At 70.4% G+C, this 57,208-nt stretch carries 49 protein-coding genes and 2 pseudogenes; 21 read left to right on the forward strand and 30 right to left on the reverse strand.

What is annotated here, in order from left to right:
* The 4 genes from AB0P24_RS25575 to AB0P24_RS25590 all read left to right on the forward strand — a co-directional run.
* On the forward strand, positions 1-1,438 hold a 1,438-nt coding region (locus tag AB0P24_RS25575; RefSeq protein WP_365797757.1), incomplete at its 5' end, for a VWA domain-containing protein.
* Between the two features lie 108 nt (positions 1,439-1,546).
* Positions 1,547-3,163, forward strand: a complete 1,617-nt coding sequence (gene metG, locus AB0P24_RS25580) for a methionine--tRNA ligase (RefSeq protein ID WP_365797759.1) — start codon at positions 1,547-1,549, stop codon at positions 3,161-3,163.
* 219 nt (positions 3,164-3,382) lie between these two features.
* The gene (locus AB0P24_RS25585; protein WP_365797761.1) at positions 3,383-4,840 is read left to right on the forward strand and encodes an ATP-binding protein; all 1,458 of its coding nucleotides are present in this window, start codon (positions 3,383-3,385) and stop codon (positions 4,838-4,840) included.
* A gap of 152 nt (positions 4,841-4,992) precedes the next feature.
* Positions 4,993-5,469, forward strand: coding sequence for a hypothetical protein (locus AB0P24_RS25590; RefSeq protein WP_365797763.1), 477 nt, complete (start codon positions 4,993-4,995; stop codon positions 5,467-5,469).
* Positions 5,470-5,625: 156 nt separating this feature from the next.
* On the opposite strand, the gene AB0P24_RS25595 is transcribed toward AB0P24_RS25590, so the two are convergent.
* Positions 5,626-6,531 (reverse strand): intradiol ring-cleavage dioxygenase, encoded by a 906-nt coding sequence (locus tag AB0P24_RS25595; protein WP_365797765.1) that lies wholly within the window; start codon positions 6,529-6,531, stop codon positions 5,626-5,628.
* A 143-nt stretch (positions 6,532-6,674) separates the two neighbouring features.
* Positions 6,675-8,438 (reverse strand): aspartate--tRNA ligase, encoded by a 1,764-nt coding sequence (gene aspS / locus AB0P24_RS25600; RefSeq protein ID WP_365797767.1) that lies wholly within the window; start codon positions 8,436-8,438, stop codon positions 6,675-6,677.
* A 167-nt stretch (positions 8,439-8,605) separates the two neighbouring features.
* On the opposite strand from aspS, the gene AB0P24_RS25605 reads away from it, so the two are divergent.
* Complete coding sequence (locus tag AB0P24_RS25605; protein ID WP_365797769.1) at positions 8,606-10,720, forward strand: SpoIIE family protein phosphatase; 2,115 nt, start codon at positions 8,606-8,608, stop codon at positions 10,718-10,720.
* A 22-nt stretch (positions 10,721-10,742) separates the two neighbouring features.
* Here AB0P24_RS25605 and AB0P24_RS25610 read toward each other — a convergent pair.
* The 4 genes and pseudogenes from AB0P24_RS25610 to AB0P24_RS25625 all read right to left on the reverse strand — a co-directional run bounded on the left by AB0P24_RS25610 (position 10,743) and on the right by AB0P24_RS25625 (position 15,935).
* Positions 10,743-11,800: pseudogene (locus AB0P24_RS25610) on the reverse strand (AI-2E family transporter).
* A 210-nt stretch (positions 11,801-12,010) separates the two neighbouring features.
* Positions 12,011-12,988 (reverse strand): pirin family protein, encoded by a 978-nt coding sequence (locus AB0P24_RS25615; RefSeq protein WP_365797771.1) that lies wholly within the window; start codon positions 12,986-12,988, stop codon positions 12,011-12,013.
* 112 nt (positions 12,989-13,100) lie between these two features.
* Complete coding sequence (locus tag AB0P24_RS25620) at positions 13,101-15,056, reverse strand: Ig-like domain repeat protein (protein ID WP_365797773.1); 1,956 nt, start codon at positions 15,054-15,056, stop codon at positions 13,101-13,103.
* A gap of 396 nt (positions 15,057-15,452) precedes the next feature.
* Complete coding sequence (locus AB0P24_RS25625; RefSeq protein ID WP_181805049.1) at positions 15,453-15,935, reverse strand: SseB family protein; 483 nt, start codon at positions 15,933-15,935, stop codon at positions 15,453-15,455.
* Between the two features lie 175 nt (positions 15,936-16,110).
* On the opposite strand from AB0P24_RS25625, the gene AB0P24_RS25630 reads away from it, so the two are divergent.
* The 5 genes from AB0P24_RS25630 (at position 16,111) to AB0P24_RS25650 (ending at position 21,209) form a co-directional block, all read left to right on the forward strand.
* Positions 16,111-17,937, forward strand: a complete 1,827-nt coding sequence (locus AB0P24_RS25630) for an acyl-CoA dehydrogenase (protein WP_365797775.1) — start codon at positions 16,111-16,113, stop codon at positions 17,935-17,937.
* Positions 17,938-18,019: 82 nt separating this feature from the next.
* Positions 18,020-19,342 (forward strand): M18 family aminopeptidase, encoded by a 1,323-nt coding sequence (locus AB0P24_RS25635; RefSeq protein ID WP_365797777.1) that lies wholly within the window; start codon positions 18,020-18,022, stop codon positions 19,340-19,342.
* 96 nt (positions 19,343-19,438) lie between these two features.
* A complete protein-coding gene (locus tag AB0P24_RS25640) occupies positions 19,439-19,687 on the forward strand; it encodes a DUF6458 family protein (RefSeq protein WP_181805046.1) in 249 nt (82 codons plus the stop codon).
* Positions 19,688-19,879: 192 nt separating this feature from the next.
* Positions 19,880-20,986 carry a glycosyltransferase family 2 protein gene (locus AB0P24_RS25645; RefSeq protein WP_365797779.1) on the forward strand — a complete coding sequence of 369 codons (1,107 nt, stop codon included), beginning with the start codon at positions 19,880-19,882 and terminating at the stop codon, positions 20,984-20,986.
* A gap of 64 nt (positions 20,987-21,050) precedes the next feature.
* A complete protein-coding gene (locus AB0P24_RS25650; RefSeq protein ID WP_365797781.1) occupies positions 21,051-21,209 on the forward strand; it encodes a hypothetical protein in 159 nt (52 codons plus the stop codon).
* Positions 21,210-21,307: 98 nt separating this feature from the next.
* Here AB0P24_RS25650 and AB0P24_RS25655 read toward each other — a convergent pair whose 3' ends face one another.
* The 7 genes from AB0P24_RS25655 to AB0P24_RS25685 form a co-directional block, all read right to left on the reverse strand.
* Positions 21,308-23,149, reverse strand: coding sequence for a thioredoxin-like domain-containing protein (locus tag AB0P24_RS25655; RefSeq protein WP_365797783.1), 1,842 nt, complete (start codon positions 23,147-23,149; stop codon positions 21,308-21,310).
* Between the two features lie 68 nt (positions 23,150-23,217).
* Positions 23,218-24,078, reverse strand: coding sequence for a hypothetical protein (locus tag AB0P24_RS25660; RefSeq protein WP_365797785.1), 861 nt, complete (start codon positions 24,076-24,078; stop codon positions 23,218-23,220).
* 271 nt (positions 24,079-24,349) lie between these two features.
* Complete coding sequence (locus AB0P24_RS25665) at positions 24,350-24,928, reverse strand: recombinase family protein (RefSeq protein ID WP_365797787.1); 579 nt, start codon at positions 24,926-24,928, stop codon at positions 24,350-24,352.
* 148 nt (positions 24,929-25,076) lie between these two features.
* Positions 25,077-25,376, reverse strand: a complete 300-nt coding sequence (locus AB0P24_RS25670; protein ID WP_365797789.1) for an HNH endonuclease — start codon at positions 25,374-25,376, stop codon at positions 25,077-25,079.
* Between the two features lie 769 nt (positions 25,377-26,145).
* Positions 26,146-27,681, reverse strand: coding sequence for a recombinase family protein (locus AB0P24_RS25675; protein WP_365797791.1), 1,536 nt, complete (start codon positions 27,679-27,681; stop codon positions 26,146-26,148).
* Positions 27,682-27,697: 16 nt separating this feature from the next.
* The gene (locus tag AB0P24_RS25680) at positions 27,698-27,853 is read right to left on the reverse strand and encodes a hypothetical protein (protein WP_365797793.1); all 156 of its coding nucleotides are present in this window, start codon (positions 27,851-27,853) and stop codon (positions 27,698-27,700) included.
* Positions 27,854-27,933: 80 nt separating this feature from the next.
* Positions 27,934-28,779 (reverse strand): calcium-binding protein, encoded by an 846-nt coding sequence (locus AB0P24_RS25685; RefSeq protein WP_365797795.1) that lies wholly within the window; start codon positions 28,777-28,779, stop codon positions 27,934-27,936.
* Positions 28,780-28,974: 195 nt separating this feature from the next.
* On the opposite strand from AB0P24_RS25685, the gene AB0P24_RS25690 reads away from it, so the two are divergent.
* Positions 28,975-29,469, forward strand: coding sequence for an LURP-one-related family protein (locus tag AB0P24_RS25690; protein WP_365797797.1), 495 nt, complete (start codon positions 28,975-28,977; stop codon positions 29,467-29,469).
* Between the two features lie 11 nt (positions 29,470-29,480).
* Here AB0P24_RS25690 and AB0P24_RS25695 read toward each other — a convergent pair whose 3' ends face one another.
* Positions 29,481-30,299, reverse strand: coding sequence for a carbon-nitrogen family hydrolase (locus AB0P24_RS25695; RefSeq protein ID WP_365797799.1), 819 nt, complete (start codon positions 30,297-30,299; stop codon positions 29,481-29,483).
* Positions 30,300-30,481: 182 nt separating this feature from the next.
* Here AB0P24_RS25695 and AB0P24_RS25700 point away from each other — a divergent pair, with 182 nt between their 5' ends.
* On the forward strand, positions 30,482-31,306 hold the full coding sequence (locus AB0P24_RS25700) for a maleylpyruvate isomerase family mycothiol-dependent enzyme (protein WP_365797801.1): 825 nt from the start codon (positions 30,482-30,484) through the stop codon (positions 31,304-31,306).
* A 79-nt stretch (positions 31,307-31,385) separates the two neighbouring features.
* Positions 31,386-31,723, forward strand: a pseudogene (locus AB0P24_RS25705) (methyltransferase domain-containing protein); the annotation flags it as partial.
* Between the two features lie 255 nt (positions 31,724-31,978).
* Here AB0P24_RS25705 and AB0P24_RS25710 read toward each other — a convergent pair.
* Both AB0P24_RS25710 and AB0P24_RS25715 read right to left on the reverse strand, forming a co-directional pair.
* Positions 31,979-33,280, reverse strand: coding sequence for an MFS transporter (locus tag AB0P24_RS25710; protein WP_365797803.1), 1,302 nt, complete (start codon positions 33,278-33,280; stop codon positions 31,979-31,981).
* On the reverse strand, positions 33,277-33,927 hold the full coding sequence (locus AB0P24_RS25715; protein ID WP_365797805.1) for a GntR family transcriptional regulator: 651 nt from the start codon (positions 33,925-33,927) through the stop codon (positions 33,277-33,279). Before AB0P24_RS25715 ends, AB0P24_RS25710 begins: the two co-directional genes overlap by 4 nt.
* A 196-nt stretch (positions 33,928-34,123) precedes the next feature.
* Here AB0P24_RS25715 and AB0P24_RS25720 point away from each other — a divergent pair, with 196 nt between their 5' ends.
* A complete protein-coding gene (locus tag AB0P24_RS25720; RefSeq protein WP_365797807.1) occupies positions 34,124-35,023 on the forward strand; it encodes a D-alanyl-D-alanine carboxypeptidase in 900 nt (299 codons plus the stop codon).
* 67 nt (positions 35,024-35,090) lie between these two features.
* Here the strand turns inward: AB0P24_RS25720 and AB0P24_RS25725 are convergent, their stop codons facing one another.
* Genes AB0P24_RS25725 through AB0P24_RS25735 form a run of 3 tightly spaced genes read right to left on the reverse strand, consistent with a single transcriptional unit; the run spans position 35,091 to position 36,964 of the window.
* A complete protein-coding gene (locus AB0P24_RS25725) occupies positions 35,091-35,897 on the reverse strand; it encodes a dienelactone hydrolase family protein (RefSeq protein ID WP_365797808.1) in 807 nt (268 codons plus the stop codon).
* Positions 35,894-36,079 carry a DUF397 domain-containing protein gene (locus AB0P24_RS25730; RefSeq protein WP_365797810.1) on the reverse strand — a complete coding sequence of 62 codons (186 nt, stop codon included), beginning with the start codon at positions 36,077-36,079 and terminating at the stop codon, positions 35,894-35,896. The genes AB0P24_RS25725 and AB0P24_RS25730 overlap by 4 nt, the downstream gene beginning before the upstream one ends.
* Before the next feature lie 3 nt (positions 36,080-36,082).
* Complete coding sequence (locus tag AB0P24_RS25735; RefSeq protein WP_365797812.1) at positions 36,083-36,964, reverse strand: helix-turn-helix transcriptional regulator; 882 nt, start codon at positions 36,962-36,964, stop codon at positions 36,083-36,085.
* 89 nt (positions 36,965-37,053) lie between these two features.
* Here AB0P24_RS25735 and AB0P24_RS25740 point away from each other — a divergent pair, with 89 nt between their 5' ends.
* The 4 genes from AB0P24_RS25740 (at position 37,054) to AB0P24_RS25755 (ending at position 39,408) form a co-directional block, all read left to right on the forward strand.
* A complete protein-coding gene (locus AB0P24_RS25740; protein ID WP_365797814.1) occupies positions 37,054-37,494 on the forward strand; it encodes an ATP-binding protein in 441 nt (146 codons plus the stop codon).
* Between the two features lie 64 nt (positions 37,495-37,558).
* On the forward strand, positions 37,559-37,906 hold the full coding sequence (locus tag AB0P24_RS25745; RefSeq protein WP_365797816.1) for a hypothetical protein: 348 nt from the start codon (positions 37,559-37,561) through the stop codon (positions 37,904-37,906).
* The gene (locus tag AB0P24_RS25750; protein ID WP_365797818.1) at positions 37,903-38,157 is read left to right on the forward strand and encodes a type II toxin-antitoxin system RelE/ParE family toxin; all 255 of its coding nucleotides are present in this window, start codon (positions 37,903-37,905) and stop codon (positions 38,155-38,157) included. The genes AB0P24_RS25745 and AB0P24_RS25750 overlap by 4 nt, the downstream gene beginning before the upstream one ends.
* Positions 38,158-38,451: 294 nt before the next feature.
* Positions 38,452-39,408, forward strand: coding sequence for a Bro-N domain-containing protein (locus AB0P24_RS25755; RefSeq protein ID WP_365797820.1), 957 nt, complete (start codon positions 38,452-38,454; stop codon positions 39,406-39,408).
* Positions 39,409-39,600: 192 nt separating this feature from the next.
* Here the strand turns inward: AB0P24_RS25755 and AB0P24_RS25760 are convergent, their stop codons facing one another.
* Genes AB0P24_RS25760 through pdhA (AB0P24_RS25770) form a run of 3 tightly spaced genes read right to left on the reverse strand, consistent with a single transcriptional unit; the run spans position 39,601 to position 43,242 of the window.
* Complete coding sequence (locus AB0P24_RS25760) at positions 39,601-41,013, reverse strand: dihydrolipoamide acetyltransferase family protein (RefSeq protein ID WP_365797822.1); 1,413 nt, start codon at positions 41,011-41,013, stop codon at positions 39,601-39,603.
* 10 nt (positions 41,014-41,023) lie between these two features.
* On the reverse strand, positions 41,024-42,004 hold the full coding sequence (locus tag AB0P24_RS25765) for an alpha-ketoacid dehydrogenase subunit beta (RefSeq protein ID WP_365797824.1): 981 nt from the start codon (positions 42,002-42,004) through the stop codon (positions 41,024-41,026).
* A gap of 2 nt (positions 42,005-42,006) precedes the next feature.
* Positions 42,007-43,242, reverse strand: a complete 1,236-nt coding sequence (gene pdhA / locus AB0P24_RS25770; protein WP_365797826.1) for a pyruvate dehydrogenase (acetyl-transferring) E1 component subunit alpha — start codon at positions 43,240-43,242, stop codon at positions 42,007-42,009.
* Positions 43,243-43,760: 518 nt separating this feature from the next.
* On the opposite strand from pdhA (AB0P24_RS25770), the gene AB0P24_RS25775 reads away from it, so the two are divergent.
* Entirely contained in the window at positions 43,761-44,807 is a 1,047-nt protein-coding gene (locus tag AB0P24_RS25775; RefSeq protein WP_365797828.1) for a phosphotransferase, read from the forward strand.
* A gap of 52 nt (positions 44,808-44,859) precedes the next feature.
* Here AB0P24_RS25775 and AB0P24_RS25780 read toward each other — a convergent pair whose 3' ends face one another.
* Positions 44,860-46,437, reverse strand: a complete 1,578-nt coding sequence (locus AB0P24_RS25780; RefSeq protein WP_365797832.1) for a protein kinase — start codon at positions 46,435-46,437, stop codon at positions 44,860-44,862.
* Positions 46,438-46,755: 318 nt separating this feature from the next.
* Between AB0P24_RS25780 and AB0P24_RS25785 the strand changes: the two genes are divergently transcribed.
* Positions 46,756-48,408 carry a protein kinase gene (locus AB0P24_RS25785; RefSeq protein ID WP_365797834.1) on the forward strand — a complete coding sequence of 551 codons (1,653 nt, stop codon included), beginning with the start codon at positions 46,756-46,758 and terminating at the stop codon, positions 48,406-48,408.
* Between the two features lie 106 nt (positions 48,409-48,514).
* Here the strand turns inward: AB0P24_RS25785 and AB0P24_RS25790 are convergent, their stop codons facing one another.
* A complete protein-coding gene (locus AB0P24_RS25790) occupies positions 48,515-49,054 on the reverse strand; it encodes a bacterial proteasome activator family protein (RefSeq protein WP_365797836.1) in 540 nt (179 codons plus the stop codon).
* A gap of 190 nt (positions 49,055-49,244) precedes the next feature.
* Here AB0P24_RS25790 and AB0P24_RS25795 point away from each other — a divergent pair, with 190 nt between their 5' ends.
* On the forward strand, positions 49,245-49,919 hold the full coding sequence (locus AB0P24_RS25795; RefSeq protein WP_365797838.1) for a hypothetical protein: 675 nt from the start codon (positions 49,245-49,247) through the stop codon (positions 49,917-49,919).
* Positions 49,920-49,923: 4 nt separating this feature from the next.
* Here the strand turns inward: AB0P24_RS25795 and AB0P24_RS25800 are convergent, their stop codons facing one another.
* The 6 genes from AB0P24_RS25800 to pdhA (AB0P24_RS25825) all read right to left on the reverse strand — a co-directional run bounded on the left by AB0P24_RS25800 (position 49,924) and on the right by pdhA (AB0P24_RS25825) (position 57,058).
* Complete coding sequence (locus tag AB0P24_RS25800) at positions 49,924-50,904, reverse strand: NAD(P)H-quinone oxidoreductase (RefSeq protein ID WP_365797840.1); 981 nt, start codon at positions 50,902-50,904, stop codon at positions 49,924-49,926.
* Positions 50,905-51,031: 127 nt separating this feature from the next.
* On the reverse strand, positions 51,032-52,402 hold the full coding sequence (locus AB0P24_RS25805) for a molybdopterin molybdotransferase MoeA (RefSeq protein WP_365797842.1): 1,371 nt from the start codon (positions 52,400-52,402) through the stop codon (positions 51,032-51,034).
* Positions 52,399-53,367, reverse strand: a complete 969-nt coding sequence (locus tag AB0P24_RS25810) for an NTP transferase domain-containing protein (RefSeq protein ID WP_365797844.1) — start codon at positions 53,365-53,367, stop codon at positions 52,399-52,401. The genes AB0P24_RS25805 and AB0P24_RS25810 overlap by 4 nt, the downstream gene beginning before the upstream one ends.
* Before the next feature lie 198 nt (positions 53,368-53,565).
* On the reverse strand, positions 53,566-54,912 hold the full coding sequence (locus AB0P24_RS25815; RefSeq protein ID WP_365797846.1) for a dihydrolipoamide acetyltransferase family protein: 1,347 nt from the start codon (positions 54,910-54,912) through the stop codon (positions 53,566-53,568).
* A complete protein-coding gene (locus AB0P24_RS25820) occupies positions 54,912-55,916 on the reverse strand; it encodes an alpha-ketoacid dehydrogenase subunit beta (RefSeq protein ID WP_365797848.1) in 1,005 nt (334 codons plus the stop codon). The genes AB0P24_RS25815 and AB0P24_RS25820 overlap by 1 nt, the downstream gene beginning before the upstream one ends.
* Positions 55,913-57,058 carry a pyruvate dehydrogenase (acetyl-transferring) E1 component subunit alpha gene (pdhA, locus tag AB0P24_RS25825; RefSeq protein ID WP_365797850.1) on the reverse strand — a complete coding sequence of 382 codons (1,146 nt, stop codon included), beginning with the start codon at positions 57,056-57,058 and terminating at the stop codon, positions 55,913-55,915. Before pdhA (AB0P24_RS25825) ends, AB0P24_RS25820 begins: the two co-directional genes overlap by 4 nt.
* Positions 57,059-57,208 lie beyond the last annotated feature (150 nt).

Raw genomic sequence — 57,208 nt, forward strand, 5'->3', positions numbered from 1 at the left:
GACGCCGGAACCGGAGACCGAGGTCGAGCCCGCCGCGAAGGCCGAGGCCGAGGCGACGCCGGAACCGGAGACCGAGGTCGAGCCCGCCGCGAAGGCCGAGGCCGAGCAGACGCCGGAACCGGAGACCGAGGTCGAGCCCGCCGCGAAGGCCGAGGCCGAGGCGACGCCGGAACCGGAGACCGAGGTCGAGCCCGCCGCGAAGGTCGAGGCCGAGCAGACGCCGGAACCGGAGGCCGAGGCCGAGGCGGTAGTCGAGCCGGAGCCGGTGGCAGAGGTGGCCGAGGAGACGGCCCCGGAGCCGGAGGCCGAGGTCGAGCCGGTCGCTGAAGTGGCCGCGGAGCCGGCGGCCGAGCCGGTCGCCGAGGCCGAGGCCGAGGCCGAGCAGACGCCGGAACCGGAGGCCGGGGCCGAGGCCGCGGCGGAGCCGGAAGCGGTGATCGAGCCGGCGCCCGAGCCCGAACCCGAGCCGGTCGCGAAGGCGGACACCGAAGCCGAGCCGGAGCCCGAGGCGACGCCGGAACCGGTCGCCGAGGCGGCTGCCGAACCGACGCCCGAGCCCGAGCCCGAGTCCGCCCCCGAGCCCGAGTCCGCCCCCGAGGCGGAGGCCGAACCCGCCGCGGCGGCGGTCGAGCCCGAAACCGCCCCCGACCCGGTCGAGGCGCCGGCCGAGACCGCCGCCCCGGAACCCGCCCTCGCCGCCGCCGCAGCCGCCGACGGCGAGTCCGCCCCACAGGGGCCACCCGCACCCGACCACGAAACCGTCACGGGTGGTGCGGGCGGGGACACTCCCGCCGAAGGCGAAGCCGAGGCCTCCGCCCCCGACGACGCCGCCACCTCCGCTCTCGCCAAGGCCGGCCTCACCGGCACCCACGCCGCCACCTACCTGGTCCTCGACCGCTCCGCGAGCATGCGCCCGTACTACAAGGACGGCTCCGCCGCGGCCCTCGCCGACCAGACCCTCGCCCTCGCCACCCGTCTCACCCCGGCCGGCGAGACCCCCTCCGTCCACGTCGTCTTCTTCTCCACCGAGGTCGACGGCACCACCGACCTCACCCCCGCCTCCCCCGAGAACGCGATCGACGAGGCCCACGCCGGCCTCGGCCGCATGGGCCGTACCAGCTACCACGCCGCCGTCGAAGCCGTACTCGCGCACTACGACAAGACCCGGGCCCCCGGCGCCCCCGCCCTCGTCGTCTTCCAGACCGACGGCGCCCCGGACGCCAAGACCCCCGCCACCCAGGCCCTCACGGACGCCGCGAAGTCCCACCCCGCCGTCTTCTTCTCCTTCGTCGCCTTCGGCGAGCACGAGAACAAGGCCTTCGACTACCTCCGCAAGCTGAAGACCGACAACGCGGCCTTCTTCCACGCGGGCCCGACCCCCCTGGAGCTCACGGACGCGGAACTCTACGACGGCCTCCTGATCGACTGGCGCCCGTAAGGGCCGCGGCGATACGCACCGCATCCCGGGGGGTGAACCGGAAGCTGCCGGTCCACCCCCCGAAACGCCTGTGAGTCGATCTCCTCGGGCCAAGTAGGATTTCGACTTATGGCGGCCACTGGATCCGAGAAGCAGGGTGGAAAGGCGTACTACGTCACCACCCCCATTTATTACGTCAACGACGCTCCTCACCTGGGCCACGCCTACACGACCGTCGCAGGCGACGTGCTCTCCCGCTGGCACCGTCAGCGCGGCGAGAAGGTGTGGTTCCTCACCGGCACGGACGAGCACGGTCAGAAGATCATGCGCACGGCCCAGACCAACGGGGTCACCCCGCAGGAATGGGCCGACAAGCTCGTCACGGAGTCCTGGAAGCCCCTGTGGGAGCACCTTGAGATCGCGAATGACGATTTCATCCGCACCACGCAGAAACGGCACACGGACCGCGTACAGGAGTTCGTGCAGGACCTGTACGACAAGGGTGAGATCTACAAGGGCGGCTACGAAGGGCCGTACTGCGTCGGCTGCGAGGAATACAAACTCCCCGGCGAACTGCTCGACGGCGAAGGTGACTTCGCGGGCCAGAAGCTGTGCCCGATCCACAAGACGCCCGTGGAGATCCTCAGCGAGGAGAACTACTTCTTCAAGCTGAGCGATTACGGCGACAAGCTCCTCGCCCACTACGAGGCGAACCCGGGCTTCATCCAGCCCGAATCGGCGCGCAACGAGGTCGTGAACTTCGTCCGCCAGGGCCTGCAGGACCTCTCCATCTCCCGCTCGACCTTCGACTGGGGCATCCCGATCCCGTGGGACGCGAAGCACGTGATCTACGTGTGGGTCGACGCGCTGCTGAACTACGCCACGGCGGTCGGTTACAACGAGAACCAGGCGAAGTTCGAGGACACCTTCCCAGCCGATGTACACCTGGTCGGCAAGGACATCCTGCGCTTCCACGCGGTGATCTGGCCGGCCATGCTGATGGCCCAGGGCCTGCCGCTGCCGGGCAGGGTCGCCGCGAACGGCTGGCTGATGGTCGGCGGCGAGAAGATGTCGAAGTCGAACCTGACCGGCATCAAGCCGCAGGACCTGACCTCGCACTTCGGGGTGGACGCGTACCGCTGGTACTTCCTGCGTGCGATCGCCTTCGGCCAGGACGGCTCGTTCTCCTGGGAGGACTTCTCCGCCCGCTACACCAGCGAGCTGGCGAACGACTACGGCAACCTCGCCTCCCGGGTGGCGGCCATGGTCGGCAAGTACTTCGGCGGCGAACTGCCCGCCGCGGCGGCTGACGGCGAGGCGGAGAAAGCCGTCCACGAGGGCCTGGCGAAGGCCGTCGCCGAGGCGGACCGCCGTATCGGGGACGAGCTGGACTTCCAGGGCGGCATCCTGGCCGTCTTCGACTTCGTCAAGCAGGTCAACGGCTACCTCACGGAGCAGGAGCCGTGGAAGGTCGCCAAGGACGACTCCGCCGAGGGCCGGGCCCGTCTCGCGACGATCCTCTACACCGCCGCCGAATCGCTTCGCGGGGTTGCGGTACTCCTCAACCCGGTCATGCCGGACACCTCTCAGAAGCTCTGGGACTCCTTGGGCGCGGAGCCGGCCCTCGGCGCTCTCGCGGACCAGAAGGTCCAGGAGGCCGGCTCCTGGGGCAGGCTGCCGGCCGGTTCGCGCGTCACCAAGGGAGCGGTTCTCTTCCCACGCCTGGAAGAGAAGCCGACCACGTAGCTTTCGGGCAGGGTGTCCGGTTCCGTCCCGACCCCGCACCAGCACCAGCACCGAAGGACCGGCTGGAGGACCCCCTCCCGCCGGTCCTTCCCCGTGTGTGAGGCATATCCCAGGTGAGGGACCGATCAGTCTGCCGGCCCGCGGATCCAGCCCTGTGTAGAAGTAATCTACGTAGAAGTAATCTACCTACGCACTCGCGTGGCACCTCCGGGAGGCTCCATGCCCACCGCTCCCTTCGTAGGCCGACATGCCGAACTCGCCGTGCTGGAGAAGCGGCTCGAACGGATCAGAGCGCAGGGTGCCGGAGCGGCGGTCGCCATCCGTGGACGGCGGCAGGTCGGGAAATCCCGGCTCGTCCAGGAGTTCTGCGACCGGGCACAGCGTCCGTACGTCTTCTTCACCGCGACCAAGGGCGCCTCACCCCTGGAGGGCATCGCCGACTTCACTGCGGAGCTGCGTGAGTCCTCACTCCCCTCCGACCCGGAACTCGTACCCACGGCCGCCCCCACCAACTGGCCCGACGCCTTCCGCGCCCTCGCGGCCCTGCTGCCCGACACGCCCAGCATCGTCGTCCTCGACGAACTTCCCTGGCTCGCCGAGCAGGACCCCGTGTTCGACGGCGCACTGCAGACCGCCTGGGACCGGCTGCTGTCCGGCCGTCCCGTCCTGCTGCTCCTGCTCGGCAGCGATCTGCACATGATGGAGCGGTTCACCGCGTACGACCGCCCCTTCTACGGGCGCGCCGACGCGTTCGTCCTCGGTCCGCTCAATCCGGCGGAGACAGGCAGCGCACTGGGCCTGGAAGCAGCCGACGCCATCGACGCGCACCTCGTCTCCGGCGGCCTGCCGGGAATCCTGCGCGCCTGGCCGCACGGCACTCCCGCACTCGACTTCATCAAGTCCGAGTGCGCCGATCCGGCCTCTCCGCTGTTCGGCGTTCCCGAGGCCGCTCTGCTGGCCGAGTTCCCGGCGCCCGACCAGGCCCGCCGGGTGCTGGAGGCAGTGGGCAGCGGTGACCGTACGCACGCCAACATCGCGGCGACGGCAGGCAGCCAGAGCGGGGCCCTGCCGTCCGGGATACTGTCCCCTCTCCTGCGCCGGCTCACCGAGGAGAAGCGGGTCCTCGCGTCGGACGTCCCTCTCTCGGCCAAACCGGGCAAACCCGCCCTCTACCGTGTGGCCGACAGCAATCTCCGGCTCTACCTGGCTGCCACCCGCTCCGCCCAGGAGCTGTCTCGGCGAGGTCGCCCCGAGGGTGCCTACCGGGTGGTCGAGCGACGCTGGGCCGCCTGGCGCGGCCGGGCCGTCGAACCCCTGATCCGTGAGGCGCTGGAACTCGCCGCCGCGACGGGGGACTTCCCCTGGCCCGACACCGAGGTCGTCGGCGGCTGGTGGAACCGCCGGTTCGCACCGGAGATCGACCTCGTCGGTGCCGACCGCGCCCCCGTCGCCGGCACCGTCTTCTTCGCGGGGTCCGTGAAGTGGCTGACCACCCCCTTCGGCCGACAGGACCTGAACGCCCTCGCCCATGGCGCCACGGAGATCCCCGGCTTCGGCACCAAGACGGCGGCCGACCTGGCCGTCGTCTCCCTGTCCGGTACCACGCCCGCCGTGACCGCCGACGCGGTCGGACTGGTCTGGGGGCCACGCGAGGTGGTCTCGGCGTGGGAGTCGTGATCCAGGGCCGGTATCCCTGCGGTGCCCTGGTCCGGTCCACCACCTGACGCAGCCCGTCACCTTCTGCCGTGACCGGCGGAAAGAAGTGAATTTTTTTGCAGGAGCGGCGGCCCCGTACCTGCGTGCTCACAACACATCCGTATGGTTTCGCCATGGCAATCCCCGAGCTCATCCCGATCGCCTACGAGCCCCACGGCCGTACCGAGGCCATCGGTCACTACACCGGCGGACAGTTCCTGGCGTCGGTCACCTACGCGTTCCCCGAGGGGTTCCGGCTCGACGAGGGCTGGGAGCAGCAGAAACGGCTCTACTCGGTGCTGCATCTCTTCGACGCCGAGGGCAACTACCGCGACTCCCAGATCTGGTGCGCGGGCAACTGGGCCGATCAGCAACTCGATCCGGACGGCGCCGAGTCGGTGCTGTCGCGGGCCCGCGCACACCTGGCGGGCATGCTGCGCAGCCTGCCCAGGCGCACGTACAAGGACATCGCGATACGCCCGTTCCAGCTCGTGGTGGACGGCGTGTTCTTCGGACTGGTGGCGAAGGAGGACGACGACGGGGGCTGGGCCGAGCTCTACCCGGACCACCTGGGCTTCGGCGAGCCCTGGGACGGCCGGTACGACACCTGAGCGGCATGGAAAGCCCCAACTGCTACTGATTTCCCACCACTCGCGCGAGGGCAACGACGTGTGCGAGCCGGGGGCGATCTGAACACTCCGGACAGGCCGAAGGCGCCCGGGGTTCTCGTTCCCGGGTCCCGGGCGCCCGTGTCATGGATGCCGGCGTCAGCCGTTGTTGGTCTCGTCCGGTTCGACGCCCAGGGTCAGGTGGGCGCGGACGCCGCGGGCGATGCGGTGGTGGTCGTACATGAGGTAGAGCAGGCCGCCCTCGTGGCCGTTGTCCGGGTAGATGGTGTCCTCGTCGAGGGTGGTACGGGTGGTGGTGTTGCTCGCGTAGGGCTCCACCTCGGCCGACAGCAGCACCGACTTCTCGTCGAAGAAGAGCTGGCCGGTGTGGCAGGTGTGGCCGCCCTCGTAGCCGGCGTCCGTCCACTCGCCGTCCACGTGCACCTTGACGTGGATGTGGACGCAGCGGCCCCGGTACCAGCCGGGGAAGACGGTCCTGAAGGTGACGTGCCCGTGCCGGTCGGTGCGCCAGGTGCCGCGCAGGTACCGCGTGTCGTCGGTCGGCTCCTGGTGGCCGCCGCCACCGCCGGGCGGGGGTCCGGTGGGGGTGCCGGTCGGCGCGCCGGTCGGCGGGGTGCCGCCTCCGCCGCCGCTGCCGCTCGACTCGTACCCCGAGTAGATCCCCGAGGCGTTGCAGTGCCAGATGTCCACGGCCGCGTTCCTGAGCGGCTTGCAGGTCTCCGCGTCGATCACCTTGAGGGTGAGGTGCAGGGGGATGCCCGCCTGGTCCTCGGTGACGTCCTGGCGGAGCTTGTCGGCGTCGATGTAGTAGGGGCCTTCGACCAGTTCGGAGGTGAGCGTGTAGCAGGCGCCCTCCGAGGCCGACGGCGAGGCCTCGGCTCTGGCGCCGGACGCCGCGGCGGTGGCGCCGTCGCTCGCCGCGAAGGCGCTGCCGACGCCCACCGCGGTCACGGCCGCACTGCTGGCCGCCAGGACCGTACGACGGGCCAACTTCCTTTTCTCTTCGGAGGATCGAGCATCCGTGGGGGAGTGGGTGTCTGTCATGGTCCGGGACCGTAGACAAGGCGAAGCTGTGGGGACATCGGAGAGAGCTGTGAATGCGCGGTGCGCAGGCGAAAGGCTCGAAACCGACGCCGGTTTCGAGCCTTCCGTTCAGCTTCGGTCAGCTGTCCCGTTTCTTGCGTGCCCTACTTCGGCTGCGGCTTCCGGATGGACAGGTGCAGCTCACGCAGGCGGGTCTCGTCCAGCTCGGTCGGCGCGCCCATCATCAGGTCCTGGGCGTTGCCGTTGAGCGGGAAGGCGATGGTCTCGCGGATGTTGGGCTCGTCGGCGAGGAGCATGACGATGCGGTCCACGCCCGGGGCGATGCCGCCGTGCGGCGGGGCGCCGAAGCGGAACGCGCGGAGCATGCCGGCGAACTCGCGCTCGACGGTCTCCTCGTCGTAGCCCGCGATGCCGAAGGCCTTCAGCATGATGTCGGGCTCGTGGTTCCGGATGGCGCCGGAGGACAGCTCGACGCCGTTGCAGACGATGTCGTACTGCCAGGCGAGGATGTCCAGCGGGTCCTGGGTCTCCAGGGCCTCCATACCGCCCTGGGGCATGGAGAACGGGTTGTGGGAGAAGTCGATCTTCCCCGTGTCCTCGTCCTTCTCGAACATCGGGAAGTCGACGATCCAGCAGAACCGGAAGACGTTCTCCTCGAAGTGCCCGGCGCGACGCGCGGCCTCGACCCGCACCGCGCCCATGATCTTGGAGACCTCGTCGAACTCGCCCGCGCCGAAGAAGACGGCGTGCCCGGCGGCCAGCTGGAGCCGCTTGGTGAGCTCGGCCACGTTCTCCTCGGTGAGGAACTTGGCGATCGGGCCGGTCAGCGAGCCGTCCTCGCCGACGCGCACCCAGGCCAGGCCCTTGGCGCCCTGCGAGACGGCGAAGTCGCCGAGCTGGTCGAAGAACTTGCGGGGCTGGTCCTGGACCGCCGGGACCGGCAGGGCGCGGACGTGCTTGCCGGCGAAGGCCTTGAACTCCGAGCCCTCGAAGATGTCGGTGATGTCGACGAGCTCCAGCTGGGCCCGCAGGTCCGGCTTGTCGGAGCCGTACTTCAGCATCGCCTCGCGGAACGGGATCCTCGGGAAGGGGGACGTGACGTGCCGGCCGCCCCCGAACTCCTCGAAGAGCTCGGTCATCAGCTGCTCGATCGGGCGGAAGACGTCCTCCTGCTCGACGAAGCTCATCTCGACGTCGAGCTGGTAGAACTCGCCGGGCGAGCGGTCGGCGCGGGCGTCCTCGTCGCGGAAGCAGGGCGCGATCTGGAAGTAGCGGTCGAAGCCGGAGATCATCAGCAGCTGCTTGAACTGCTGCGGGGCCTGGGGCAGGGCGTAGAACTTGCCCGGGTTCAGGCGGGAGGGGACGACGAAGTCACGGGCACCCTCGGGGGAGGTCGCGGTGAGGATCGGCGTGGCCATCTCGTTGAAGCCGAGGGCGACCATCTTGTGGCGGATGGCCGAGATCACGGCCGTACGCAGCATGATGTTGCGGTGCATGCGCTCGCGGCGCAGGTCCAGGAAGCGGTACTCCAGGCGCCGCTCCTCGTTGACCCCGTCCTCGGTGTTGATCGTGAACGGCAGCGGGGCGGCCGCGCCGAGCAGCTCGACCTCGCCGACCTCGACCTCGACCTCGCCGGTGGGCAGGTCGGAGTTGATGTTCTCGGTTCCACGTGAAACAACGCGGCCGTCGACGCGGACCGTGGACTCCTTGGAGAGCTTGTCCAGGGCCTCGTACGCCGGGGTGCCGGGGCGGGCGACGAGCTGCGTGATGCCGTAGTGGTCGCGCAGATCGATGAAGAGGATGCCGCCCAGGTCGCGCCGATTGTGCAGCCAGCCGCTCAGCCGGACGTCGGTGCCGACGTCAGAGGCGCGGAGCTGGCCGCAGGTGTGGGACCTGTACCGATGCATCGTCGGATGTTCCTCTTCTTCGGGTTCTGCCGAGGTGCTCTCCTCGACCGGGACGGGCCACGGGCCCGGACCCATCAAGGGTACCGGGCACCCAAAGATCGCCTCCCCACCATTTATCCCAGCGGAAACAGTGGCAGTCTCCGATCCCATCTTCTTAAAGTGGGGCAATGCGATCTGGCGAGCCCCTGCCCGCCGTGGAGGACGTGCTCGCCGCCCTCGCGACCGGGCTGTGGCACTGGGACACCGCCACCGGGCTGGTCACCGCGGACGCGGAGGCGGCCCGGCTGATCGGGCTGCCCGCCGAGCCCTCCGTCCTGTCGGAGGCCCTGGTCCGGTCCCGGTTCCACCCCGTGGACTGGAACGAGAACACCAGCATCACCCGGCTGGCCGCGGTCGAGGGCACCCTTGGGGAAGTCCGGCTGCGGGTCATGGACGAGCGGGGGCGGCTGATCCGCACCGTGCGCAGCCGTTTCCGGCCGGTGTACGACGCCGAGGAGCGCGTGTACCGGGTGACGGGCACCATCCAGGAGGTCTCCGAACCGTCCCCCGGCACCGCCGCCCAGCACCCGGTCACCGGCGACTGGCGACGCTCCCGGGAGGCGTTCCTGCTGGACGCGGGCCGGGCCCTGGCCGAGGCACGGTCCACCGAGGAGGTGCTGCGGGTCGCCGCGAACCTGTCGATGCCGGGGTTCTCCCCGGACGGGCTGGTGGTCTACGGGGTCAAGGGCGACCGGCTGATGATGACCGGCCACCACGGCCAGGACATCGATGAGGACAGCCTCTTCAGCAGCATGCCGCTGGACACGGACTACCCGGCCGCCGAGGTGGTGCGGACCGGGCGGGCGGTCTATCTCTCCTCCGCCGAGCAGTACCAGTCCCGCTACCCGGTGACCTGGCCGCTCGCCGAGCGCTTCGGCCGCCGGTCCTGGGCCTTCCTGCCGCTGACGGTGGCCGGCCGGACCATGGGCGCCTGGATGGCGGGCTTCACCTACCCGGTGTCGTTCACCCCCGACGAGCGGTCCGTGCTCACCACGGTGGCCCGGATGCTGGCGCAGGCCCTGTCCCGGGCCGGGATCGCGGACTCGGAGCGGGAGCTGACGGACGGACTCCAGCGCTCCATGCTGCCGACGCTGGGCCCCGAGATACCCGGCATGGACACGGCCGCCCGCTACATACCGACCGGCGGCGGCCTCCAGGTGGGCGGCGACTGGTACGACATGATCCCGCTGCCCTCCGGCCGGCACGCCCTGGTCATCGGCGACGTCCAGGGCCATGACGTACGGGCCGCGGGCCTGATGGGCCAGCTGCGGATCGCGCTGCGCGCCTACGCCGCCGAGGGCCACCGCCCGGACGCGGTGCTCTCCCGGGCCTCCCGGTTCCTGCATGGCATCACCTACGCCGAGGACAACGCCGACCTGCGCTTCGCGACCTGCCTGTACGTCGAGGCGGATCCGGCGACCGGGGTGCTGGAGATCGCCCGTGCGGGGCATCTGGACCCGACGATCCGGATGGCCGACGGCACGGTGCTGCGGCGGCCGACGGCGGGCGGGCTGCCGCTCGGCATCGATCCGGACGCCGACTATCCGACGACGCGGTTCGCCCTGGAACCCGGCGAGACGATGATGCTGTGCACCGACGGTCTGATCGAGACCGGCGGCCACGACATGGAGAGCGGCTGGCAGCGGATCCGCACGATCATGGAGGAGCACGGCGACGGCGACCTGGAGAAACTGGCCGACGGGCTGGTCCAGGCCGTGCACGGCCCTTCCTCCCACCACACCACCGGGCCGCTGGCCGACCGCCGCGAGGACGACATAGCGGTCCTGCTGCTGTCCCGGCCGGGCATCGGCCGGCCCGGCGACGAACCCCTGGCGGTACGGCCGCAAATCCGCCGGACCCTGCTGTCGGTGGCCCAGGACGAGCCCGAGCGGATCGCCGAGGCCCGCCAGCACGTGCGCGAACTGCTGCACGACTGGGGCTCGCCCGACCAGGTCGACTCCGCGGCCCTGCTGGTCTCCGAGATGCTCACGAACGTCCTGGTCCACACCGACGCGGACGCGCTGCTGCTCGCCGAGGTCTCCGGCCAGACGCCCGAGCGCCGGCTGCGGATCGAGGTCACGGACGCCGGCGACGACCTTCCGCACAAGCGCCGCCCCGGCGAACTGGCCTCCTCCGGCCGCGGTCTGGTGCTGATCGAGATCCTGGCGGACGCCTGGGGCGTCGACCCGCGCGGGCAGGGCAAGAGCATCTGGTTCGAGCTGTACGAGGGCGGCAAGTCGTAGCCGGTGACGGCAGCGCGTGGCGTCAGCCGGTGGCGTCGGCCGGCGGACGCTGACCGCCGGCGTAGCGGATGCGCAGTTCGTGTACGACCCCGAAGGCGGCCGCGGTGAGCGGTACGGCCAGCAGCATGCCGAGGATCCCGGCCACGGAGGCGCCACCGGTGATGGCCAGCATCACCACCGCCGGGTGCATCTGCACGGTGCGGCTCTGGATCACGGGCTGAAGCACATGGCCCTCCAGCACCTGCACGGCGAGTACGACGCCCAGCGCCCACAGCGCGATGACGAAGCCGCGGTCGGCGAGGGCGACCAGGACGGCGACGGCACCGGAGATGAAGGCGCCGAGGTACGGGATGTAGGCGCCGACGAGGACGAGCGCGCCCAGTCCGAAGGCCCCCGGTACGCGCAGGACCAGCAGGCCGACGGTGATGCAGACGGCGTCGATGAACGCGATGACGGTGGTGCCGCGCATGAAGCCCTCGATGCCTTCGAAGGCACGGCGGGCCATGGCCTCGACCATGTCGGCGCCGGAGGCGGGCGCGACGGACCGGATGGCGTCGACCACCCGGTGCGAGTCGCGCAGGAAGAAGAAGACGAGGAGCAGCGCGAGGACGGCCATGGCGATGCTCTCGCCGACGACGCTCACCCCGCTGATGACGTTGGAGGCGGCGGTACCGCCGAACCTGCTCAGCAGGTTCCGGGCGTTGCCGGCCAGGTCGCCGACCGAGGTTCCGGCGGCCCCGAAGTGCTTGGCCAGGGACTTCGCGGCCTCCTTGAGAGAGGCGACGATCTGGTCCCCGGTGTCGACGAGGGCCGCGACGACGATGTAGACGGCACCGCCGACGACGGCCACGACGGCGACGCAGGTGAGGCCGGCGGCGACGGAGCGGTGCACGCCGACCTGCACGAGCCGTCGGTACAGGGGCCGAGGAGCGCGCTGCCGAGCAGGGCGAGCAGGACCGGGATCACCGCGGTGCGGAACTCCGAGCAGAGCCGGACGCCGACGTATCCGATCCCGGCGGCCAGCAGCAGTACGGCACACCACGCGGCGAAACGGCGCACGGGCTCGGGCAACAGCTGCACGCGTCCAGCGGACCATGCGAGGCCGACGGACGCCCCGCCGTACACCCCCTGCCGGGTGAACGTGCCTCCAGCCGCCGTACCAGGGGGCTCCGCCCCCTGGACCCCCGAAACCTTCGCCCACCCACCACCCGACTCGGTCACTCAAGAAGCGAGGTCGAAAGGCGGGAGGCCCGGCGCGGGGTGCGTCGGGCCTCCTGGAAGGGGGTTCGGTCAGGCCTGCGGGCCCGATTCGGTCATGCCGTGTACGGCCGGGATCGTGCCCAGGCGGCCCTTCTGGAAGTCCTCGAAGGCCTGCATGAGCTCGTCCTTGGTGTTCATGACGAACGGGCCGTAGTGGGCCATCGGCTCACGGATCGGCTGCCCGCCGAGGAGCACGACCTCCAGGTCCGGCGTGTGCGAGTCCTGCTTCTCGTCCGCGCGGACGGTCAGCGAGGAGCCGCTGCCGAAGACGGCGGTCTGGCCGAGGTGGATCGGGCGGCGCTCGGCGCCCACCGAGCCCTTGCCGGCCAGCACGTAGGCGAGTCCGTTGAAGTCCTCGCGCCAGGGCAGCGTGACCTCGGCGCCGGGGGCGAGCGTGGCGTGGATCATCGTGATCGGGGTGTGCGTGATGCCGGGGCCGGCCTGGCCGTCCAGCTCGCCCGCGATGACGCGCAGCAGCGCACCGCCGTCGGGGGAGGTCAGCAGCTGCACCTGGCCGCCGCGGATGTCCTGGTACCTCGGCGCCATCATCTTGTCCTTGGCCGGCAGGTTCACCCACAGCTGGAGGCCGTGGAAGAGACCGCCGGACATGACCAGGTGCTCCGGCGGGGCCTCGATGTGGAGGAGGCCCGAGCCCGCGGTCATCCACTGGGTGTCGCCGTTGGTGATCGTGCCACCGCCGCCCTGCGAGTCCTGGTGGTCGAAGATGCCGTCGATGATGTAGGTGACGGTCTCGAAGCCGCGGTGCGGGTGCCAGGGGGTGCCCTTGGGCTCGCCCGGCGCGTACTCCACCTCACCCATCTGGTCCATCATGATGAACGGGTCGAGGTGGCGGTAGTTGATCCCCGCGAACGCCCGGCGCACCGGGAAACCCTCACCCTCGAAACCGCTCGGCGCGGTCGTGACGGTGAGCACGGGGCGGGCCACCGCGTCGGCCGGGGCGGCCACTCGAGGCAGAGTGAGCGGGTTCTCGACAGTCACTGCAGGCATGTTGGCTCCTCCTTGTGCGCCCAGTTTAGTTGAGCGTTGAACTTTCTGCCACCCTCAACGGAGAAGGCCCGGAGGACATTCCCTCCGGGCCCGGTCATCCCCGATCGGTGGATCAGTTGCTGAAGTAGAGGTACTTCCACGCGCCGTACGTCGTGGAGTTCACGGAGTCGCCCGACGAGCCGTTGACGTACACCGAACGCACCCGCGCCCGGATCCCGGACTCACCCGGCGCCCCGAGGCGCACGCCCGACTTGCCGTTCGAGGCGACCGGGAAGTACTCGGAGTCCGTCGAGTACCACGTGCCCTGGTAGTAGACCTGGACGTCCAGGCGCTGCTCGCGGCCCGGGTAGTAGGTCATGGTCGTGGTGAGGACCGGGTCGGTGTTCTTGTGGAACCAGTAGTACGACGTCGAGCCGATCTTCGCCGTCTTGTAGTGCTTGGAGACGGCGGTGGAGACCTTGACCCGCGCGTACGCCGTGACCTTCGCGGTCTTCGGCGCGTAGCGGGCGTCCCCGTCGAAGACCGCGGAGACGGCCGTGTCGCGGGTCATGTCCACCCAGGCGGCGATGTTCCCGCGGGAGTCCACCTTGCCGGTCTTGATCAGCTTCTTCGGCTTGTCGCCGCCGAAGGGGTCCGCGTAGATCCTGACCGAACGGTTCTTGTACGTCGTCCCCAGGTGCGCGGTGAACTTGACGCCGGTGCCGTAGTTGTACAGCTTGCCGTTGTTGTTCAGGCTCAGGCCGGTCGCCGCGCGGGAGACCGCCACCTTGTCGGAGGCGGTGGCCGTGGTGTGCCCGGCGTCGCCCGCGTAGGTCACCTTGTACGTGACCGTGCCGCCGGCCGGCGGGGTGTCGGCGAAGGAGTAGGTGCCGTCCGCCTTGACCGTGACGGCGGCGAGCGTCTTGCCGCCGGGGCTCTCGATGTCGGTGCGGGTGACGGAGAGCCTGGCACCGGCGGGCAGCGGGACCGTCGCCGAGAGCTTGCCGGTGACGGTGAGCTTCTTGGCGCGGGGCGCCGAGCTCGGGGCGTTGACCGTGAGCGTCGGCACGTTGAGCGTCGGCTGGGTCAGGACCTTGAGCGTGTAGGAGCTGCCGTTCGGCGCCAGCGCGAAGATCCGCGAGGAGTCCGGCGCCCAGCGCAGGTTGCCGGTGGCGTAGTCGGTCGAGGTGCCGAGGCTGTAGGTGCGCAGCGGCTTGGTGGCGTCGGGCCGGTAGACGGCGACCTTGCCCGCGTTGAACTGGGCCACCAGCCCGTTCGGCGCGATGTCGGCACCCCACGCTCCGGGGTAGGAGCCGGCCTTGCTGAACTTGCCGTCCGTCCACGCGTCCCGGTCGGTGCCGTTGATCAGCACCTGGTCGGCGCCGGGGACGAGGTCGATGTCGGAGATGCCGCTGTTCAGGGTGTAGTCGCCGTCGTACCAGGCGGTGACCTTGGCGGTGCCGTCCGAGACGTCGAGGACGGCCATGGAGTCGGTGGAGATCCCGGTCTCCCCGACGGCCAGCAGGCCCGGCCGGGTCGGGTCGGTGTCCAGCAGCCCCTGGCCCCAGATGCCGACCGAGGTGCCCTCGGTGGGGAACTGCGTCATCGCGACCGGGTCGGTGCCGCCCGCCGGGTCCACCGTCGGGTCGATGGACCCGATGTCGCCGTCCCACTGGTCGCCGTAGGAGAACCACGCCTTGCCGCCGGCGAAGGCCAGGTGGCGGGGGCCGGTGTCGGTCGGGATGCTGTACGTCGTCTTCACGTCCAGCGTGGCCGGGTCGAGGGCGAGGACCTGGTGGGTGTTGGGCAGGGCCGCGTACAGGGTGGAGCCGTCGTCCGACAGGGCCAGGTCGCTGACGCTGCCGAGGCCGGAGTCCGAGTCGACGAGGGTGCCGTTGTAGTCGGAGGCGACGATCCTGCCGTTCGCCGCGTCGCCGACGAACACCCGCTGGAGGGCGCCGTCCACGACGAAACCGCCGATGTTGGTGACGGTGGTGGCAGCTGCCGAGGCGGTCCCCGCCGCCACGACGCTCAGCGCCGCCGAGCTGAAGACGACCGCGAGCGCCGTCGCGACCGAAGTGCTGCGCATGCGCACAGTGATGAAACCCCCAGTGAGAACCCGGGTTCGCCGGGTGGATGAGAGCGCCGCGCGGCACCCGTGCACGACCGCGGAAAGAGCGGTTGCGCGCGGGGCGCGGCTGCCAGAGGCAGCCTATGGCATGGCTGTGACAACCAGGGGGTGAGTTTCCGGCGGGCGGCCGCCGATGGACGCCGTCGAGCGTCCGCGGTCCGAGCGGGTCCGCCGCAGTCCGCTGCGGCCGGCAGAACCCCGAAGGGGGCGCGGGGCCGTATCCGGTATGCGGCTACCGCCGCGACGGGGGTCCCCGGGCTGAGGCGAAGCGGGGAACCCGGGGGAGCGACCGGCCACGACGGCAGCGCGGTCGGCAGGTCGCGGCACTTGCGGCGGAGCGTCCAAGCGGAGCGACTAGCCGTACATCCGCCGCATCGCGAAGTCGACCATCTGCTCGACCGCCTTCGCGTCGAAGACCATCCGGTGCTCGCCCTCCATGTCCAGGACGAAGCCGTAGCCGGTCGGGAGAAGGTCGATGACCTCGGCGCCGGTGATCACGAAGTACTTGGACTCCTTGCCCGCGTACCGGCGCAGTTCCTTCAGCGAGGTGAACATCGGGATCACCGGCTGCTGGGTGTTGTGCAGGGCCAGGAAGCCGGGGTTGTCGCCGCGCGGGCAGTACACCTTGGACGTGGCGAAGACCTGCTGGAAGTCCTCGGCCGTCACCTGCCCGGTGGTGAAGGCGCGCACCGCGTCCGCGAGCGAGGGCGGGGACGGCTCGGGGTAGAGCGGCGCCTGCTGGCCGTATCCGCCGAGACCGCCGGCCATCTGCTGCTGCGACGAGGCGTACTGCTGCTGAGCGGCCCCACCGTCCATGGGCTGGCCGTATCCATACATGCGCGCAAGCCTACCGAGACACGCGGCGTCCGCGAGAAGGTAGACCCTTCTCACACTTCACCTGAGGGGGTTGCGTCTTATTACCGACGGGTAGCATCATCGGAACTACTCGTTGGTATGTGAAAGCTTGCGCGAGGATCCAGTGCCTCGCCGATCCGGATACGGAGCCGTCACCATGGGGCACTACAAGTCCAACCTCCGCGACATCGAATTCAACCTGTTCGAAGTGCTCGGGCGCGACAAGCTGTACGGCACCGGCCCGTTCGCCGAGATGGACACCGACACCGCGAAGAGCATCCTCGAGGAGCTGACCCGGCTCGCGGAGAACGAGCTGGCGGAGTCCTTCGCGGACGCCGACCGCAACCCGCCGGTCTTCGACCCCGAGACGAACACGGCCCCGGTGCCGGCGTCCTTCAAGAAGAGCTACAAGGCCTTCATGGAGTCCGAGTACTGGCGGCTCGGCCTGCCCGAGGCCATCGGCGGCACGACGGCTCCCCCGTCCCTGATCTGGTCGTACGCGGAGCTGGTCCTCGGCTCGAACCCGGCCGTGTGGATGTACTCCTCCGGCCCGGCGTTCGCCGGCATCCTCTACGACGAGGGCAACGAGGTCCAGAAGAAGATCGCGCAGATCGCCGTGGAGCGGACCTGGGGTTCGACCATGGTGCTCACCGAGCCCGACGCGGGTTCGGACGTCGGCGCCGGCCGCACCAAGGCGGTCCAGCAGGAGGACGGCTCCTGGCACATCGAGGGCGTGAAGCGCTTCATCACCTCCGGTGAGCACGACATGGAGGAGAACATCCTCCACTACGTGCTGGCGCGCCCCGAGGGTGCCGGTCCGGGCACCAAGGGCCTGTCCCTCTTCCTCGTCCCGAAGTACCTGTTCGACTTCGAGACCGGCGAGCTGGGCGAGCGCAACGGCGTCTACGCGACGAACGTCGAGCACAAGATGGGCCTGAAGGCCTCCAACACCTGCGAGATGACCTTCGGCGACCGCCACCCGGCCAAGGGCTGGCTGATCGGCGACCGGCACGACGGCATCCGCCAGATGTTCCGGATCATCGAGTTCGCCCGCATGATGGTCGGCACGAAGGCCATCTCGACGCTGTCGACCGGCTACCTCAACGCGCTGGAGTACGCCAAGGAGCGCGTCCAGGGCCCCGACCTCGCGAACTTCATGGACAAGACCGCGCCGAAGGTCACCGTCACCCACCACCCCGACGTGCGCCGCTCGCTGATCACGCAGAAGGCGTACGCGGAGGGCATGCGCGCCCTCGTCCTCTACACGGCCTCCGTCCAGGACGCGATCGCCGTCAAGGAGGCGGCCGGCGAGGACGCGACGACGGAGCACGCGCTCAACGACCTGCTCCTGCCGATCGTGAAGGGCTACGGCTCCGAGAAGGGCTACGAGCAGCTCGCGCAGTCGCTGCAGACCTTCGGCGGCTCCGGCTTCCTCCAGGAGTACCCGATCGAGCAGTACATCCGCGACGCCAAGATCGACACCCTGTACGAGGGCACCACCGCGATCCAGGGCCAGGACTACTTCTTCCGGAAGATCGTCCGCAACCAGGGCGCGGCGCTGAACTCCCTCGCCGAGGACATCAAGAAGTTCCTGGCGCTGGGGACGGGCGGCGAGGAACTGGCGGGCGCCCGTGAGCACCTCGCGAAGGCGGCCGTCGAGCTGGAGGCCATCGTCGGCCTGATGCTGACCGACCTCGCGGCCACCGAGCAGGACGTCAGGAACATCTACAAGGTGGGCCTGAACACCACCCGCCTGCTGCTCGCCTCCGGTGACGTGGTCGTCGGCTACCTGCTGCTCAAGGGCGCCGCGATCGCCGCCGAGAAGCTGGAGACGGCCTCCAGCAAGGATGTGCCGTTCTACACCGGCAAGATCGCGGCGGCGAAGTTCTTCGCGGCCAACGTGCTGCCGGGCGTCACCCTGGCCCGCAAGGTCGCGGCCGACGTCGACCTCGACCTGATGGATCTGGACGAGGCGGCTTTCTGAGGATCCGACCCGCACAGGTTCCCCCCGCGGTGGCCCGCTCCTTCCCGGGAGCGGGCCACCGCGCGTCGTTAAGGTGAAGAACATGAGCGAACCCTCCCGCTTCGATCGCGGCCACACCGACGACCTGATGTCCTTCCTCGCGGCCGGTCCCACGCCGTACCACGCCGTGGCGAACGCCGCCGCCCGGCTGGAGAAGGCCGGTTTCCGGCAGGTCGCCGAGACGGACGCCTGGGACACGGAGACATCAGCGGCTTCCGCCGCGGGGTCGGGCGGCAGGTACGTGCTGCGCGGCGGCGCGATCATCGCCTGGTACGTCCCGGAGGGCGCCGCGCCCCACACGCCGTTCCGGATCGTCGGCGCCCACACCGACTCCCCGAACCTGCGGGTCAAGCCCCGCCCGGACTCCGGGGCGCACGGTTTCCGCCAGGTGGCCGTGGAGATCTACGGCGGACCGCTCATGAACTCCTGGCTCGACCGGGACCTGGGCCTGGCCGGACGGCTCAGCCTGCGCGACGGCTCCACCCGCCTCGTCGACGTGAACCGGCCGCTGCTGCGGGTGCCCCAGCTCGCCATCCACCTGGACCGTTCGGTCAGCACCGATGGCCTCAAGCTCGACCGGCAGCGCCACCTGCAACCGGTCTGGGGCCTCGGCGACGACGTCCGCGACGGCGACCTGATCGCCTTCCTGGAGCAGGAGGCGGGCTTGCCGGCCGGCTCGGTGACCGGCTGGGACCTGATGACCTACGCCGTGGAACCGCCCGCCTACCTGGGCCGCGACCAGGAGCTGCTGGCCGGCCCCCGGATGGACAACCTGCTCTCCGTGCACGCCGGCACGGCGGCCCTCGCGGCCGTCGCGGCGGGCGACGCGGAACTGCCGTACATCCCCGTCCTCGCCGCCTTCGACCACGAGGAGACCGGCTCCCAGTCCGACACCGGCGCGGACGGTCCGCTGCTCGGCAGCGTGCTGGAGCGCACGGTGCTGGCGCGCGGCGGGTCGTACGAGGACCGGGCGAGGGCCTTCGCGGGCACCGTCTGCCTCTCCTCCGACATGGGCCATGCCGTCCACCCCAACTACGCGGAGCGCCACGACCCGACGCACCAGCCGCGCGCGAACGGCGGCCCGATCCTCAAGGTCAACGTCAACAACCGCTACGCCACCGACGGTTCGGGCCGGGCGATCTTCGCCGCCGCCTGCGACAAGGCCGGGGTGCCCTTCCAGACCTTCGTCTCCAACAACTCGATGCCCTGCGGCACCACGATCGGCCCGATCACCGCGGCCCGCCACGGCATCCGGACCGTCGACATCGGCGCGGCCATCCTCTCCATGCACAGCGCCCGCGAACTGTGCGGCGCCGACGACCCGTTCCTGCTGGCGAACGCGCTGGTGGCGTTCCTGGAAGGGTAGTTGCGGGCAGCCGTACGGCGCGGCCGCACATGGCCCGTCCGCCCCTGGGTACCCGGTGTGAACCAAGCCACCGAACCTGAAGGGGAGGCAACGCTCATGGGTCTCGGCGGGTGCATCATCCTCATCGCCGTGGGGGCCATCCTCGCGTTCGCGACCGACTGGCACATGCAGGGCGTCAACCTCGACGTCGTGGGCCTGATCCTGATGGCCGTCGGCATCATCGGAGTCGCCACGTTCAGCAGCATCGCCCGGCGCCGCCGGGTCGTCGTGCCGCCGACGGCCGTGGTCGAGGAGGAACGGCACCATCACGGCCGTGACGGATACGGCGACGGGTACGGCGCGTAACGGACAGACAGATCAGACCGACCAGAGTGGTGGTAGTCACACTCACAGGGACATCACAGGCGATCGTGAGCAATCCGTTACAGGTTTCAACTACCAGAGTTGTACGGATTTCGTGAAGACTGAGAGCACCGATGGATCCGGAGGATCGGCTTCCGGATCCCTGCGGCCTTCACGACAGGGGGGTACCGAGCCGTGCGCCGTCATGCCGCGCGCCGTGCCCACGCCGCCCCGGAGGAAGCGGGCGCCCGCCCCAGACTCGCCGTCCTGATCCCGGCGCACAACGAGCAGGAACGTATCTCCGCCGCCATCGACGGCCTCTGGGAGCAGACCCGGCGCCCCGACCTCATCGTCGTCGTGACCGACAACTGCACCGACGACACGGCCGCCGTCGCCGTCGCCCACGGCGCCCGGGTCTTCCCCACCCAGGGCAACACCCACAAGAAGGCCGGCGCCCTCAACCAGGCCATCGCCTGGGTGCTGCCGCACCTGGACGACCGGGACCTGCTGCTCGTCCAGGACGCCGACACCGTCCTCAACCCCTGGTTCGTCGAGACCGCGATCGCCACCTTCAACCGCAAGGTCGGCGCGGTCGGCGGGGTCTTCTACGGCGAGGACGGCGGCGGCTTCCTCGGCCTGCTCCAGCGCATGGAGTTCCACCGCTACGCCTGGGAACTGGACCGCACCGGCGGCAAGGCCCAGGTCCTCACCGGCACCGGCACGATGTTCCGCGCCCGCGTGCTGCGCGAGGTCCGCGCGGCGCGCCGTTCCGGCGAACTCGGCGGCGGGAGCGGCTACTACAGCCTCGCCTCGCTCACCGAGGACGACGAGATGACCAAGGCGGTCAAGACCCTCGGCTACCGGGCGATGTCCCCGGCGGGCTGCGCGGTCACCACCGAGGTCATGCCGACGCTCCCCAAACTCTGGCACCAGCGGCTGCGGTGGCAGCGCGGCGCCCTGGAGAACCTCCGCGACTACGGCTGGACCCGGGTCACCGCCCGCTACTTCCTCCAGCAGTTCCTGATGGGCTTCGGCGCGCTCTCCTTCCTGATCTACCTGACCTACATGGCCACGTACACCACCCTGTACGGCTGGCCCGGCTTCTCGCCGTTCTGGACGGCGATCGGCCTGATCTTCGTGGTCGAGAAGACCGTCTCGGTACGGCGGGCGGGGCCGAAGGCCGTCCTGGTCGCCGCGCTGATGGTCCCGGAGATGCTCTACGACCTCTTCCAGCACGCCGTCTACTTCACCTCGCTGTGGGGGCTGATACGCCGCAGCGAGGAGAAGTGGGTGGCGACGTGAGCCCGTTGCCGGGCGACCGCACCGACCCTGCCCCCCACATGTCACCCCTCGGAGGAGAAGCACGATGTACGGACGAGTGATCGGCGCGGGCACGGTGGGCGCCGGGGGCGCGACCCTGGCCGCCACCGGGCTGTGGATCAACAGCATGGCGATAGTGGTGGCGGCCACGACCCTGGTGGCGGCCGGCGTGGCGCTGTTCAAGCTGGCTCCCCGCAGGCGGTAGCCGGCCGTAGTCCGGCTGCGGGCGGGTGGGGGCCGCGCGCCCACGCGGCGGCAGCCGCAAGTCGACACGGCCCCGCCGCCCCCTACGGGGCGCTGCGCCTAGGCGTCCTGATCCATACCGGCCAGGACAAGAGGAAGCCGGCTCGCCGCACCCTCCGTGATCCGCACCGGCACCCCCCAGTCCTGCTGGTGCACGTGGCAGGCCGGATATTCGTTCGCCTCGTCGTCGTCGCAGGACGCCGCCATCGCCGAGACATGCAGGACGCCCTCGCCGATCGCCGGGTTCAGGTCCAGGTCTCTCGACAGGTCGGTGTCGGCGCCCTCGCCCTTGAGAAGCAGCTCGGGCGGGGTCGAGGAGACCAGGAGGCGGGTCGACGGGCCGTAACGCGTGTCGAGCTTCTGGCCCGCCGGGGCCTGGAAGATCACGTCCAGGCGGAGCCCGCCGGGAGCGACCTCGGTCGCCGCGCGCCGGGTGCGGTGGGCGACCGACTCCACCCGGACCGCCTCCTCGGGCAGCCGCAGCCGGGTCAGGCGGTGGCGGGCCGACTCGACCACCACGATGTCGTCGCCCGCCAGCACCGCGTCGCTCGGCTCTCTCAGGTCCGTCGCCAGCGTGGTGACCTCGCCGGTCGCCGGGTCGTAGCGGCGCAGCGCGTGGTTGTAGGTGTCGGACACCGCGACCGAGCCGTCGGGCAGGGCCGTCACGCCCAGCGGGTGCTGGAGCAGGGCCTGGCCGGCCGCGCCGTCCCGGTGGCCGAAGTCGAAGAGGCCGGTGCCCACGGCCGTGTGGACATGGCCGTCCAGGCCGACCCAGCGCAGGGCGCTCGTCTCGGAGTCGGCGACCCAGAGCCGGTCGGCGGTGGCCGCGAGACCGGACGGCTGCGCGAACCAGGCCTCGGCCGGCGGCCCGTCGACCAGTCCCTCGTTGGTGGTGCCGGCGGCGACCGCCACCGTTCCTCCCCCCGAGCCGAAAGCCTGGGAGGTGCCCCCGTCCGGGTCGTACGCCCACAACTGGTGCACACCCGCCATGGCGATCCACACCCGGCCGCCGAAGACCGCCACGTCCCAGGGGGAGGACAGGTCGATCTCGCGGGCCGGACCGGAGGTCGGGGAGCCCTGCCACCACTGGCGGCCGGTGCCGGCGAGAGTGGTCACCCGACCGGTGGCGAGGTCGAGGCGGCGCAGGGCGTGGTTGACGGTGTCGGCGACGACCACCGAGCCGTCGTCGAGGAGCGCGAGGCCCTGCGGCTCGTTGAAGGAGGCGGTGTCCGCCGGGCCGTCGACGAGACCGCGCGTGCCGGAGCCGAACCGCCGTACGACCGTCTCCGCGTCGTCGGCCAGCTCCACCAGCTGGTGCCGGGTGGTGTCGCTGACCAGGAAGTTCCCCGAGGGCAGCAGCAGGGCCTTGCCGGGGAAGCGCAACGCGGTCGGCTCGGGCTCCGGCGGCACGTACGGGCCGTCGCCGCGCCGCAGGGTGCCCTTCGCCTCGTGCTCCGCCTCCAGCTCCTCGACCAGCCGCGCGATCGCGTGCGCGTGGCCCTCGCCGGCGTGCTGGGCGACGACGTACCCCTCGGGGTCGATGACGACCAGGGTCGGCCAGGCCCGGACCGCGTACTGCTTCCAGGTGGCGAGCTCCGGGTCGTCCAGCACCGGGTGCTCCACGCCGTACCGCTCCACGGCGTCGACGACCGCCTGGTGCTCGGCCTCGTGCACGAACTTGGGCGAGTGCACCCCGATGATCACCACGGTGTCCCGGTGCTGCTCCTCCAGCTCGCGCAGCTCGTCCAGGACGTGCAGGCAGTTGATGCAGCAGAAGGTCCAGAAGTCTACGACGACACACTTACCTCGCAGGTCGGCAAGGGAGAGATTTTCGCCGCCGGTGTTGAGCCAGCCACCCTTGCCGATCAGCTCGGGGGCGCGAACGCGTGCACGTGAAGCCATACCTGCATCCAACCGCATCGGGCTGTGGAGACATTCCAGGGGGAAGAATCTGTCTGCCGCGTGGGAGGTCAGGGTCGGGTGTGGCCCTGGATCACGTCCTTGAGGTCAGGGACATGGCCGAAGATCGCGCCGGTGGTGATCCCCAGTCGGCGGGCGATGCCGTCGAAGCCCAGGGGATTGCCAGGAAGGAGCGCCCGAATCTCGGCCAGGAGGTCGGGCGTCATCAGCGGGGGAGTTTCGGCTGTCCCGAAGAGCGTGAGGTCGCTCCACTCGATTCCGGCCGGAAGCACAGGCCATGGTCTGCTGATGTGGAAGTAGTCCCGGTGCGCGAGGTTCAACACGTGGTCAGGGTGTCCGAGCGCCTTCAGTACGTCGTGGTGCTGTGCTTGGGCCCAGACGTAACCGCTCGCGAGTCCGTCCACATCTCTGTCTGCCGGGTCCACGGGGTCGTTCGCAAGGGCGGAGGCCAACAAGGAGTGGTCGACCGGCCCGACGGCGAAGTCCAGGAAGGCCGTCGGATCCGCTCCAATGGGCTCAGGCTTGGCCCAGGGGTCGAACTCCTCACCGTCGCTGTCCTCCGTCCCGTTGACGTCCGGCCAGGAATGGTAGGAGTGGACGAGCCTTCCGTCGCGGGACACCTCCATCTCCAGCGTGTCCGAGTCGTAGACGAAGGTGGCGAGCACGGGCATCCCCAGCCGCTCGCTGATCGGGCCGGCCAGGGCGAAGGAGTTGTTGCCCTCGATAGATCGGTCCGGGTAGATCAAGCAGAATCGTGGGCCTGCTGAGACTCCGTAACCAGCGGCACAGAGCTCACTGACCGTTGGAGCCACGTGCGCCAGCGGGGCCGGCACCAGTAGATTTCCGTTCGACGCCACGCTGTCACCTCCCGGGTCACCGGAGACTACGCTGTGGACGGGCAGACGGACCACCGAAATCAGACCTTGGCCCAGGCTGGTCGACAGTTAGTGGAGCTGCAAAGCCCGAGGTGTCAGCTTTCTGCGCGTCTCAGAAACCGCCGAATGTAGCCGAGCCGATCTGCCCCGGGCAGACCCCCTGGTCGTAATTTTGCGGCGATGTACGGGGGCATGGGGGCCGGGTCCCTGGGACGTCTTCGCGCAGAGATTGACTCACCCCCCTGTGTCCAGACATGAGAAGGGCCGCTCACCACGATGGGCAGACGATCTCTCAAGTCGGGCCGAGTCACTCCGTGTCGGCAACCGCCCGGTACAGCGTCGCGCGGGACACATTGAGCGCCTTGGCAATGGCCGTGACGCTCTCTCCCTTGGCCTTACGCGCCTTGGCCGCAGCGAGCTTGTCAGCATCCATGACAGTGGGCCGCCCGCCGGTTCGACCTTGAGCCTTAGCAGCGTCCAGCCCGGCGCGGGTCCGCTCAACGATCATGTCTCGCTCAAGCTCAGCAAAGGCAACCATCATCGTGAAGAAGAACTTGCCCTCACCCTTCGGGGAGTAGCTTCCGGCCAGCGTGCCGGTCAGAATCCGCAGGGCAATCCCCCGGGCGTGCAGGTCCTCGGCGATCGTGAGCACGTCCTTGGTGGAACGGCCCAACCGGTCCAACTTCCACACGGTGAGGGTGTCACCCTCCCGCATGCAGTCGAGAGCAGCGAGCAGCCCGGCACGGTCGGCGTTCCTACCGGACGCCTTGTCCTCGAAGATACGGGCGCATCCTGCCTCAGCGAGAGCGTCCGCCTGAAGCTGCGCATCCTGCGCGTTGGTGCTGACTCGCTGGTAGCCGATCAGCGTGCCCGTGTTCGTCGCCATGACCTGATCGTCTCAAAACTCGTCTCACAACACCACGGGTTTCGAACATGTTTTGAGACGGGTTTTGAACACTCCGATGTCCCGTTTGCTCTACCGGCCCACAGCGTCTCAATAACCATCGTTTGATAGACGGCCGGACAGTGCTCACTCACAGTGCTGTGGCTACCATCCGAAGCCATGGAGACCACTCGTCCATCAGTTGATCCTTCTTCGATGCATTGCAGAGCAGGCAGACCACGCGCATGTTCGCGACTGTCGAGAGACCGCCCCGCGATATGGGGATCAAGTGATCAATCACACCCCCTTCAGGCAGCGGGGCAGAACAGTGGAAACACCCGGCATCCCCGTGCGCCTCACGTACGCGACGCTGAATGGTGACCCGGCGCGCCACGGTGCGCTGCATCTTCTGGCATGAACGGCACACCCCGTCAAGGAACTTGAGGAGCATGGGCTTGCCGCAGCGACGGCACGGTACCGGCTCAGGCTTGGTGCGGGCACGCTTACGGATGTACTCAGCAGCGCGACGGCACGTGTCAGAGCAATAGGTACGATCACGGCCACTCGATAGACCCACGGGCTTCGAGCACTTCGGCCCCTGGCACGACTTGCGGGCTGCCTCTTCCCTTTCGCGCTCCGCCCGCTTACGACGCTCAGCCTGGCACGACGCGTCCACCTCCTCAGCGCAGCGCAGACAGTACAGCGCCCAGAAGGCCCGACCGTGCGGTTCATTACAGCGGTGGCACCGTGGAACGCAGCGGCAGCACGGGCTACCTCACGCGCGCGACGGGCGGCCACCTGCAACCGGGCTGATTCAACACACAGACTCGCGCCGCATGTGCTGCGACCCTTACGGGGGCGTGGAGCGCCACACTCCGAACACGTGGCGCGCGACTCATCAAGGGCCGACAATCAAGATCACCCTTCTATTCTTGTTGATCATGAAGGGTTCCGGCGAAGGCGCCACAGGCCGGTAGCCGCAAGGGGCGGGGCAGGGCTCCGGGCATGGGGCAAAGAAGCAAAGCAGGGGTTTGCGGGCCCCACCCCCCGAGCGCCACTGCGTCATACCGCCGACGAAACCCGAACCGAAGTGCGACACCGTGCCCGACTCTAGACACAGCCGACGACCACTCCTCAGGGAGGGCACACACCCAGGAGTGCCGAACGGTCCGCCGCCGAGGTTTCCGACAACGGGCCGTGAATGGCGCTCAGAGGGGCGTCTACTCGCTGACGTCCGCCCACTCGATCGTTACGCGTTCCTCGCCAACGAAACGGGCACCCCGCCTGCCCTTGCTGACCACCACACGGTCTATCGCCAAGGTCAGCCGGTCGCGTCGGTCAGGGACCTCGGAGACTTCCCACGCCTCCCGCAACAGCTCACCGTCCAGCATCGGCGTGATGTCCACAGCCGGTGTCGGCAGCTTCTCCAAATTGGCGCGCAGTCCCTCGATGCGCCCCCGCAGGCGAGCGGCAAGTCGGTTGTACCGCTCCACGGCCTCCGGCCCGTCGAACTCACCACGGACATACCTGGCGTCCTCCAAGTCGACGAGCCGTGCCTCTTCGTCACTGATCTCAGCGGTGATGGCGTCCCGCTTGGCGAACGTCTCAGGATCCGCGCGGTGGACCCACCTGTCCTCGATGGCGGCAAGCAGCGGATCATCCGGCTCAAGCGCGGGCAGTCGCGTAAGAAACCGCTCGGTCACGTACCCGTCCACTAGCTCAGCGAGAGCCGATGCACCCGGGCACTGGTTGCCGGCTCGGCGCGCCATGCATTGGTACGAACCGCCGACGCGATGCATGCGGCGTCCGCATCCGGGCACACCGCAGAAGATCAGACCCGTGAGTAGCGCGGAACCCTGCGGCTTGGGACGCCTCTTGCCAGCATGCGGATAGGTGCGCGATTCCAGTTGCTTGGCGATCAGCTCTCGTTCCCCGACCGTGATGATGCCCTCGCCGATCGAGACCGTGTCCAGCGTCTCAGGATCGCGATACGGAACGACCCGACTGCCGTACTTGCGGGTGCCGTCCGCTGCTTCGGTGTACTCGGTCTGAGGCATCAGCCCGGCGAACGCCGGGGAGCGAAGAAGCTGCATGATGCTCGCCGCGTTCCACTGGCCACCGCGCGGGGACTCTATTTCGTGGCTGTTGAGCAGCCGGGCGATGTTGACCAGCGAGGTACCGGCCAGCGCCTCGTCCGCTATCAGGCGGGCGCACACGGCCGTCTCAGGGTTGGGGATCAGTTGCTTGGTGCTGGGATCGACCGCAAGCCCGTAAGGCGGCTGACCGCCGATCCACTGCCCCTTGGAGCGCAGGTACCGCTTTGCGTTGCTGACGCGGGTGCCGATGTTGCGCGACTCCGAGCGGGCAAGCTCAGCAAGCAGAGCGATCGTGACTCGGGCGCTGTCGTTCGACGTGTCGAGTCCGTCCACCACCGAGACGAGCCGTCCGCCAACGCCGGAAATGCTGTCGAGAGCGGCACCGACTTCCCCGATGCCCTTACGGGAGAGCCTGTCGAGCTTCCAGACCAGCAGCGTGCCCACGACACCAGCCGTGACGGCTGCCAGCGCGGCGTCGAAACCCTCGCGAGTGACCGACTTGTAGCCGGAGCGCCCACGGTCAATGTGGACCTTGCGCACGGTGAGCCCGTTGCGTTCCGCCCACGCCCGGCAGTCGGCTTCCTGGCGCTCGATGGCGGTCTTGCCGTCCCTGTCCAGCGACAGGCGTAGGTACAGGTCGGCAAGCGTGTGATGGTGCACGGCGTCCTCCGGAAGTTCAGTGCACCGCAGTGAACTTCCAGAAGTCCAGGATGACGATGCGCCCGCGCAGGTCCGCGAGGGTGTACTGCTTGTCGCCGGTGTTCAGCCAGCCGCCCTTGCCGGTCAGCTCGGGGGCACGGACACGTGCGCGTCGGGGTGCGGAGTGGGTCATGGCTCCAAGGGTGCCACCTGTCTCCGACAGCCGTTCAGACGCCTGTGGACAAGCCCGCAGGCGCCTGCGACGAGCGGCTCTCAGTCCTGGTGGACCACGTCCGTGCCGGGGCCGCCGGAGAGGGTGTCCCTGCCGGCTCCGCCGTACAGCTTGTCGTTTCCGCTGTTGCCGTACAGCTTGTCGTTCCCGCTGTTGCCGTACAGCACGTCGTTGCCCGTGCCGCCGTACAGGGTGTCGTTGCCGGTACCGCCGGTGATCGTGTCGTTGCCGGCGTCGCCGGACAGGTACTGGGCCCCGTTGCCGCCGTGCAGCTTGTCGTCGCCCTTGCCGCCCTGGACGATGTTGTCTCCGCCGCTCGCGTTGATCGTGTCGTTGCCGTCGCCGCCCCAGGCCAGGCCCTCCGCGCCGACGGTGACGGTGTCGTTGCCCGCGTCGCCCGAGACGTAGGCACCGTCGAGGCGGCCGGAGTCGGTGGCCTTGTCGTTGCCCGTGCCGAGCGAGATCTGCGCGTAGAAATAGACCTGGTCGGTGGCGTTCTTGTAGGCGAGCGTGTCGTCGCGGTCGCCGAGGCTCACGATCAGCGCGGCGTACGGGTCCTGGCTGTCCACGAAGGCGACCTTGCAGGAGACCTTGGTGTGGTCCGCGCTGTCGGGATAGGTGCAGCCGTGGCCCGCGGTGATCGGGACGACGTCGTCGATCACATAGGCGATGCCCGTACGGTCCGCGGTGAGGGACGCGGTGACCGCGGCCTTGTTGGCCTGACCGGCGGCGGCCTTGTAGGTGAGCTGCCAGTCGTACTGGTTGACCGAGGCGGTGGCGGTGGACGTGGCCGCGGCGGCGGTGCCGGCCAGGGCGACCGGCGCGGCCAGAGCCGTGCCGAGGGCGAGGGCCGCAACGGCCGTGCGTACGCGGGATATACGTGTCATACGAGGTACCTCCGAGAGGAACGGGAGCGCACGGATCGTTCGTGAGGGCTTGCGTACCGTTCGACTCGGAACCCCCGCCCGTGGTTGGGCGGCATGCGCACCCGTACGGAAAGTTCACCTGCGAGACACCTGTCCGCCTGACGGTTCGGTCGGCCGAACAGTGATGTCCGGCGCCCGGCGGGGAACGGTAGCGGTATGAGATTCCTGGTACGCGACCGGCTCCTCGGCTTCGGCGAGGACTACTGGATCGAGGACGAGCACGGCGACAAGGTGTTCCTCGTCGACGGCAAGGCCATGCGGGTGCGCGACACGTTCGAGCTGAAGGACCGGCACGGGCGCGTGCTCGTCGACATCCACCAGAAGATGTTCGCCCTGCGCGACACCATGGTGCTCGAACGCGAGGGCGAGCCCCTGGCGACCATCAGGCGCAAGCGGCTGTCCCTGCTGCGCAACCACTACCGGGTCCATCTGGCCGACGGCACCGAACTCGACGTCAGCGGCAAGATCCTCGACCGGGAGTTCGCCGTCGAGTACGACGGTGAGCTGCTGGCCGTGGTCTCCCGGCGCTGGCTGCACGTGCGGGAGACCTACGGCGTCGACGTCGTCCGGGACGACGCGGACCCGGCGCTGCTGATCGCGGTGGCGGTGTGCGTGATCCACCTCGCCGGCAAGGAGCGGGAGGGGGACTGACGGACGTACGGCTAGCGGCGCGGGGGCGCAAGGCCCAGGAGGCGGTCCTTGAGGGCCGGGAACTGTTCGCGGGTCGCGGCGACCCTGGCCGGGTCCAGGTCGACGGTCAGGATCTCCTCGCCGGCGCCCGCCTCGGCCAGCACCTCGCCCCACGGATCCACCACGATCGAGTGACCCGCCTGCGGAACTCCGGCGTGCGTCCCGGCCGTTCCACACGCGAGCACGAACGCCTGGTTCTCGACCGCCCGCGCCTGGGCCAGCAGCGTCCAGTGCGCCCGTCGCCGTTCGGGCCAGCCCGCCGAGACCAACAGCGTCTCCGCGCCGGCGTCGACGAGTCCGCGGAAGAGTTCGGGGAAACGGAGGTCGTAGCAGGTGGCCACGCCAAGCGTGGTCTCGGGCAGCCGGACCGTCACCAGTTCCTGTCCCGCGCCCATCAGCACCGCCTCGCCCTTGTCGAAGCCGAAGCGGTGGATCTTGCGGTAGGCAGCGGCCAGCTCACCGGAGGGGGAGAAGACGAGAGCCGTGTTGTAGAGGGGGCCGTCCCCCGCGGCGGAGCCGCTGTCGGCCGGAGCCCGTTCGGGGATGGAGCCGGCGTGCAGCCAGACACCCGCGTCGCTCGCCGCCTTCGCCATCGCCTCGTACGTCGGGCCTTCGAGCGGCTCGGCCTCCGTGGCGAACCGCTCGTAGGCGAACGCGCCCGTCGTCCACAGTTCGGGCAGCACGACGAGATCGGCATCCGCCTGCTCGCGCACCAGTGCGGTCACGCGCTGCCGACGAGATTCGGCCGATTCGCCCTCGTTTACATCGATCTGGATGAGCGAGGCGCGCACACTACCACCGTCCTGGCATTCGAGCCGTTCACACGGGCCTACGATCGTCACACGAAAGCACTGCCGGGGTGCCTCACAGCAGCGTAACTTAGCGTCTCAAGACACCCGCCGACAGCAGCCACCGCCCACTGGCAGCGCCGCCACCACCTGCCCGAGTACCGACCGCCGAGGGGTCCCGTTCCGTGAGTCTGCATCCCACCCTCCAGCCCTACGCCGACGCCTGGACCCACTCCATCGAAGCGATAACCGAGCTGGTGACGCCGCTTGTCGAGGGCGAGTGGAACCGGCGGACACCGTGCCCGGGCTGGTCGGTGCGGGACGTGGTCTCCCACGTCATCGGCCTGGACTGCGAGATGCTCGGCGACCCGCGCCCCATCCACGCCCTGCCGCGTGACCTCTTCCACGTCACCAACGACCAGCAGCGCTACATGGAGATGCAGGTCGACGTCCGCCGCCACCACACGGCGCCGGAGATGACCTCCGAGCTGGAGTACGTGATCATCCGCCGCAACCGCCAGCTGCGGAACGAGTCGCGGGACCCGGGCGCCAAGGTGCGCGGTCCGCTCGGCACCGAACTCACCCTCGAAGAGTCCATGCGCGGCCACGCGTTCAACGTGTGGGTGCACGAGCAGGATCTGCGGGCCGCCCTCGGGCGCCCCGGCAACCTCGACTCCCCCGGCGCCCACATCGCCCGTGACGTGCTGCTCGGCGAGCTGCCCGCCGTCGTCGCCGAGAAGTCGAACGCACCGCGCAGTTCGGCGGTCGTCTTCGACGTGCACGGCCCCGTCGAGTTCCTGCGCACCATCCGCATCGACATCCAGGGCCGCGGCACCCTCGAAACGGTCCCCGCCCTCGGCCCCGCCGCCACCTTCGTCCTGGACTGGGAGACCTACGTCCGCCTGGCCTGCGGCCGCACCACCCCGGAGGCGGTCGCGGACCGGGTGAAGGCGGAGGGCGACCCGGAGCTGACGGCGGCGGTCCTGCGCAACTTCACGGTCACGCCGTAAGAATCGGGAAAGAAACGGGAGCCGGGTGCGCCGGTAGTCCAGTGCCCCGCGGCGGCCGTCGCGACCTGTCTTTCCCCGCATGACCACAGCCACCGCATCGCGGGACGGCCTCCCGCCCCGCCTCACCCGGCTCGCCTTCCACGGCCCGCGCTCCGAGGCCCGCGCGGCCGCGACGGTACGGCGCCTCGCGGGCCCGCGGCCCGGCAGCGTGCTGGACGGTGGCTGCGGCTGGGGCGAGTTGCTGCTCCGGCTGCTGACGGCCCTACCGCAGGCGCGGGGCGTCGGGGTGGACGTGAACGCGGCGGACCTGGAGCGGGGCGGCGGGCCGCGCGGGCTCGGGGGCTTGCCGACCGGGTGGAGTTCGCCGAGGAGCCGGCGGTGGGCACCGGCCGGGGCCCGGCCGGCGTGGTGCTGTGCGGCTGGCGGCCAATCCCGGCCACCCCTGGCGACGGAGACCCACGAACGCCTCGACGCCCACCGCGCGGCCTGGCTGACGTACCGGGGCGTGCTGGGGCGTGCTGGAGCCGCCGCACCTGACCCTCGTGCCGACTGCCCGATCCCACTGATCGTCACTGATCACACGCGCGGAAAGCCGCCGACGGCGGGCACCCCCACAGGTCGTCCGGCCTCTCTGCCGACTGGAGACAGGCGGTGCGCGGGTGGGCGAAAGAGTCACGCGGGCACGTGCACCGTCTCCACCCGGCTCGCCACCAGCCGTTCCCGCTCCCGCCGAACCGCCCGCCCGCGCAACCGCAGAATCTGGCTCACCCCGAGCGCCTGCAACACGAACACGCACGAGAAGGCCACCGTGTAGTTGTCGCCGGTGGCATCCAGCAACACACCCACCAGGAACAACGTCGTCATCGAGGCCACGAACCCACCCATGTTGGTGATCCCGGACGCGGTCCCCTGCCGCTCGGGCGGGTTGGCGGGACGCGCGAAGTCGAAGCCGATCATCGACGCGGGTCCGCACGCCCCCAGCACCGCGCACAACACCACCAGCAGCCACATCGGCGCGTGGTCGGCCGGGTACACCAGCGTCGCCGCCCACACCACGGTCGTCACCGCGACCGTGCCCAGCGCCAGCGGCAGCCGCGCCGCGTGGTGCCGGGCGACGATCTGGCCGTAGACGAGGCCGATCACCATGTTGGAGACGACGACCAGGGTGAGCAGCTCACCGGCCGTGGCACGGGACAGCCCCTGCGCCTGGACCAGGAACGGCAGCCCCCACAGCAGCAGGAACACCATCGCCGGGAACTGGGTGGTGAAGTGCACCCACAGACCGAGCCGGGTCCCCGGCTCCCGCCAGGACGCGGCGATCTGCTTGCGCACGTACGCGGCCCCGTGGTGCGGGAAGGGCTCCGGCTCGTGTCCCTCGGGGTGGTCCTTCAGGAACAGGAACACCAGGACCAGGACGACCGCACCGGCCAGGGCGCTGCCCGCGAACGCCGGCGTCCAGCCGACGCCGTGCAGCAGCCGGGCCAGGACCAGCGTGGAGACGAGGTTGCCCGCCATGCCGGCCAGACCGGCGAGCTGGGCGACGAGCGGGCCGCGCCGGGCCGGGAACCAGCGGGTGCCGAGCCGCAGCACGCTGATGAACGTCATCGCGTCACCACAGCCCAGCAGCGCGCGCGAGGCGAGCGCGGTGCCGTACGACGGGGAGAAGGCGAAGCCCAGCTGGCCCGCGGTGAACAGCACCGCGCCGATGGTCAGCATCCTCTTCGTGCCGAGGCGGTCGACGAGCAGGCCGACGGGTATCTGCATGCCGGCGTAGACCAGCAACTGGAGGATCGAGAACGTGGACAGGGCCGAGGCGCCCACGTGGAAGCGGGCGGCGGCGTCGAGGCCGGCGACCCCGAGGGAGGTACGGAAGATGACGGCGACGAAGTAGACCGAGACGCCTGTGCCCCAGACCACGACGGCCCGGCGGCCCCCCGGAGGATCCCCGGGCAACGACGGGCCGGCGTGGCTCATCGGACCTCACCCCGCGCCAGGTGCGAGAACCAGTCGACGTGCCGGTGCACCAGCGCGACCGCGCGCTCGGCATCCCCGGCACGCAGCGCGTCCAGGATCTCCTCGTGCTCGGTCAGCGACTTGGCGATGCGGTCGGGGTGCGCGTGCATGATCGCGACGCCCATCCGCAACTGGCGGTCGCGGAGCTGGTCGTAGAGGCGGGAGAGGATCTCGTTGCCGCCGTCGCGGACGATCGAGGCGTGGAAGCAGCGGTCCGTGACGGCCGCCGCGGCCAGGTCGCCGGCGGCGGCCTCGGCCTTCTGCCGGTCGAGCAGTTCCTCAAGCCGGGCCACCAGCCGCGCGGACGCCGGCACGGCCTTGCGCATCGCGTGTTCCTCGACCAGCATCCGGGTCTCCACCACGTCCGCGATCTCCTGCGCGGAGACGGGCAGCACCATGGCGCCCTTCTTCGGGTAGAGCTTGATCAGGCCCTCGGCCTCGAGACGAAGCAGCGCTTCCCGTACCGGGGTGCGGGAGACTCCCACGGCCTCGGCCAGCTCGCCCTCGGTGAGGAGCGTGCCGCCTTCGTAACGGCGGTCCAGGACGCCTTGCTTGACATGGGAGTAGACACGGTCGGCGGCGGGGGGCTGCTTGACGGCCAGGCTCATGCCCACAGCTTAGATACAACACGTACGCAAGGTGCACCGGGTCCACGATTCGGACGCGAGGTAAATCACCCTCAGCGGCCGCACAACCATCTGTGCTACTTACGTGTCACACACGTGCGGCCCCACTCGCTTTGGCACCCCCAACTCGGCCGCACGCCAGGGGCATTACGACTCGACTCGACTCGGGGTATTTCAGTTGATTACCGGCATTAAGGGCACCACTCTCCGCAAGGCCGTCGCCGTCGCCGTCACGTCCGGCGCGATGCTCGCCACCGGCGCCCTCACCGCGGCTCCCGCGCAGGCCGTCACCGCGCCCTCGATCGTGGCCAAGGGCGGCTACGTCATGAACAACGCGAACGCGAAGACGCTGTACACGAAGGCAGCCGACACCAAGCGTTCGACAGGCTCCACGACGAAGATCATGACCGCCAAGGTCGTGCTCGCACAGTCGAACCTGAACCTCGACAAGAAGGTCACGATCCAGAAGGCGTACAGCGACTACGTCGTCGCCAACAACGCCTCCCAGGCGCACCTGATCGTCGGCGACAAGGTCACCGTCCGTCAGCTGCTCTACGGGCTGATGCTGCCCTCCGGCTGCGACGCCGCCTACGCGCTCGCGGACACGTACGGCTCGGGCACCACCCGCGCCAAGCGCGTCGCCAACTTCATCTCCAAGATGAACACCGCCGCGAAGAACCTGGGCCTGACCAACACCCACTTCGACTCCTTCGACGGCATCGGCAACGGCAACAACTACTCGACGCCGCGCGACCTGACGAAAATCGCCAGCAGCGCGATGAAGAACTCGACGTTCCGCACGGTCGTCAAGACCAAGGCGTACACGGCGAAGACGATCACCAAGACCGGCTCCACCCGCACCATGGGTACCTGGACCAACACCAACACGCTGCTCAGCAGCTACAGCGGCGCCATCGGCGTGAAGACCGGCTCCGGCCCCGAGGCGGGCGCCTGCCTCGTCTTCGCCGCGACCCGCAACGGCAAGACGGTCATCGGCACCGTCCTCGCCTCCACCACGTACGCACAGCGCGCGACGGACGCCACGAAGCTCCTCAACTACGGCTTCTCGACGATCTGACCCACCGCGCACCGACCCGACGAAGGCCCGCCGCAGCGATCGTCCTCGCGCGGCGGGCCTTCGCCGTTCAGCCGCGCCCGGCCTGAAGGTGGCGGCACACGAAGTCACGCCACAGGTCGACGGCGTCGTCCTGGGTCTCGCCATGGCGGCCGGTAAACCCGACCAGCACCTTCTCCTGCGCCCCGAACGCGTCGAAGAGGGCCAGTTGCCCGTCCCGGGGAAAGATCTCGTCATCCCATTGAACGTGGAACAGGACGGGGGCGGTTGTCCGTCCGGCGTCCGTCGCGACGCGTTCCGGGGCAGCCAGGCCGCTGTGCAGGGCCGGGGTCTGACTGAGGCCGAACATGCCCAGGACCGCGCAGCGGAGCCGGTCCCCCAGGGCAGCCGCGAGGGGGAGGCCGAACCGGGTTCCCATGGACATCCCGAGGTAGGCGAGGTTGTCCCCGTCGGTGACACCCATGCCGGCGAGAGCGTCCACACACGCCTGCCAGTCCTCGGCCATCCGGTCGAGAACGACGTCGATCCCTTCTTCGACCACGCGGGACTGATACTCCGCGACGCTCAACAGAGCGGGAACCCGGTCACCGTGGTACGGCCCGTCGATCGCCAGAGCGGCAATGCCCCGTGCGGCGAACCAACGGGCCAGGCTGACGATGCGCTCACTTCGCTTGTGCCCGCTGCCACCGTGCCCCAGCAGGACCAGGGGAGGGAGCGACGAAACGGGCGCGGACGGCAACCAGAGCACGCCAGGAACGGCGCCGGTCCGTCTGTCCAGAAGAAACGTCCGCTCTACGGCGCCGCCATCAACGGCGCGACGGTCGCCCCACTCGATTGCCGATCCCGGGTCCACGGCCGGTGTGCGGCGAGCGCTCATACCCGGGAGCGTCCTGCGGATATCGCGAACGATGTCCAGGCCGACGGAGAGACCCGGATCATTGGCCCGTCCGCGTCCTTGGAGTCCCGGACAGCCACGACACGGGGGACGTTGCGGGCGACTTCGACGCACTCACCGTTGCCGCTGCTGTAGCTGGACTTGACGAACTGAAAGAACGGCACCGCTCACAACTCCTTACGAATGCGTTCGATAAGCGCGACGGAATCATGAAGAGCGAGCCCATTCCTGGCGATCCGCTCGAACGTGACGTTGTGACGCACGGCGTCCCTCTCGCTCTCCAGCCACAGCGTAGACGAGGTCGTGTCCATGTAAACCACGTCCATCGCGCCGGGTTCAGCGAACGAAACGACGTTGAAAGAGCTGGTCATGCCAGGGTGGGAACCGGCGACGAAGGGGACCACCTGGAGCCTGACGTTGGAGAGACGTGACGACTCCACCAGGTGCGCCAACTGTTCTCTCATGACCTCGCGGCCTCCCACCAGTTGCCGTAGCGCACCTTCTCCGACGAGCGCCCAGAGATTGAGTGGGTTGCCGTCCATCAGCCGTGCCTGACGAGCGATCTTGGCCTCGACGAAGCGCTCGATGTCGTCAGGGTCCTCCCAGTCCGCGTTGCCGACCGCCAGAGCTCTGGCGTAGTCCGGTGTCTGCAACAGCCCCGGAACAAAGGCCCCCTGCCAGGTGCGGACGCCAGTCGCAATGTCTTCCAGGGCAACGTATTCCACGAGGGAACGCAGAACCGGGTACTGGTGCCACCACCCCTTGGCCTTGCGGCGCTCACGGTCGGTCTTGGCGAGGCTCAGCAGGCGCTCCACGGTCTTCTCATCGCTGACGCCGTACAGATCGCACAGGATCCGAACATCCGGATCACGCACGGGAACCCATCCACGCTCCATCTTGGCGACCTTGGCAGCGGTGGCGGAGAGCGCGGCCGCAGCCTGCGGTTGCGTGAGACCGGCGTCGTCGCGCAACCGCAGAAGCTCACCGCCCAGCTTCCGGGCGAGGACGGTGGATACGCGATTGCCGCGCGTGAACTGGTCTGCGGTCACGTCCAGTGCCTCCTGAGTCGCGCTCAGTTTGCAGTTGCCGCAACACCGCACGGCGAAGCCACCCCAACCCCCAGCTCCCGGAGGATCCCGTGACCGACTCCTGCCCTCCCGGTCCCTCGAAGCCGTACGACCGCTACGACAGCGTCAGTTACACCCCGTTTCCCCAGAACATCCCCCGCGCCCGCAGACACGTCGCTCAACTCGCCGTCGCCTGGGGACACCCCGGCGTCGCCGATGACGCGGCGCTGCTGGCGAGCGAGTTGTGTACGAACGCCTTATTGCACGGGTGCCTGCGGGACCGCCTGTTCCGCGTCGAGACGTCACTCACCGGCACCGCGCTCCGCGTCTCCGTCACCGACCCGAGAGGCGAACGGCTCCCGGACGCCGGCATCTCCGCCGCCCCGGGTGACCAGTTCGGCCGCGGCCTGCTCATCGTCCGGATGGTCGCGTCCCGATGGTCCGTGGAGAAACTCGCTGTCGGGAAGAGCGTCTGGGCGGAACTCGACATCGTGAGGATCCCCGATGCCTAACCTGCTCAGCCGTCTCCGAAGGTGTCCTGCCGGTACCGTGGCCCCGCGGCGAAAGGAGACACAGATGGCAGCCGAATGGCACAACGCGGTGACGGAGGCCAGGCAAGCCACCGGGTTCACGGGGGACGTCGTCCAGCGCACGGTCAACGGCATCGGGACGGCGCTGCGCCTCGACCATCGAGCCGACTTCTACACGGAACTCGGCACTCTGTCCGACTCCGGCCGTTTCGAGGCCTTCCTCAACCACTGGTGGACCCAGGCCCTCGCCGACTCGGCGCCGGACGAGGACACACGCGAGCAGGCGATCGACTTCGCCGACGTGGCCGTATCGCTGTACGCCCGATGTGCGGACGGCTCTGCCGCCACCCAGGCCGAGATCGAAGCCCTTGTCACCGGAGCGGAAGCCTCTTGAACTACACCATCATCTGGGAACGGATGGCTTCCGAAGGCCTCAAGCGGCTCCGAGCACGAGACGGCGACGCCGTGAAGCCGCTCGTGAAGGCGATCAATTCTCTTGCCACCGACCCTGAGCCCTCCGCCAGCAGCAAGCTGGGCGGGACCGACCTCCGGCGGCTACGCGTGGGCATCTACCGAGCCACCTACGAGATCGACGGAACCACTGTCGCGGTCAAGGTCCTCATGGTCGGCAGCACCGCCGCCTGATCACAGCTCCGAAATTCCGCGAGACCGTGACCAGAAGTCACGGTCTCCGCGTCCCCGCAGGTCAACGAGGGGGCGAGAGAGTGCCCGGAAGTCGCTCTCTCGCCCCCTCGCCCAGTTCTCGACGGGGGTCACGCCCCGGTGATCGACCGCTTCGAACGCTACGGCGGCCTTGCCATACCCGACCGGCTCACCGCAGCAGAACGCGAGTTCTTCCCTCGCATTCATGAACATCGGGGTATTTGACTGGCATATTCGATTTTTTTCGCCCTAGATTCCGCGGCGGAGGTGGTTCACATGAACGAACCCGACAAGAAGGCGAAACCCGCCGGCCGCCACGAGGCCATCGACATCAGCGACTTCGTGTACGCGGCGACCGGAGCGCGAGTACGACGGTTGACCATGCCGGACGGCGCTCATTGGTTCCCGGCGGTGGATGTCTGCAACAGGTTGGGACACACCAACCCGCAGAAGGCCCTCTCCGACCATGTCCCAGAGGACCATCGAGAGATTCTCGAGACCCTAACTGGAGGTTATGGTCTCAGCATTCCCGCAGGTAGAGAGTGGCGCCGAGACCTGAATGTCATCTCTCTCCGAGGTCTTATCCTTCTCGTCAACGCCTGCACGAAGCCCGCCTGCGCTCCCTTCAAGCAGTGGGTCGCGGAGGTCATCGAGACAGTGCAGCGAGAGGGCTCCTACACTCTCGAAGAGGCCGAGGTACAGTCGGCCGAACCAGGCGCGCCGATCGCGTACGCCATGCCCGAGCAAGTGGCCGAGGCCATCGTCCGTCTTGAGGCACACAACCTCCAGCTGGACGAGCAGTTGGCGAACGGCCATCGTGAATCAATCGAGTTGCAGCGAGAGATGCTGGCCACGCAGAAGGCCACGATCGCCGTGCAGCAAGCCATGGTCCTGGCCATGGAACGCATCGCGGACCGGCTCGACGCCCTCGTCCTCGAACGTCGTACGCCCCACGGCAAGCCCACGGCCCTCCCGACCACCGAGTCCGTACTCGCCGACTGGCGGCGGCGGTTGTCCGTGACCGAGGACGTATGGACGGTGGCCGTCGTGATCGCCCCTGTCCTCGTCGAGAAGGGTGAGCTGCGCGAGCCGCTCGAGTCGATCGCCGCGCGTACCGGCCTGACGGTGCACCGCGTCAACGAGTGCCTCCGTCTGCTGCGCAAGCACGCCTGCATTCACTCGCGGGGTGGGACGGAGGACGGGGCGCCGGTCTACGTGCTGAACCAGCCCTGAGAGTGGCGAAGGAAAGAACGGGAAGCGGGCGGTCGCAATCCGAAGTTGCGACCGCCCAGTCTCAGCCTATGCCCCTCAGGCCGAGAGTGTCCGCGAGACCGTAACGAGAAGTTACAGTCTCGGCGTTCAAGCAGGTCAAAGAAGGGCGAGAGCGTCACCGGAAGTCACGTTCTCGCCCTCTCTCGGCAGGCCTCACGCCCAGGTGATCAACCGCTTCGGCCGTTCCAGGACCGCCGCCACGTCGGCCAGGACCTTCGAGCCCAGCTCTCCGTCCACCAGCCGGTGGTCGAAGGACAGGGCCAGTGTCATGACCTGACGCGGCTTGACCTTGCCCTTGTGGACCCACGGCTGGAGTTTGATCGCGCCGACGGCCAGGATCGCCGCCTCCCCCTGGTTGAGGATCGGCGTGCCCGTGTCCACGCCGAAGACGCCGACGTTGGTGATGGTCACCGTGCCGCCCTGCATCGCGGCGGGTGATGTCTTGCCGTCCCTGGCCGTGCCGACCAGCTCGCCCAGCGCCTCCGCCAGTTGCGGGAGCGTCTTGGCGTGGGCGTCCTTGATGTTCGGCACGATCAGGCCGCGCGGGGTGGCCGCGGCGATGCCCAGGTTGACGTAGTGCTTGAGCACGATCTCCTGGTTCGCCTCGTCCCAGGACGCGTTGATGTCCGGGTTGCGCTTGATGGCGACCAGCAACGCCTTGGCGATGAGGAGGAGGGGGTTGACCCGGAGGCCCTGAAGGTCCTTGTCCTGCTTCAGCTCCTCCACCAGTTTCATCGTGCGCGTCACGTCCACCGTCACGAACTCGGTGACGTGGGGTGCGGTGAACGCGGAGCCGACCATGGCCGCCGCCATCGCCTTGCGGACACCCTTGATGGGGATGCGGGTCTCACGGGCGGTGTCGTACGACACGACGGCGGGGGCTGCCGTGGGGGCGGCGGGCGCCGGCGGTGCGGCCCCCGCCACCGGTTCCGGCACCGCCACCGCGGCGTGCACGTCCTCGCGGGTGATGACGCCGTCCGGGCCGGACGGGGTCACCGTGGCCAGGTCGACGCCCAGGTCCTTCGCCAGCTTGCGCACCGGCGGCTTCGCCAGCGGGCGGGGACGGTCCCCCGCGGCCGGGGCGGGGGCGGGAACAGGCGCGGGGGCGTGGCCGTTCAGCTCCTGCTGGACCGCCGCCTTGACCGCCGCCTCCGTGACCGTGACCTCCGGGCCCTTGCGCGGGCGGCGCTTGGTGGAGGAGGCCGCCACGCCGTAGCCGACGAGGACCGGCTGGCGGCCCTCCGGCTTCTTCTCCGGCTCTGGCGCCGCGGCCGGGGCCGCGGCGGGCTCGGCGGCCGGCGCCCCGCCCGTCACGTCCACCGCGATGATCGCCGTGCCCACGTCCACCGTGGTGCCCTCGGCGAAGCGCAGCTCGCGGACCACGCCGTCGTAGGGGATGGGGAGTTCGACGGCCGCCTTCGCCGTCTCGACCTCGCACACCACCTGGCCGTCGGTCACCGTGTCACCGGGCTGGACGTACCACTTGAGGATCTCGGCCTCGGTGAGCCCCTCGCCCACGTCCGGCATCCTGAACTCGCGTACGGACGCTTCCGTCATCGTCGTCACGACCCTCTCCTCAGTACGCCAGGGCACGGTCGACGGCGTCGAGCACCCGGTCAAGGCCCGGAAGGTACTCATCCTCCAGGCGGGCCGGCGGGTAGGGGGCGTGGTAGCCGCCGACCCTGAGCACCGGCGCCTCCAGGTGGTAGAAGCAGCGCTCGGTGATGCGGGCGGCGATCTCCGCGCCCGCGCCGAAGAAGACCGGTGCCTCGTGGACCACGACCAGGCGGCGGGTCTTCTCGACCGAGGCCTGGATCGAGTCGAAGTCCATCGGGGAGACGGACCGCAGGTCCAGGACCTCCAGCGACTTGCCCTCCTCGGCGGCCGCGTCGGCGGCCTCCTGGCAGAGCTTCACCATCGGGCCGTAGGCGACGAGGGTCAGGTCGGTGCCCTCGCGGACCACGCGGGCCTTGTGCAGCGGGCCGGGGATGGCCTCCGTGTTGACCTCGCCCTTGTCCCAGTAGCGGCGCTTGGGCTCGAAGTAGATCACCGGGTCGTCGCTCTGGATGGCCTGCTGCATCATCCAGTACGCGTCGGAGGAGTTGGAGGGCGAGACGACCTTCAGGCCGGCCACGTGCGCGAACAGCGACTCCGGGGACTCGGAGTGGTGCTCGACCGCGCCGATGCCGCCGCCGTAGGGGATGCGGACGACGACCGGCATCTTGACCTTGCCCAGCGAGCGGGCGTGCATCTTGGCGAGCTGGGTGACGATCTGGTCGTACGCCGGGAAGACGAAGCCGTCGAACTGGATCTCCACCACCGGGCGGTAGCCGCGCAGCGCGAGGCCGATCGCCGTGCCGACGATGCCGGACTCGGCGAGGGGGGTGTCGATGACGCGGCTGTCGCCGAAGTCCTTCTGCAGGCCGTCGGTGACGCGGAAGACGCCGCCGAGCTTGCCGACGTCCTCGCCCATGACGAGGACCTTGGGGTCCGCATCCAGCGCGCGGCGCAGCGACTCGTTGATCGCCTTGGCCAGAGCCATCTTTTCCGCTGCCATGGTCAGACCCCCTCTACGTCCGCGAACGACGCCTGGTAGGCGGCGAACTGGGCTCGCTCCTCGTCGACGAGCGCGTGCCCGTCGGCGTACACGTTCTCGAAGATGGCGAACTTGTCCGGGTCCGGCATGGCCCGCACTGCTTCGCGTACTCGCCTGCCCAACGCCTCGGACTCGGCTTCGAGTTCCGTGAAGAATCCGTCGTCCGCGTGGTTCGAGGCCTCCAGGTACCGGCGAAGGCGCAGGATCGGGTCCTTGGCCTCCCAGGCCAGCCGCTCCTCGTCGCCCCGGTAGCGGGTGGGGTCGTCGGAGGTGGTGTGGGCGCCCATCCGGTAGGTGTACGCCTCGACCAGCGTCGGGCCCTCGCCGCTGCGGGCGCGCTCCAGTGCCCACCTGGTGACCGCGAGGCAGGCCAGCACGTCGTTGCCGTCGACCCGGACGCCGGGGAAGCCGAAGCCCTGGGCGCGCTGGTAGAGCGGGACGCGGGTCTGCTTCTCGGTGGGCTCGGAGATCGCCCACTGGTTGTTCTGGCAGAAGAACACGACCGGGGCGTTGTAGACCGCGGAGAAGGTGAACGATTCGGCGACGTCGCCCTGGCTGGAGGCGCCGTCGCCGAAGTAGGCGATCACCGCGCTGTCCGCGCCGTCCTTGGCGATGCCCATCGCGTAGCCGGTGGCGTGCAGCGTCTGGGCGCCGATGACGATCGTGTAGAGGTGGAAGTTGTTGCTGTTGGGGTCCCAGCCGCCGTGGTTGACGCCGCGGAACATGCCCAGCAGGTTGGTCGGGTCGACCCCGCGGCACCAGGCGACGCCGTGCTCGCGGTAGGTGGGGAAGACGTAGTCGTCCTCGCGGGTGGCCCGGCCGGAGCCGATCTGGGCGGCCTCCTGGCCGAGCAGGGACGCCCACAGGCCCAGCTCGCCCTGGCGCTGGAGGGCGGTGGCCTCGGCGTCGAAGCGGCGGGTGAGCACCATGTCGCGGTACAGGCCGCGCAGTTCCTCGGGGGTGATCCCGGCGACGTACGCGTCGTACTCGGCGTTCTTGACCCGCTTGCCCTCGGGCGTCAGCAGCTGGACGAGCTCGGGCTCGGCGCTCGTGCGCGTGCTGCTGCGGGTGGTGGTACGCGTGGTGCTTCGACTGGTGGTGCGAGTGGTGCGCTTGGTGCCGGTCTTGCTGCCGGTGGTACCGGCCTTGCCTGCGGCGCTGCGTCGCGGTTCGCTCGCGGCACTGCTGTCCACGGTCACGTGTGCTCCTCCGTCGGTCCGGCCCCCGGGGTTGCCGGGTGAACCAGTGCGGCTCACCTGCTTCCGACACCCGTGGCACGGGGTGGGTGCCACTCGGCCGGGAACAGGCGTGACAGGTGCCCCGGCGAGCGCCCTGCAACAAGCACGTTACCCAGTGCCCCACATTTCTGTGAAACCCCTCCTGACCTGCGTTTTTGCTTGGAAATCCAAGTATTTTTTGCTTGGGTTTCCTAGTAAGTCGACGCGGGTCGGAAGGTCGCTGGTCAGAGCCTTGCAGGAGGCCGGAGCAACGGCACGTTATCCCGCCGCCCGGGGTCACGGGAAGACATCACGGGGTCCGGTCTGCTCGCCGGACACGACGCGCGGCGCCGCGACCCTATGCCGCGCACCCCGCCCCCGGAGCGCATCTTTCGCACTTGTATTCGCCATGACCCCTCGCGTGACCGAAGGCGACCGTCGGCGACTGACTGTGACAACGCCCAGCTCACAGGGGGTATACTTGCCCTACCATCTGGCGCGTGCCGCGCTTATGTGTACCACCCCTCGTATCCCACGCGCCCCCTCTGGGCGCCCTGCTCCGGCTGTACGCCGCCGGTTCCGCGCTCGCCTGCGAGCCGGTCGAGCAGGGCCTGCTCAACCGCGGCTACCGCCTCTGCACCACCCGCGGCCGGTACTTCCTCAAGCACCATTTCGACCCCGACACCGCCGACCCGGCCGCCATCGAGCGACGCCATCTGGCCACCCGGCGGCTGGCCGCCCTCGGTGTACCGGTCGCCCCGGCCCTCGCCGACCGCGACGGCCGTACGGTCGCCGTCGTCGGCGGCCACGCCTACGCGCTGCACCCCTGGATCGACGGCCGGCACCGGCACGGCGGACAGCTCACGCGCGGGGAGTGCGCGCGGCTCGGGGCGCTCCTCGGCGCCGTGCACGCCTGTCTGGAGCGCGTGATGCCGCCCAAGGGGCGCACCCGCCCGGCCACCAGTCCCCATCCCGTCGAGAGCGCCGACCCCGCCGACACCTTCGCGCTCATCGACGACCTGCTCGCCCACGTCGACCGGCACCGCCCCGCCGACGCCTTCGACGAACTCGCCCGCCACCGGCTGCTCGAACGCCGTGCGCTCCTGGAGCAGTACACCGCGAGGCGCCCCCCGCGCGGTGCCTCGGTGGGCTGGGTGCACGGCGACTTCCACCCGTTCAACCTGCTCTACAAGGACGACGACGCCCCGGCCGCGATCGTCGACTGGGACCGGCTCGGCGTGCAGCCCCGGGCGGAGGAGGCCGTACGCGCCGCCGTGATCTTCTTCGTGCGTCCGGCGGGGGCGCTCGACCTGCGGAAGGTGCGGGCGTACGCGTGCGCGTACCGGCGCGCCGCCGGGGCCACGCCCTCGGAGCTCGCGGCGGCCGTGCACCGCGTGTGGTGGGAGCGGCTCAACGACTTCTGGATGCTGCGCTGGCACTACGAGCGCGGCGACACCCGTGCGGACCCCCAGTTCCCGGCCGCCTCGGCACTCGCCGTGTGGTGGACCAGGGAGTACGACGCGGTGTGCGACGCCTTCGTCCAGTAACGGCCGGTGAGCGGCCGGCGGCGGCCGGTCAGCCGAACGGCGTCGGTGTCCTTCAACCGCCGCCGACGCCTGCGATCGAGCCCGGGGCGGTCCCGCCGGTGTCGCCCGTGCCCGTCGTGTCGGAGGGCTGCGTGGCCGGCGAACTGGCGGTGTCGCTGGGCTGCGAGGCGCTCGCCGTGTCGCTCGGCTGGTCGGGCGGCGCGCTGCTCTGTTGCTGGGTCTGGCTGTAGGTCGGGGTCGGCGACGGCGTGTAGTCGCCGCTGTTCCCGGTGCTTGAGCCGCTGGTGCCGGTCTCCGTGTTCGTGGCCGTGGCGGTGGCCTTGTCCGACGGGCTGGAACTGGGCGTGTCGCCCTTGGTGGTCTGCGAGACGGTCGAGGACGGCGTCGTACCGGTGCCGCCGCCGGTGCCGCCGCCCTTGTTCAGTGCCAGCGCGACGCCCGCCGCGATGGCGATCACCGCGAGGACGGCGAGGATCCACAGCTTGCCGCGGCCGCTGCCCCGGTTGCCGTGCCCCTCGAAGCCGCCGTCGTCGCCGCCGCCGTAGCCGCCCGGCAGGATCGGCTGCGGGATCTGCGTGGTCCCGGCACCGGTCGCCGGGTGCGGCATCACGGTCGTGCCGGCGAAACCGGCCGCCGGGGTGTACCGGCCGTCGTGCACGGTGACCGGGCCGGTGTTCCAGGTGCCGGTGTGCCCGCCCTGGTCGTACAGCATCTGCAGGCCGTACTGGATCAGGCCGCGCATCTCCTCGGCGGTCTGGAAGCGGTCGTCGGGCTCCTTGGCGAGCGAGCGCATGACCAGGCCGTCCAGTTCCGGCGGGGCGGCGCCCTCGGAGGTCTGGGACGGCGGCACCGGAATGTCCTGGACGTGCTGGTAGACCACCGACAGCGGGGTCTCGCCGATGAACGGCGGCCGCAGGGCGAGGAGTTCGTAGAGCAGGCAGCCGGTGGCGTACAGGTCGGAGCGGTGGTCGACGGCCTTGCCCAGCGCCTGCTCCGGGGAGAGGTACTGGGGCGTGCCCATGACCATGCCGGTCTGCGTCATCGTCGTGGACGCGCCGTGCAGGGCGCGGGCGATGCCGAAGTCCATCACCTTGACGGCGCCGTTGTGCGTGATGATCACGTTGGCGGGCTTGATGTCGCGGTGCACGATGCCGTGCTGGTGCGAGTAGGCCAGCGCCTCCAGCACCCCGGAGACGATGATCAGGGCCTGCTCGGGGCCCGGCGCCTCGGCGTTGATCAGCAGGTCGCGGATGGTGCGGCCCTCGACCAGCTCCATCACGATGTACGGCACGGACTGGCCGCCGACCACGTCCTCGCCGGAGTCGTACACCGCCACGATCGCGTGGTGGTTGAGCCCGGCGACCGACTGCGCCTCACGCGTGAAGCGGGCCTTGGAGACCGGGTCCTCGGCGAGATCGGCCCGGAGCAGCTTCACTGCCACGGTCCGGCCGAGCCGTACGTCCTCGGCCGCGAACACCTCGGCCATGCCGCCCCGCCCGAGCCGGTGGGTCAGCCGGTACCGGCCGTCGCCGACCAGGCCCTGGTTGCCCCACATCTCCGGCGCGTCTGACATGCCGCCGCCAGTCGCCTCGGGGTCGGACGGGCCCTGGGCGCTGTGCGTCTGTGCCATCGGTCCTCGCCGTCGTTTCTGCCCGCGGTGCGCGCGGTGTTGTCACGGTCTCCGTCGGCCACGCTACAGCCTCCGCGCAACCCGTCGGTCCCGGTTCCGGCCCGTGGACGGACCGGCCATCAAACCCGTACCACGCGCCGCCGTGCAAATTCTGTGTACCTGGGGTACGGCCGCCGTGACGCCTGCGCGGGTCTTCTTTCGCGTACGGTCACGGAACGGGCACCGCGCTTGACGTGTCAGTGCCCTCGGGCAGACTTGGCCGGGAATGGGACATTCGATCAACAAGGGTGCCTGAATGCCGGGCGGGGGACGGGGAAAATGAGCCAGGACGGCACACATGGCCGTTACGCGGGGCGGGCGCTGGCCGGTGGCCGCTACCAACTGCGCGACCTGCTCGGCGAGGGCGGCATGGCCGCCGTGCACCTGGCGTACGACGTGGTCCTGGACCGGCAGGTCGCGATCAAGACCCTGCACACCGAACTCGGCAGGGAACAGGCCTTCCGCGAGCGCTTCCGCCGCGAGGCCCAGGCAGTGGCCAAGCTCACGCACACCAACATCGTCTCCGTCTTCGACACGGGCGAGGACACGCTGCCCGTCAGCGACTCCGCCGCGGGGTCCGGTTCGACCGTGCCGTACATCGTCATGGAGTACGTCGAGGGGCGCCCGCTCGGGTCGGTGCTGGAGGAGGACATACGGCAGTACGGCGCGATGCCCTCCGACAAGGCGCTGCGGATCACCGCCGACGTGCTGGCCGCGCTGGAGATCAGCCACGAGATGGGGCTGGTCCACCGCGACATCAAGCCCGGCAACGTGATGATGACCAAGCGCGGGGTCGTCAAGGTGATGGACTTCGGCATCGCCCGCGCCATGCAGTCCGGGGTCACCTCGATGACCCAGACCGGCATGGTCGTCGGCACCCCGCAGTACCTCTCCCCGGAGCAGGCGCTGGGCCGCGGCGTGGACGCCCGCTCCGACCTCTACTCGGTCGGCATCATGCTGTTCCAGCTGGTCACCGGGCGACTGCCGTTCGACGCGGACTCGCCGCTGGCCATCGCCTACGCGCACGTCCAGGAGGAGCCGGTCGCCCCCTCCTCGATCAACCGCGCCCTTCCCCCGGGAGTGGACGCGCTGGTCGCCCGCGCGCTGAAGAAGAACCCGAACGAGCGCTTCCCGACCGCCGAGTCCATGCGCGACGAGTGCCTGCGGATCGCCGCCTCGCTCCAGCCCGCCGCGCCGAGCATCGTCCCGGGCATCGCGCCGACGCAGAGCGGCGCCGGGGTCGGCTCCGCGGTGTTCCCGCCGGTCGGCCAGGCGACGCCGGCGCCGCCCGGACCGGTGCAGACGCCGTACCAGCCGACGCCGAACCCGTACGGCGCTCCGGCCCCCGCTCCGGCGTACGGCTATCCGCAGCAGGCGGGCTACCAGACGCCGGCCGGGTACGCCCAGCAGCCGCCGTCCACCCCGCCGCCGTACGACCTCACGCCCTCGGCCGCGTCCGCCGGTGGCGGCGGGAAGAGCAACCGGCCGGTCGTCATCGGATCGATCGCGGTGTCCCTGGTCGCGGTGATCGGCCTGATCGTCGCCCTGGCGCTGAACAACGGCGGCGGGGACGACAACGCGGGCGGCAGCGGTGGCGGCGGCACCGCGAGCGCCGCGGCCTCGCACGCGTCCGGCTACCGCGGGCCCGACACCTCGAAGACCATCGAGAAGACCGAGTGCACCGAACCGCAGGAGTCCTACGACGACCCGAACAAGATCCAGGTCCCGAACTTCAAGTTCAAGTACATCAAGTCGGTCAAGGAGTGCTTCCAGGCCGCCGGATGGCAGATGAAGATCGTCTCCGTGGACGAGAACACCTACGGCGACGGCACGGTCATGGAGCAGTTCCCGTCCTCGGGCACCGATGTCGACCCGAAGGACGTGCCGACCATCGAGCTCAAGGTGTCGACGGGCAACCCGGCGACCGGCTGACGCGCGGCACGGCGGGTGGAACGCGGGAAGAAGGCAGTAGGAAGGGCCCGGCGGTCGTACGCCGGGCCCTTCGCCTTCTCGGGATGATCCAGGGTCCAGGGAGTGTCTAGAGGTACGGCCCACCGGAGCGGCCGGCCGGGCCGTGCTCCTCGCCCTCGTGGCCGACGCCCGGCGGCAGCGCGCGCCGCATCTGCTCGAGCTGGGCGCGGGCGGCCATCTGCTGGGCGAACAGGGTGGTCTGGATCCCGTGGAACAGCCCCTCCAGCCAGCCCACCAACTGGGCCTGCGCGATGCGCAGTTCCGCGTCCGAGGGGGTCGTGTTCTCGGTGAACGGCAAAGAGAGCCGCTCCAGCTCCTCCACCAGCTCCGGGGCCAGACCGTCCTCCAGCTCCTTCACGGAGCTGGCGTGGATCTCCTTCAGCCGGACCCGGCTGGCCTCGTCGAGGGGAGCGGCGCGCACCTCCTCCAGGAGCTGCTTGATCATGCTGCCGATCCGCATGACCTTGGCGGGCTGCTCCACCATCTCCGTCACCGGGATCTCGCGGGAGTCCTCGTCCCCGTTGCCGCCGCCGAGTGCCATCCCGTCCTGGCCCACGACCAGGATCTGCGGATTCTCGGGCGACCGTTCGTTCCTCGGCATCTCCATGCCGTCATTCTCTCGCACCCGTACACCTCACCACCCTGGTGCCCCCCGGCGCGGCCGATCCACCGCTCTGAAACGCCCCTGACCACGGCGGTAGACCCATCGGCCGAACAAGAAATGCTCGGTTTGTCACCGAATGTGAGGCTGGTGATCGTCGGCCCTGACGACGACTGTCCTCCAGGAGGTCACCGACGTGACTCCAAGGCTGCGGCTCCCCCGCGCCGGTACCCGGCCGCCCGGCCCGGTACGGCTCACCCTCGCCCGTCCGCTGCTCGCCCGCCTGCTGCTCGTCCTCGCGGTGGTCCTGCTGCCGTGCGGCACGGCCGTCGCGTACGCCCCCGAGCCGCTGCCCTCGGACTCCGCCAGCGCCTCGGTCACCCCCGAGGTCACCCCCGAACCGTCCCTGGCCGGCACGCTGGCCGGCGAGGGACGGATGCGACCGGGGCGGCCCCAGGGACCGGCGACGAAGGTCGAGGGCCAGGACGCCGACGACCCGGACGACTCGGCCGGTCCCCAGGCTTCCTCCGCTCCCGACGATTCCTCCGCTGCGGCCCATTCGGCCCATTCCGCCGATCCCGCCGATCCCGATGATTCCGACGATCCCGGTGATCCCGACGAGGCGACGACGGAGCCCGCGGTGAGCGGCGCCGAGAGCCCGGCGGCCGCCTCCTCCGCACAGCCGTCCCGGGAGGCCGTCCTCGCGCCCAGCGCGCCCCAGCCGACCCCTGCCGCCGGCCAGGCCATGGCCCCGGGCCAGGAGGACGACACCGAGCCCGTGCTTCAGATCCTGCCGCTCGGCAGCGGCCTGGTCCTGATCGGCCTGGGGCTCGGCCTCGCCTTCGTCGGCCTGCGGGTACGGCGGGGGTAGGGCGCTACCCGGCGACCAGCAGGACCTTGCCGATGTGCTCGCTGGCCTCGACCACCCGCTGGGCCTGCGCCGCCTCCGCCATCGGCAGTTCCCGGTCGACGACCGGGCGGACATGCCCCTGGGCGATCAGCGGCCACACGTGCTCCCGCACCGCGGCGACGATGGCCGCCTTCTCGGGGAGCGGCCGGGCGCGCAGCGAGGTCGCGCTGATCGCGGCCCGCTTGCCGAGGAGCGCGCCGATGTTCAGCTCGCCCTTGACGCCGCCCTGCATACCGATGATGGCGAGCCGCCCGTTGAACGCGAGCGCCTGCACGTTCCGGTCCAGGTACTTGGCGCCCATGTTGTCCAGGATGACGTCGGCACCGGCGCCGCCGGTGGCCTCCTTCACCTCGGCGACGAAGTCCTGCTCGCGGTAGTTGACGAGGATGTCCGCGCCCAGTCCGGCGCAGAAGTCCAGCTTCTCCTTCGTGCCCGCGGTGACCGCGACCTTGGCGCCGACCGCCTTGCCCAGCTGGATCGCCATGGTGCCGATGCCGCTGGAGCCGCCGTGCACGAGGAGGGTCTCGCCGGGCCGCAGGTGGGCGATCATGAAGACGTTCGACCAGACCGTGCAGGCCACCTCGGGCAGCGCGGCGGCCTGCCTCAGGTCCAGGCCCTCGGGCACCGGCAGCAGTTGCCCGGCCGGCACGGCGACCTTCTCCGCGTAGCCGCCGCCCGCGAGCAGTGCGCACACCTCGTCGCCGACCGACCAGCCGGAGACCGCGGGACCGATCGCGGCGATCCGCCCGGAGCACTCCAGCCCGGGGTAGGGGGAGGCGCCCGGCGGCGGGCTGTAGTTGCCCTGCCGCTGGAGGATGTCGGCACGGTTGACGGCGCTGGCCACCACCTCGACCAGTACTTCGCCCTCACCGGGCACGGGATCGGGAACCTCGTCCCACACCAGCGCCTCGGGCCCACCAGGTTCGGGAATCGTGATCGCGTACATGCGGCCGACGCTACTGCTTCCTCCGGAAATTCCTCCAGAAGGAGGGGAACTCGGCGATCGCCCGGTCCGGAACCGCCTTGTCAGTCACCCGTTCGTGTGGCTGAACTCCGCCGGCGGAGCGGGGCCGTCACGTGAAGAACACCTCGATGCCCGCGGCCGCCCACGGCAGGTCGAGGAGCTCGGTCTCCGCCCCCTGCTGTGCTCCGCCCGGTGGTACGACCGCGAGTGCGTCGGCGGCGGCGATGCCGCGGAGCATGGCCGGGCCGTTGTAGTGAAGCGGCATCGCGGCGTCGCCCCGCAGGACGACCGGGATGAGCCGGGTGTCGTACGGGTGCCCGTGCGCCGCTTCCGCCAGCGGCAGCGCGTAGGGCTCGGGGGCCGGGCGGGCGGCGAGGGTGCGCAGCAGGGGTTCGGCGAGGGTGAGCAGGCCGGAGACGGCCGCAAGGGGGTTGCCGGGGAGGCCGACGAGGTGCTGGTTCTCCTTGGTGCGGGCCAGCAGCATGGGGTGGCCGGGGCGCACCTTGACGCCGTCGACGAGGAGTCGGGCGCCGATGCGCTCCAGGGTGGGGTGGATGTGGTCGACCGGCCCGGAGGCGGTGCCGCCCGTGGTGACGACGAGGTCGGCTGTCGAGGAGGTGATCGCCTTCTGCAGGGCCTTGGCGTCGTCGCCGAGCCGGCGTACGGCGGTGACCTCGACGCCGAGCGCGCGCAGCCAGGGCGGCAGCATCGGGCCGAGCGCGTCCCGGATGAGCCCGTCGTGCGGGAGTCCTTCGGTGAGCAACTCGTCGCCGAGGACCAGGACTTCGGCTCGGGGGCGGGGGACGGCGGTGACGGTGTCGTAGCCGGCGGCTGCGGCGAGGCCGAGGACGGCCGGGGTGGCCAGGGTGCCGACGGGCAGCAACTGGTCGCCGCTACGGCACTCCTGGCCGCGCGGGCGGATGTCCTGGCCGTGCACCACCTCGCGGGCGGGGTGCAGCCGGCCCTGGCCGTCGAGACGGCCGTGCTCGCTGCGCAGCACCGCGGTGGTGTCCGCGGGGACGCGGGCGCCGGTGGCGATACGGACCGCCTCGCCGTCGGTGAGCGGCGCGGGCTGCGCGTGCCCGGCCAGCACGCGGTCCGCGCGTACGTCCCAGGGTCCGGGGCCGGCGACCGCCCAGCCGTCCATGGCGGAGGTGTCGAAGGGGGGCAGGTCGGTGAGGGCGTCCAGCGGGGCGGCGAGTGTCAGGCCGAGGGCGTCGGCCAGGGGTACGGAGACGGGGGCACGACGGCCGCCGGACCGGGCGGCGCGGGCGGCGGTCTCGCGGGCCTGCGGCCAGGGCGTGGCGCGGTGGCGGTGCGCCGACGGTTCCCCGTGGGCGTGCTCGGTGCGGGGGGCGGGGGCGGCGCCCGGCCTGGGCTCCCTGGGCTCTCTCACGAGGGCGAGCGCCTCCTCGACGTCGAGATCGTCGTCGGTGTCCGCGGGGGCGGGCGTGCCTGCGCGGGTGCCGGGGGCGGTCACCGGCTGGGCCCGGGGGCGGGGGTGGTGCCGGGACCCGGTCTGTCGGAGCCCGGCCCGTCGGCGGCGGCCTGCCCGGGGGGAGGGGTCGCCTCCTCCGCCCAGCGCAGGGCCAGCGCGGCGGCCTTGTGGGCCGCCTCGGCGACCGCCTCGGGGCCGCCCTTGGCCTGTGCGGCGGCGTAGCCGACGAGGAAGGTGGTCAGCGGGGCGGCGGGGCGGGCCACGCCGTGCGCGGCGTCCCGGGCCAGGTCGAGGAGGACGCGGGTGTCGACGTCCAGGTCGATGCCCAGCTCGTCCTTGACTGCGGAGATCCATTCATCCAACACGTGCCCATGCTCCCTGATACGTGCCCTGGCGTCGGCGATGTCGTCCCAGGTGTCGCAGTCGAAGGACGCGAGGGGGTCCGGGACGCGGGTGAGGTTCAGTGCGGCGGTGAGGCGCCGCAGGGGGAGGCCGGTGAGGCCGTTGCCGCTGTCGATGTCGCTGTCGTTGTCGTCGCCGTCGCCGTTGCCCTCGGCGAGGGCCGAGAGGGCGTGGCGGAGTGCGGTGGTGCGGTAGGCCGCGACGAGGGGCTGGTCCCGGCCGTCGGCGTCGGTGAGCAGCGCGCCGTCCGCGCCGGTCGCGTGCAGGGCCGACAACAGACGTTCCACGGTGGCCTCTTCGAGGAACGGGAGGTCCGCGGAGAGGACGACCGCGCGGGCGGCGGTGGTGTGGCGCAGGCCGGCGTCGAGGGCGGCGACGGGGCCGCCGCCCGGGGGGTCCTCGCGGGTCCAGCGGACCGGGCGGGAGGTGGGGCGGGGGGCCGCCACGACGACGGTCCGCCGTGCGCCGGCGCAGGCCGCGAGGACGCGGTCCAGCAAGGGGCGGCCGCCTACCCGGACGGAGGGCTTGTCGGTCCCGCCGAGGCGCCGTGCGGCGCCGCCGGCCAGCACGATCGCGTCGTAGGGGGGTGGGTCGGTGGCGGTCACCTTTCGAGTATGGATGGCGTTCTGATCACGGGGAACCGATGGGGGGCGTGGGATCTGCCGGGTGCGGTTGCGGATGTGCGCCCAAGGGGACGAGGCCGTGGGCACGCGCGCGAGTGCGGGTGCGTCGTGGCTTGCCGCGCCCCCGCGACGGAGCCGCACATTGATACAGCCCCGCGCCCCTGAAGGGGCGCGCTGCGGTCAGAGTGTCCTGAGAAGTACCGATGGCTGTTCCACGCAGTCGGCCACGTAGCGGAGGAATCCGCCCGCCGTGCCGCCGTCGCAGACCCGGTGGTCGAAGGTGAGCGACAGTTGCACCACCTGGCGGACCGCCAACTCGCCCTCGTGGACCCAGGGCTTGGGGGTGATGCGGCCCACGCCCAGCATCGCGGCCTCGGGGTGGTTGATGATCGGGGTGGAGCCGTCGACGCCGAAGACACCGTAGTTGTTCAGCGTGAAGGTGCCGCCGGTGAGTTCGGCGGGGGTGAGGCTGCCGGCGTGGGCCGCCTCGGTCAGGCGGGCGAACTCGGCCGTCAGGGACTCGGCGTCGCGGGTGTGGGCGTCCTTGACGACGGGGACGACCAGGCCCCGGTCGGTCTGGGCGGCGAAGCCGAGGTGGACGTGGTCGAGTCGGACGATCTCGCGGGCCTCGACGTCGACGTAGGAGTTCAGCTCGGGGTGGCGGGCCAGGGCGGCGGTGCAGATCCGGGCGAGGAGCGCGAGGAGGGAGATCCTCTGGCCCGGCGCCGCGTTCATCACGGTGCGCGCGCGCATCAGTTCGGTCGCGTCGGCGTCCACCCAGCACGTCGCGTCGGGGATCTCCCGGCGGCTGCGGGACAGCTTGTCGGCGACCGCGCCCCGGATGCCCTTGAGGGGCGTGCGGGTGCCGGAGGGAGCGGTCGCGGCCGCGGTGGCGGGCGGGGTCTTGAGGGTGGCGGCACGGGCCGCGCTGACCCGAAGGGCGTCCTCGACGTCGGCCCGCAGGATCAGGCCGTCGGGGCCCGAGCCTGACAGCCCGCGCAGGTCCAGGTTGTTGTCCCGGGCGAGGCGGCGGACCAGGGGGGAGATCACCGGGACAGGACCGTCGGCGAGCGCGGTGGAGGGTGCGGGCACGTGCGCGTGGGGCGCCGTCGCCGTGACGGCGGCCTGCGGCGCCGGTTCCGGGGCAGGGCCCCGGCCGGCCGTGCCGCCCGCCCGCTCCGGGGCGACGTTGCGGATCCGGCGGCGGCGCGCCGGAGGCGTCCCCGTGCCGTATCCCACCAGGACGTTGCCGGAGCCCTCCGCCTCGGGGACCGTGGTGGCCTCGCCGACGGCGACCGTCAGCAGCGGGGCGCCGACGGGCAGTTCGGTGCCCTCCTCGCCGAAGCGGGCGGTGACCACACCGCCGTAGGGGCAGGGCACCTCGACCATCGCCTTCGCCGTCTCGACCTCGACGACCGGCTGGTCGATCGCGACGACCTCGCCGACCTGGACCAGCCAGGTGACGATCACCGCCTCGGTGAGCCCCTCCCCGAGGTCGGGCAGTTTGAACTCCAGCACCTGTGCCATCAGCCCTCGGCCTCCCATTGCAGACGCGCCACCGCGTCCAGGATGCGGTCGACGCCGGGCAGGTGGTGGCGCTCCAGCATCGGCGGCGGGTAGGGAATGTCGAACCCGGCCACGCGCAGCACCGGCGCCTCCAGATGGTGGAAGCAGCGCTCGGTCACGCGTGCCGCGATCTCCCCGCCCGGGCCGCCGAACCCGCCCGACTCGTGTACGACGACCGCGCGCCCGGTGCGCCGTACCGACGCGCAGACCGTCTCGTCGTCGAACGGCACCAGGGAGCGCAGGTCGACGACTTCCAGGTCCCAGCCCTCCGCGTGGGCGGCCTCGGCGGCTTCGAGGCAGACCGGTACGGACGGGCCGTAGGTGATGAGCGTGGCGCTGCGCCCGGTTCGGCGCACCACCGCGCGGCCGATGGGTTCAACGTCCGTCGGCTGCTCGGGGTTCCAGGTGTCCTTGGACCAGTACAGGCGCTTGGGTTCGAGGAAGACGACCGGGTCGTCGGAGGCGATGGCCCGGCGCAGCAGGCCGTAGGCGTCGGCGACGGTCGCGGGGGTGACGACGTGGAGGCCGGGGGTGGCCATGTAGTAGGCCTCGGAGGAGTCGCTGTGGTGCTCGACGCCGCCGATGCCGCCGCCGTAGGGGACACGGACGGTGATCGGGAGGGGCATCCGGCCGCGGGTGCGGTTGCGCATCCGGGAGACGTGGCTGATGAGCTGCTCGAACGCGGGGTAGGCGAACGCGTCGAACTGCATCTCCACGACCGGGCGCAGTCCGTACATGGCCATGCCGACGGCGGTGCCGAGGATGCCGGCCTCGGCGAGCGGGGTGTCGGTGCAGCGGGTCTCGCCGAACTCCTTGGCGAGACCGTCGGTGACCCGGAAGACCCCGCCGAGGGTGCCGACGTCCTCGCCCATGACGTGCACGGCGGGGTCGGCGGTCATGGCGTCGCGCAGCGCGCGCGTGAGGGCCTGTGCCATGGTGGCGGGCTTGACGGCGACGGTCGTCATCGCGCTCCGCCTTCCTGGTCCTGCCGCTCGGCCTCCAGCTCGGCGCGGAGCAGGGCGCGCTGTTCGCGCAGTTGCGTGGTGGTCTCGGCGTACACCTGGTCGAACAGGTGCATGGGGTCGAGTTCGGGGTCGCGGTTCATGCGTGCGCGCAGGTCGGCGGCCATGGTCTCGGCGTCCTCGCGGGCGCGCCGGACGGTGTCCTCGTCGAGGAGTCCGCGGTCGGTCAGCTCGCGCTCGAGGAGCAGGACCGGGTCGTGGTCGCGCCAGGCGTCGACCTCGGTGTCACCGCGGTAGCGGGTGGCGTCGTCGGCGTTGGTGTGGGCGTCGATCCGGTAGGTCACCGCCTCGACCAGGGTCGGGCCGCCGCCTTCGCGCGCGTGCCGTACGGCGTCGGTGAGGACCTCGTGCACGGCGGCCGCGTCGTTGCCGTCGACCAGGCGGCCCGGCATGCCGTATCCGACGGCCTTGTGGGCCAGGGAGGGTGCGGCGGTCTGCTTGGCGAGCGGGACGGAGATGGCGAAGCCGTTGTTCTGGACCAGGAAGACGACCGGGGCCTGCCAGACGGCGGCGAAGTTCAGGGCCTCGTGGAAGTCGCCCTCGCTGGTGCCGCCGTCGCCGACCATGGCGAGCGCGACCACGTCGTCGCCCTTGAGGCGGGCCGCGTGGGCGAGACCGACGGCGTGCGGGAGCTGGGTGGCGAGGGGGGTGGAGAGGGGGGCCACGCGGTGGGCGTAGGGGTCGTAGCCGGTGTGCCAGTCGCCGCGCAGCAGGGTGAGCGCCTCGACGGGGTCCACGCCACGGGCGATCACCGCGAGGGTGTCCCGGTAGCTGGGGAAGAGCCAGTCGCGCTCTTCGAGGGCGAGTGCGGCGGCGACCTCGCAGGCCTCCTGGCCGGTGCTGGAGGGGTAGACGGCGAGGCGGCCCTGTTTGGTGAGGGCGGTCGCCTGGGCGTTGTACCTGCGGCCGCGCACGAGCTGGGTGTACAGCCGGCGCAGCAGTTCCGGATCGGCCTTGGCGGCCGCCTCCGTCCCGAGGACGCGGTACGGGCGCTCGTCGGGCAGCAGCGGCGCGGGGTCCGTCCGGGGCTGCCAGGCGGGCGGCGGCGCCGGGCGATACGCGCCGCGCTGCTCCATGACCGTCATGACGGCACCTCCTTGTGGGGGTGGCTACGGGAGACGGATCGCCTGTGACCCGCCTCACCTACCGATTGTTCGGTCGTCGGCACATTTTGGCTACAGGCGGCTTCAGGCTGTGGACAAACGGTTCTCCACAACCTGGAATGAACGCAGTAC

Source organism: Streptomyces sp. NPDC086519, from assembly GCF_040686075.1.
GTDB lineage: Bacteria > Actinomycetota > Actinomycetes > Streptomycetales > Streptomycetaceae > Streptomyces > Streptomyces shenzhenensis.

Excerpts from the sequence above, each read along its gene's own strand:
- AB0P24_RS25685 (WP_365797795.1), bottom strand. The coding sequence starts at position 28,779 with ATGACACGTATATCCCGCGTACGCACGGCCGTTGCGGCCCTCGCCCTC.
- AB0P24_RS25820 (WP_365797848.1), bottom strand. The coding sequence starts at position 55,916 with ATGACGACCGTCGCCGTCAAGCCCGCCACCATGGCACAGGCCCTCACG.
- AB0P24_RS25780 (WP_365797832.1), bottom strand. The coding sequence starts at position 46,437 with ATGGCACAGACGCACAGCGCCCAGGGCCCGTCCGACCCCGAGGCGACT.
- AB0P24_RS25680 (WP_365797793.1), bottom strand. The coding sequence starts at position 27,853 with ATGACCCACTCCGCACCCCGACGCGCACGTGTCCGTGCCCCCGAGCTG.
- AB0P24_RS25800 (WP_365797840.1), bottom strand. The coding sequence starts at position 50,904 with ATGTACGCGATCACGATTCCCGAACCTGGTGGGCCCGAGGCGCTGGTG.
- metG (WP_365797759.1), top strand. The coding sequence starts at position 1,547 with ATGGCGGCCACTGGATCCGAGAAGCAGGGTGGAAAGGCGTACTACGTC.
- AB0P24_RS25665 (WP_365797787.1), bottom strand. The coding sequence starts at position 24,928 with ATGGCGACGAACACGGGCACGCTGATCGGCTACCAGCGAGTCAGCACC.
- AB0P24_RS25615 (WP_365797771.1), bottom strand. The coding sequence starts at position 12,988 with ATGCCTGCAGTGACTGTCGAGAACCCGCTCACTCTGCCTCGAGTGGCC.
- AB0P24_RS25765 (WP_365797824.1), bottom strand. The coding sequence starts at position 42,004 with ATGGCAGCGGAAAAGATGGCTCTGGCCAAGGCGATCAACGAGTCGCTG.
- AB0P24_RS25670 (WP_365797789.1), bottom strand. The coding sequence starts at position 25,376 with ATGCTCCTCAAGTTCCTTGACGGGGTGTGCCGTTCATGCCAGAAGATG.
- AB0P24_RS25655 (WP_365797783.1), bottom strand. The coding sequence starts at position 23,149 with ATGGCTTCACGTGCACGCGTTCGCGCCCCCGAGCTGATCGGCAAGGGT.
- AB0P24_RS25585 (WP_365797761.1), top strand. The coding sequence starts at position 3,383 with ATGCCCACCGCTCCCTTCGTAGGCCGACATGCCGAACTCGCCGTGCTG.
- AB0P24_RS25745 (WP_365797816.1), top strand. The coding sequence starts at position 37,559 with ATGGCAGCCGAATGGCACAACGCGGTGACGGAGGCCAGGCAAGCCACC.
- AB0P24_RS25640 (WP_181805046.1), top strand. The coding sequence starts at position 19,439 with ATGGGTCTCGGCGGGTGCATCATCCTCATCGCCGTGGGGGCCATCCTC.
- pdhA (WP_365797850.1), bottom strand. The coding sequence starts at position 57,058 with ATGACGGTCATGGAGCAGCGCGGCGCGTATCGCCCGGCGCCGCCGCCC.
- AB0P24_RS25595 (WP_365797765.1), bottom strand. The coding sequence starts at position 6,531 with ATGACAGACACCCACTCCCCCACGGATGCTCGATCCTCCGAAGAGAAA.
- AB0P24_RS25710 (WP_365797803.1), bottom strand. The coding sequence starts at position 33,280 with ATGAGCCACGCCGGCCCGTCGTTGCCCGGGGATCCTCCGGGGGGCCGC.
- AB0P24_RS25650 (WP_365797781.1), top strand. The coding sequence starts at position 21,051 with ATGTACGGACGAGTGATCGGCGCGGGCACGGTGGGCGCCGGGGGCGCG.
- AB0P24_RS25790 (WP_365797836.1), bottom strand. The coding sequence starts at position 49,054 with ATGGAGATGCCGAGGAACGAACGGTCGCCCGAGAATCCGCAGATCCTG.
- AB0P24_RS25785 (WP_365797834.1), top strand. The coding sequence starts at position 46,756 with ATGAGCCAGGACGGCACACATGGCCGTTACGCGGGGCGGGCGCTGGCC.
- AB0P24_RS25590 (WP_365797763.1), top strand. The coding sequence starts at position 4,993 with ATGGCAATCCCCGAGCTCATCCCGATCGCCTACGAGCCCCACGGCCGT.
- AB0P24_RS25725 (WP_365797808.1), bottom strand. The coding sequence starts at position 35,897 with ATGAGCGCTCGCCGCACACCGGCCGTGGACCCGGGATCGGCAATCGAG.
- AB0P24_RS25605 (WP_365797769.1), top strand. The coding sequence starts at position 8,606 with ATGCGATCTGGCGAGCCCCTGCCCGCCGTGGAGGACGTGCTCGCCGCC.
- AB0P24_RS25630 (WP_365797775.1), top strand. The coding sequence starts at position 16,111 with ATGGGGCACTACAAGTCCAACCTCCGCGACATCGAATTCAACCTGTTC.
- AB0P24_RS25620 (WP_365797773.1), bottom strand. The coding sequence starts at position 15,056 with ATGCGCAGCACTTCGGTCGCGACGGCGCTCGCGGTCGTCTTCAGCTCG.
- aspS (WP_365797767.1), bottom strand. The coding sequence starts at position 8,438 with ATGCATCGGTACAGGTCCCACACCTGCGGCCAGCTCCGCGCCTCTGAC.
- AB0P24_RS25755 (WP_365797820.1), top strand. The coding sequence starts at position 38,452 with ATGAACGAACCCGACAAGAAGGCGAAACCCGCCGGCCGCCACGAGGCC.
- AB0P24_RS25635 (WP_365797777.1), top strand. The coding sequence starts at position 18,020 with ATGAGCGAACCCTCCCGCTTCGATCGCGGCCACACCGACGACCTGATG.
- AB0P24_RS25815 (WP_365797846.1), bottom strand. The coding sequence starts at position 54,912 with ATGGCACAGGTGCTGGAGTTCAAACTGCCCGACCTCGGGGAGGGGCTC.
- AB0P24_RS25690 (WP_365797797.1), top strand. The coding sequence starts at position 28,975 with ATGAGATTCCTGGTACGCGACCGGCTCCTCGGCTTCGGCGAGGACTAC.
- AB0P24_RS25625 (WP_181805049.1), bottom strand. The coding sequence starts at position 15,935 with ATGTATGGATACGGCCAGCCCATGGACGGTGGGGCCGCTCAGCAGCAG.
- AB0P24_RS25715 (WP_365797805.1), bottom strand. The coding sequence starts at position 33,927 with ATGAGCCTGGCCGTCAAGCAGCCCCCCGCCGCCGACCGTGTCTACTCC.